Genomic DNA, 46,726 nt, shown 5'->3' with positions numbered 1-46,726 from the left:
ACCGTCGACAGCGTCAGCCCCACGTCGTCACCGGCTACTTCAAAGCCCCGCACGTCCACTACATCCTCGACGAGTGAACCCAATGAGTTTCTGATGAATAGTACGGACACTCGTGCGATCATCGGCCGCCTCCCCGGATCGCTCCGCATTGGCCATCCGGCACCCACTCGCTGCACTGTCTGAATCCACAACAAGTCACGGACGGGCGTCTGTGATCGTAGCCATCCCGCGCCATGATGCCCACACTTGTTCGAATCATTAGGCCGCTACGACCTATCGGAAGCGCCTCCCCCAAGCCTCTGCCGATCAGCGCCGCGCCATCGACCTCGCAGACAGAACCCCCCGCCGAAACAAGCCGACGGGAGTCAACATCTGTCACACCCGTGTCACCAACAGAGTTGATGTGCCTCGACGGCAAGGCCCAAACTCGGTCAGACGCTCCCAACCTGGACCACGTGGACGCCAGAAGACGGTTGCGCCCATCTGTGCCACGTCGTGCCCAGGGACGGCCCCAGGACGACGACCGGGGCGTCTTCCGGCCCGTCACAGCGGTACTGCCGGGTGTTCATCGGTGTCTCACTCACCCGACTGACCCTCTCATCCGTCACGACAGCCTCTCTGAGCGGTCCCGACTGTAGCGGTCTGAGCAGGTGGAGGACGGCCCGGGCCGGATCTCGCCCCGGCCCTGGCCACTGGGCGGAGGAACGGGCACCCATGCCAGAGTCCCACCAGCCGAAACCGATGGGACTCTGGCGTGCCTCCGCCTCAGTGGTACTGGACTATTTCCGATCCCGATGGATGAACGGGGTCGGAAATCGTTCAGCCGCCGAGCAGCTACGGATCGACTAGCTCTCGCTGAAGTTGGCAGACTTCACGCACGCGGCACCGGGAACGCTCCAACAGAGGTGCATGTAGTACTGCGTGGAGCCCACGATGTCGTACGTCTTGCTGTCGCAGCCCGCGTCGCCGCCGTCGGTAATCGTCCACATGATCCTGTTGTCGGAGACGCGGTACAGGGACATCTGAACGCCGTGACCGTCCGCGTTGGTGTCACAGACGCTGAACCTGTCGCCGTCGTCCTTGAAGTGCGCGGTGCCGCGCCCGTTGAGGACGATGCCCTTGTCCGCTGCGTAGGCCGAGGACGTACCCAGTGCCAGCACGGTGCCCAACGCGACGGCCAGACCTGCGGTCGACCGGACTACGTTCTTCAACTTCACGATTGTTTCCCCCTTGTTTGGCGAAAGCGGTGCAGTCGCCCTTTCTGAACTGCCGGCCCGACTATTGCGCATCACCACGTCGCAAGCAACGGGTATTCGTTTTCCCCGATTCCCCGTCAAATACGGACAAGACTCCGACCGTAGCGGACACGGAGCGATGAAGCTTCACGGGATCTTCCCCGTTTCAGCGAGTGATTCAGCGCACGTTTCCGCAATATGCCGGCTTGCCGGCATACGCCCTTGACGATTCGCACACAATTTCTTGACGATATGCACGCGTCACCCTGATCGTCATGAACACCCGCGGCCGTCCCCGCATGCGCACTGCCCTCGGAGCGCCCACCGGGCCACCCGCCTTCGACCGCGCACAACCGCCACTCTCCGCCCCTGGTCAGCGGATGATCGCCAAGAGACCTGCTAGATACGCGAGTTGCGCAGCGACTGCCACACGGCGCCGGCGAGCGCCCGCGTCGACCGCGGGACCGACAGCTCCTCGTGCTCGCGGTACAGGGCCCAGTTGTACTGCACGAGCGACAGCTTGTTGGAGGACAGCGACCCCGCCTGGTGGGCCCGGTACACCGCAAGCGGCTCGGCCAGGCCCCGGGCGTCGGCACCGTCCCGCATGATCGAGAGCCACAGGGCGTAGTCCTGGCGCTTGCGCATCTCCGGCATCAGCCGCGCGCCCAGGACGTTGCGGTCGTACATGGCCGTCAGGGCGCCGATGTAGTCCCGACGCAGCATCGCCCGGTAGTCCACGTGCCCCCGGGCACGGATCACCCGCCCGTTCGGAACCCAGTCGGTGCTCTCGCCGCCGTGGTCGGCGTCCATCTTGAAGTACGAGGTGAACGTCAGGGGCGCAGTGCCCTCCGCGGCGAAGGCGAGCTGCTTCTCGGTCTTCTCCGGCAGCCACATGTCGTCGCTGTCGAGAAAGGCCACATAGTCCCCCCGAGCCCGCTCGATCGCGAGGTTACGGGCCCGACCCGCACCACCCTGTTCCGGCGCGGACTCGGGCAGGACGCGCTCGTCCTGCTCGGCGAACTCGCGGAGCAGGTCCATGGAGCCGTCGGTGGACTGGTCATCGGTGACCAGCAGCTCCAGATCACCGTGGGTCTGCGTCAACACCGACCGGACGGCTGCACCGAGGGTGGCTGCCGAGTTGTACACGGGCATCACGACAGACACCAGAGGCACAGCGCTTCTCCTTGCCAGAACAGGAACGAAGGTCAATTCAAGCACCATCATCGAGGAGAACGGAGCTGGGCCTGGACGGCACTCACCGGTCACCCTCTCCGCCGCCGTGATGTGGCGCGCCGAAAACGCTGCGGGCCAGCAGCCAGCCCGCTCGTTGCCGCGCCCCGCGAGTCGATCAACCCCGCCCGGATCGGCCGCCGCGCCGTACGGCGGCGAGGGAAGACGATGTCGCCCCGCACCACCACCCGACCCGAGGTGCACACCGCCACCCGATGTCTGACGGCTGCGCCGTACGCGTTCTGCGACCGACACCAACATTGGGTTGATGTGGCGTGTTCGGCCAGAGGGCCGAAGAGTAACTTCTTCAGCACGCACCCTGACAGGACCAGCTGCACCCATATCGAGAGATGCGCGACGTGCCGCAGGGGACGACGGCAAGGGCGCCACGATCACTGCCAGGTCAATCACGAGGTCGCTCCGGAGCAACAAACTTCGCATATAACGCCCAACGGAGTTGAAATCTGCATGCTTGACGTTTTAGGGATGAACACCATCACGGAGTCGGTGTACCGCGGGATGCTGTCACACCCACAGGACGGAGTGGCAGAGCTGTGCAGCAGACTCAATCTCACCGAGGGCGAAGTGCGTACCGCACTGGACGAACTCAGCGAATTGGCGCTCGTCCGTCCATCTGCCGAGAATTCCGGGCATCTGCATGCGGTGAGTCCACATTTGGCCATGGAAATGCTGCTGGCCCGCCAGGAGGCCGATCTCGCCGCCCAGCAGCAGCGGGTCGAGTCGAGTCGCGCGGCCGCAGTGCAGTTGATCTCGGAGTACGCCGACCAGGAGGCGACGAGCGCTGGTGTCGACGTGCAGTACCTCGACGGCGTCGACAGCATCCGCGACCATCTGACGTTGATGTCCCGCGACGTCGTGGAGGAGTTCCTGACCTTCGCCCCGGGGGGACCACAGACCGCGGCCAACATGCACAGCTCCCGCCCCCTGAATCAGGAGCTGCTCCACCGCGGGGTCCACATGCGTACGCTCTACCTCGACAGCATCCGCAATGACCCGGCCACCGTCGTGCACGCGGAATGGTTGACCTCGCTCGGCGCCCAGGTGCGTACGGTGCCAGCCCTACCCAACCGGATGATCATCTGCGACCGCAGCGTCGCTCTCGTGGCGGGCAACAGCGACAACACAGGTGCGGGCGCGACTTTGCTGCGGACGCAAGGCATCCTCACGTCGCTGTGCGCGCTGTTCGAGACCTTCTGGGAGTCCGCCGAGCCGTTGGGTGCGGCACCGAAGGACCTTGACGAGGACGAGTTGACCTCGCAGCAGCTCGTAGCGCTACGCATGCTCGCGCAGGGCTACACGGACGAGGCGATCGCCAAGCGGCTCGGAGTCTCCCCGCGTACCGCCCGGCGCATCTCGACGACCCTGATGACGTACCTCGATGCACGCAGCCGCTTCCAGGCCGGTGTGCACGCGGCGCAGCGAGGGATCATCACGACGTGAAGTAACACCCGCAGACCAGCTGGGCTCCTTCCCGACTCAGCGAGCCGTTTGACCCGGTGGCACCTGATCCCTCGCAGGTGACGCCGGGCCGAAGTCGTTTTCTACAGTTACGCATCCGGTGCTGTACCCCGTGAATCCCGTTTCCCCCTGGACGCTTTGAGTCATGGCATAAAATGGCCCCACGTCACCTGTAGTGACGGAATGCTGATGCCGTCACCCTCGGAGTATGTATCTCGTTCATATCTCTCTTGAGTCGCCATCACACGGGGATTCCCTGCCGCCGGATGCGCATCACATGATTGCCTCTTCTGCCGTCGCTTCGGATGGCATTGAGCACGTTGCGGTGCATGCCTGCGCTCGGCCGCATCCAGTCATTGGGGTCTTGCTGCGCGCACCGTCCCTGGCCACTGCGGAAGCTACGGTCGAACGCATCTGGCGGGAGGCTGCCCGTAGCCACAAAACCTTGTCTTCCTGGGTACTGAAACGTGTCGAAGTCGCCCTGCCGCCTGCCGGGCTGGACTGAATCCCCCTACCCAGACCTCAGCGACGACCCGGCGAACCGCATCGAACACCGAACAGCGGCTTCCTGGACTAAACGGGCCACGGCCACTTCGGTCCATCATTCCCCTCTTCCGGCACCCGCGATCCCCGGTAAGAATCTCGTTCATCAGAAGTACGAACTCGCCGAAACGAGGTCAGCCATGATGAACAAGCGTGCTTCAAAGGCCATTTTCACCAGCGCTTTCGTCACGAATATCGGGTTCGCTGCCCCGACCGCATCCGCATTACCCGATGTCGGAGGGCAGAGCACCGCGACGACCGCGTCGGCCGCATCGGCGAGCAGCGTCGGCTGGCAGTCGCCCTCCGATGACGCCGACGACGCCGGCTGGCAGTAAGCCCCCCAAGGTCCCACCACATCGAAAGGACATCGCATGAGCACCGAGGACGTCCGCATCCAGGGCAACTCGGTCGCCGACCTCGCCGAAGAGTTCGGCACCCCCTTGTTCGTGTACGACGCCGGCGTCCTGGAGCGCACCTACAGCGAACTCCGTGACCAGCTCCCCGACCCGGTCGACATCTTCTTCTCCCTCAAAGCCAACCCGAACATCAGCGTGTGCGGCTACCTCAACAGCCAGGGCGCCGGCGCCGAGGTCTCCTCGTACGCGGAACTGATCACAGCTCTCCGGGCAGGCGTCGATCCGCAGGACATCATCTTCGTCGGGCCGGGCAAGGACGAGCGGGAACTCACCGCCTGCGTCGAGTCCGGGATCCACGCCGTGGTCTGCGAATCCCTCCAGGAAGTGCGCCAGCTGGATGCCGTGGCTGTCGCGCGTGGCGACGGGCCCGTCCCGGTGCTGCTCCGGGTCAACCCTTCCTTCGACACCAAGGGCTCAGGGCTCGCGATGGGCGGCAAGCCCCGCCAGTTCGGCATCGACGAAGAGGAGTTGAGGCGCTCCCGGAGTGAGCTGGCGCATCTGCGGAAGACCAAGATCAAGGGTTTCCACGCCTACATGGGCACCCGCTTCCTCAACCACGAAGACGTCCTTCACAACACCCGAGAGATCCTCGCCACGAGCGAGGACCTGGCCGCACAGCTCGGGTTCCCGCTGGAGGCCGTCGACTTCGGCGGCGGTCTCGGCATCGCGTACTTCGACAACGAGCACGACCTCGACCTGACCGCCCTCGGCGAGGGCATGCGCGAAGCCGTGGCACCCTTCGCCCAGCGCAACCCGAGATGTCGCCTCATCATGGAGCTCGGTCGATTCCTGACCGCCATGGCCGGGATGTACGTCGTCCGTGCCCGCTACGTGAAGGAATCCAAGGGCGAGTTGTTCGTGGTGGCGGATGGCGGCACCAACCACCACATGGCGGCGGTCGGCGTCGGCAGCTTCGTCAAGCGCAACTTCCCCGTTGCCCACCTGGGCCGGCCCGGGGACCGACCCACTCACCGCTACACCCTCACCGGTCCGCTCTGCACGCCGAACGACGTGGTCGCCAAGAAGGTCGAACTGCCCGAGGTGAAAGCCGGTGATCTGATCGGCGTCGAACGTTCCGGTGCCTACGGGCCCACTGCCTCGCCCGGTCTCTTCCTCAGTCATGGCTACCCTGCCGAGGTCATGGTCGTGAACGGCCGAGCCCATGTGGTCAGGGAGCGCGACCTGGCCGAGGACCTCCTCGCCAAGCAGCACCTCATCGACTTCGACGACGCCTCACGGGCGGGTACGTCGTGAACACCGCCACTCCGGTGGGCCCTGCGAACGGCCGGGTCAGAGTCGGCGTCGACGTGCTCGACCGGGCGGAACTCCGCCGTCTGATCACTCGCCCCTGGTTCCTGCGCTTTGGTTACGCCCCCGAGGAGACCGCCCGCGCCGAGGAGATGAGTGCGGAACGACGCCTTGAGTTCCTGGCGGGCCGGTTCGCGGCCAAGGAGGCCGTACTCAAGGTCCTCGGCACCGGAATGCTCCAGGGCGTCGCGCCTCGTGAGATCTACGTGGACCGCGACGCCGACGGCGCTCCCGTAGTCCGCTTCCGCGGCCGGGCCGCCCGGCTGGCGCCTCCGTCGATCGCCCTGTCCATCACTCACAAGCAGAACGTCGTCGCGGCAGTCGCGATCGGGCTGACCCACCCCGCGGGCGTCGACATCGCCGAGGCGGCCAGCGTCCCCGGCCTCATCGACCAACTCCCCGGATCGTCTGGCTCCGCCCTCACTGACAGAGAGGAGCTCGTCACCATGTCCACAGCCGATACCGAACAACAGACCGATCCCACCATCGCCTTCCTGCGGGTACGCATCGGCCAGGAGGACGCCCACTACGGCGGCGGCCTCGTCGACGGTGCCCGCGTACTGCGCCTGTTCGGCGATCTGGTCACCGAGATCACCGTACGCACCGACGGCGACGAGGGCCTGCTGGCCGAGTACTCCGACGTCCGCTTCACCGCACCCGTGGCACCGGGCGACTACATCGAGGCCAGCGGTCGGGTCGTCCGCAGGACCAGGCTGCGCCGCATCGTCAAACTGCAGGCGCACAAGGTCATCGCCGCCCGCCCCGCTGTCGGGGCGAGCGCCGCCGAGGTCCTCGAAGCGCCCCAGCTGGTCTGCGAGGCCACCGCCACCACGGTCGTTCCCCTGCGCGAGACCACACCGCGGAAGCAGCCCGCCCCCGAGGCCCCTGTCGGTGCCGTCTCCGACTCGAAGGAGTCCTGATGCCTTCGGCGCCCCAGCTTCTGCACGACGTCCTCGACCGAGCCGCCCAGCTCACCCCCGACGCCCCGGCCCTCACGACGCAGGGCACGACCCTGACGTACGGCGAACTCGACGCGGCCAGCCAGCGGTTGGCCGCCCGGCTGCACCAGGAGGGGCTGAAGCGCGGCGCACGTGTGGTCGTGACCGCCTCGGACGGACTCTGCATCGCCCTGCTCGTCTACGCAGCCTCACGGATCGGCGTCGTCTTCAGCATCCTGCACGAGCAGGTGCGCGGCGGCCCGCTCGACCACGTGATGAAGGACTGCGAGCCCGCGCTCCTGGTCTCGGACGACCCTCAGGCGGCGCAGACCGCCTTGCAGCACGGCGTGGACTTCCTGAAGTCCGAGGAGACGGTTCGGTCGGCCCTCGACCCGCACACCGAGCTCTGCCCCCCGCCGATCGCCCGCAGCGCCCTCACCGTCGACCCGGTCAGCCTGGTCTACACCTCGGGCACCACCGCCCTGCCCAAGGCCGTCGTCAGCACCCACGCTCAGGTCGTCTTCGCGACCTCGGCCATCCAGGATTGTCTGAACTACCGCAGCGACGACGTCGTCTACTGTCCGCTTCCGCTCTCCTTCGACTACGGCCTCTACCAGGTCTACCTGTCCGCCCTGAGCGGCGCCCACCTCCACCTGGGCACGGTCGCGGAGGTCGGACCGCCGCTGCTGCGCAGCCTGGAAGCGGCTGGTGCCACGGTCCTGCCCGCCGTCCCCTCGGTCTCCGACCGGCTCGCCTGGCTCCTGGGCCGTACCACCGGCAGCCTCAGCAAGCTGCGTCTGCTCACCAACACCGGCGCAGCCCTGTCCGACAGCACCATGTCCGCGCTGCGCGCAGCGCTGCCGAACCTGCGCATCCAGGTCATGTACGGACTCACCGAGTGCAAGCGCACCGCGATCATGCCGCCCGATGGCGACCTCACCCGCCCCGGCTCCTGCGGCACCGCCCTGCCCGGCACCGAGGTCTTCGTGATAGACGACGCCGGCAAGCAGCTCCCTGCCGGCGAGATCGGCCAGTTCGTGGTGCGTGGCCCGAACGTCATGGCCGGCTACTGGCGCCGGCCGGAACTCACCGCCGAGCGCTTCCCCCACGCCGACGGCCTCTTCCCCGAGCTGCGCACCGGGGACTACGGCTGGCAGGACGAGGACGGCTTCCTGTACTTCTCCGGCCGCCGCGACGACCTCTACAAGGAGCGCGGCTTCCGGCTCAGCGCCACCGAGGTCGAGGCTGCCGCCACCAGGGTGGAGGGCGTCACGTCCGCCGCCGTACTGCCGCCCGAGGGCAAGCGCACCGCGGTCCTCGCCGTCGTCTCCGACATCCCTGCCGAAGAGATCCGCGAGGGCATGCGCGAGCAGATCGAACCCTTCAAGATCCCCCGCCGCTGCGTCCGCCTTGAGGCCCTGCCGACCAACGGCAACGGAAAGGTCGACCGCAAGAGGCTGGCCGCCCTGATCGAGCAGACACCGGCCGTCTCGATCAGCGCCGACACCTCTCAGACCCGCACCCCCCACTGACACCAGACATCACCCGGCTCAACACCGAGCGACTACCGGAATAGGGAGACACACATGGACCGCCAGAACGTCGTCACCGCCCTTGAGACCGCCCTCACCGACGTCCTGGATCGCCCCGTCACCGGACTGACCGGCGACGTGAAGCTCTTCGACGACCTGCACCTGGACTCCACGACCATGCTGGAGATGCTGATGGCCCTGGAGGACGCCATCGGCCTGGTCGTCGACCCCGAGGACCTGGACGCGGAGGACTTCGTCTCGGTCGACAGCTTCACCGACTTCGTCCTCTCCTCACAACGCGAGCAGGAAGCGGCATGACCCTCACCCAGCCCGACCTGAGCATCTTCACGGCCCTCGAATCCGAGGTGCGCAGCTACTGCCGCAGCTGGCCCACCGTCTTCAACCGGGCCCGGGGCAGTCGGCTGTACGACGAGGACGGCCATGCCTACCTGGACTTCTTCGCCGGAGCCGGATCGCTCAACTACGGCCACAACAACCCGGTGCTGAAGCGAGCCCTGCTCGACTACTTGGAGCGGGACGGCATCACGCACGGCCTGGACATGTCGACCACGGCCAAACGGACGTTCCTGAAGACGTTCCAGGACAAGATCCTGCGACCGCGCGACTTGCCGTACAAGGTCATGTTCCCGGGGCCCACCGGCACCAACGCGGTGGAGGCAGCGCTGAAGCTGGCCCGCAAGGCCACGGGGCGAGAGACGGTCGTTTCGTTCACGAACGCCTTCCACGGCATGTCCCTCGGTTCACTCGCGGTCACCGGCAACGCCTTCAAACGGTCCGGAGCAGGAATCCCGCTGGTGCACAGCACACCGATGCCGTTCGACAACTACCTTGGCGGGCAGACGCCGGACTTCCTCTGGTTCGAACGGCTGTTGGAAGACCGCGGCTCCGGACTCAACAAGCCGGCCGCCGTGATCGTCGAGACCGTGCAGGGCGAGGGCGGCATCAACGTCGCCCGCGCCGAGTGGCTCAGGGCTCTGCAGGACCTCTGCAGACGCTACGACATGCTGCTCATCGTCGACGACATCCAGATGGGCTGCGGCCGCACCGGCGCCTTCTTCTCCTTCGAGGAGGCAGGCATCAAGCCGGACATCGTGACCGTCTCGAAGTCGATCAGCGGCTACGGACTCCCCATGTCGCTCTGTCTGTTCAAGCCGGAGTGGGACCTGTGGGAGCCGGGCGAGCACAACGGCACCTTCCGCGGCAACAACCCGGCCTTCGTCACGGCGACGGCCGCGATCTACGCCTACTGGTCCGAAGGTCTGCTCGAAAAGCAGACGCTGGCCAACGGTGAGCACGTGGAGGCGGCCCTGTGCGACATCGCCGCCCGTCACGACGGATCCTCCCATCGCGGCCGGGGCCTCGTGTGGGGCCTGGAGTTCGCCCGTCCGAGCCGGGCGACCGAGGTGGCGCGCCGAGCCTTCGAGCTCGGCCTGCTGATCGAGACCTCCGGCACCCGGAACGAAGTCGTCAAGCTCCTGCCGTCGCTCACCATCACGCCGGACGAACTGGACGAGGGCCTGCGCATCGTCGACCGCGCCATCCGCGAGACCGTCTGACCCCGTCGAACTCACCCGAACAGGCACCGAAGAAGGAGCCAACTCGCCATGATCGTACGCTCGTTCAAAGACATCGAGAACACCGACCGCCACGTCAAGGGCGCCAAGGGCACCTGGGAGAGCAAGCGCATCGTGCTCGCCAAGGAGCGCGTCGGCTTCTCACTCCACGAGACCGTCGTCTACGCGGGCACCACCACGTCCATGTGGTACGCGAACCACATTGAGGCCGTTCTCTGCGTCGAGGGCGAGACCGAGCTGACCAACGACGAGACCGGCGAGAAGCACTGGATCACGCCGGGCACCATGTACCTGCTCGACGGCCACGAGAAGCACACCCTGCGCGCCGCATCCAACTCCCGCTTCATCTGCGTCTTCAACCCCCCGGTCACCGGCGGCGAGGACCACGACGAGAACGGTGTGTACCCGCTCCTGACTGGGGACGAGGTGGCCTGACGATGCATCCCACCGCACCCGAGCACGCCTCGTCCAAGGCCCCGACCACCATGCCCAAGAAGCACGTTGCCTTCCGCCGCCCGCGCATCGAGGACGGGCCGGCCATCTGGAAGCTGGTCGAGGACACCCCGGGCTTGGACTCCAACAGCCCGTACTACTACACCCTCTGGTTCCGCGACTTCGCTGACGGATCGCTCCTCGCGACCGTCGACGGCCGGACCGTCGGCTTCCTCACCGGATACCGCCGACCCGAGGAGCCCGACACCTACTTCGTGTGGCAGACCGCGGTCAGTCCCCGCCACGGCATCCCGTTCCTCGGCGTGAAGCTCTTCGAGCAGGCTGTCGAACAGCAGGTCGCCAGGGGCGCCCGACACGTCGAGGCCACGGTCTCCGCCGAGAACAAGGCGATCATCATGGTTCTGAAGAAGATCGCCAAGAAGTACGGTGCGACCATCGAGACCGGTGTGCTCTTCCCGGGCAGCCTCCTCTCGTCCGCGTCCCCGGACGGGGCGGTCGCCACCGACGACGCTCACCACGACGAGATCCTCTACCGCATTGGCCCTCTGCCGCACCGGTGACCCTGCTGCAAGCATGGACCGGTCATCGCCGAACGTCCCGGGTGCGGGTGCGGTGCAGTTCGTGACCACGCCGGTACGCAACCGCACCCGCCTGCCCCGGCCGCCTCCTGCCCCAGGATTCCTTCATGACGTCGAGTGACGAAACCCTCTCAACCTCCCCCATCGACACCAACCCTGAGTCCCCGAGGGGTCGTGGCGTCCACCGCGCCTGGTTGGTCGCCGCCGTCGCCGGCCTCACCATCGTCACCGCAGGCGCGTTCTCCACGATGCCGGGCCTGCTCCTCGACCCGTTGCACGACGAGTTCCAGTGGTCCCGCGGCTCGATCGGCTTCGCCTCGGCGGTGAACATGGTTCTCTACGGCCTGACCGCGCCGTTCGCCGCCGCGCTGATGGACCGATTCGGCATGCGTCGCGTGGTGACCTGCGCCCTCCTGACCATCGCAGCAGGTGCGCTCCTCACGACCACCATGACCAGTGCCTGGCAGCTAACGCTGTTCTGGGGCCTGTTGGTGGGTCTGGGTACCGGCTCCATGGCCATGGCCTTTGCGGCGACCGTCACCAACCGCTGGTTCGTCAAGCGGCGCGGCCTGGTCACCGGCGTCCTCGCCTCGGCCAGTGTCTTCGGACAGATGATCTTCCTGCCGGGTCTCGCCTGGGTCGTGGACACGTACAGTTGGCGTCCGGCCAACATCACCCTCGCCCTGGGGGCGCTGGTCGTCGGCCCCCTCGTCTGGTTGTTCCTGCGGGACCACCCGGCGGACGTGGGCCAGCGGGCGTACGGTGCGAAGGAGTTCCAACCAGAGCCGGCGCCCGTTCCGGGCGCAGCACACCGTGCCGTCCGCGTCCTGAACGACTCGGCCAGGACCACCCCGTTCTGGCTGATGGCATCGGCCTTCGCGATCTGCGGCGCCTCCACCAACGGCATCATGTGGACGCACTTCACGCCTGCTGCGCACGACCACGGAATGCCCACCACGGTCGCCGCCTCGCTCCTCGCGGCCATCGGCGTCTTCAACGTGGGCGGCACCATCGCTTCGGGCTGGCTCACCGATCGCCACGACGCCCGCCGCCTCCTCGGCATCTACTTCGGCCTCCGCGGGCTGCTGCTGATGTTCCTACCGCTGATGATGTCGGCGACCGTGCAGGTCTCCATGATGTTCTTCGTCGCACTCTTCGGCCTGCTCGACCTTGCCACGGTCCCGCCGATCGTCGCCCTGTGCCGTGAGTTCTACGGCGAGGACAGCGCCATCGTCTTCGGCTGGGTCAATGCTGCCCACCAGGTCGGTGCGGCCCTGATCGCCTTCGCTGGAGGCGTGGCCCGCGACCTGTTCGGCAGCTACGACGTGGTGTGGGTGGCCGTGGGCGTGCTGTGCGCGATGGCGGCTCTGCTGTCCCTGGTGATCCAAAGGACGCCGGCGACGCCCTGGGCCTCGACCCAACAAGAGGAAGCGCAGTCCTAACAGTGCGTGCCAGTGCCCGTACGCACTCATTGTGGTGGGAAGCCGCGCGCGTGGGCCAGGGGCACGTTCTCGGAGGTGCACACCCGCTCGTGCCGGCGGTACGGAAGCGACCTCGTTCTGTCCGAAGGACCGGTTCCGGTGAGGGCGCGGCGGTCCTAGGGTCGGGTCGACCGAAACCGGCCCGGTCCTGTTCGTGAGGGTCCGGGCGTACCGTCGTGGCAGTCGACAGGAGTGGCGATGTGGGCGTGGATGTCCACGGACGGCATGCCGGCGGGTGACCGCGCGGAGTGGTTCCACGACCTCGTCTCCCGGACCGTGTCGCCGCACCGGCTCGCGATCACCGACGGCGCCACCTTCACCGCCCGGGCGGGCACGTTGAGTCTGGGCCCCCTGGAGATGTCCCTGCACTCCAACTCGGGGCACTTCGCCTGGCGCACGCCGCAACTGATCCGCCGGGGGGATCCGGAGCACTACCTCCTGGCGCTGATCACCCAGGGCACGAAGACCATCTCGCAACGTCGGACGGACAGCCGGATGGGCGCCGGGGACGTGGTCCTGTGGGACACCTCCCACCCCTACGTCGCCCAGTCCCCCGCTTCCGGCCAGACACAGATGATCGTCCTCCACATCCCCCGCGACCGGATGCTCCTGCCCGAGGACCGGCTCGACGCGGCGTTGGGCAGTCGGTTCGCCACCACGACCGGTGTCGCCGCGGTGCTCCGTGAGTTCCTCGGGTCGCTCCGCCGCCACGCGGACGAGGGCTCCCCCGCCGGACGGGAACTGCTCGCGCGGACGACGCTCGACCTGGTCACCGGAGCCCTCGCCCAACAGCTCGACCTGGCGGACCACGTACCGTCCGACACGCGCAAGGAGATCACTCTGCGGCGGATCGACGCCTTCATCGACCACCACCTCGGCGACCACGAGCTGACGCCCGGGGTCATCGCCGCCCGCCACCACGTCTCCGTCCGCACGCTGCACGCGCTCTTCCGGTCGCGCGGCGAGGCCGTGGCCGCCTCCATCACCCGTCGGCGCCTCGGTCGCTGCCGCGCCGACCTCGCCGACCCCGACCAGGCACACCGCCCGGTCCACGAGATCGCGGCGCGCTGGGGCTTCGTGCGGCCGGACGGCTTCAGCCGGGCGTTCCGGAAGGCCTACGGCATCTCGCCCCGGGAGTACCGGCGGCTGAGCCGGACGGAGGGGACAGCCTCCCTCCGACGGTCGACCGATCCGACGGCGGAGGGCCGGTCGACCGTTTGACGACGTGCGCCAAACCGGTTCCCCCGTGGGCCATGTCCCGCAAGCTATCCCCGGACTCGACGGACGACTTGGCCCCGCCCGCACGTTCTCTTGGCCTGTGGTGCCTGCCGCCCGTCAAGCAGGTCGGCGTAGGCCCGGCAGGACGGCCCCCGAGCGATCGACCGCGGAAACTGACTCAGCACGTCCACGGCGCGGGATGTAGAGAAGCGGGTTTCTGCTTCGACGTACCCACGACACCCGCGGAGCAACGGCACCCGCGGACGAGCTAAGGAACGAACGACATGAGCAAGGTCACCACCGGCGCCACGATGTCCCTGGACGGCTTCATCGCCGGACCGGAGGAGAGCGGCTTCGACCTGCTGTTCCAGTGGTACGGCAACGGCGACGTCGAGATCCCGACGGCCAGCCCCGACGTGCCGCCGCTCCGGGTCTCCGCGGCGAGTGCCGCGGTGGTCGAGGAGGAGTGGGCGAGCACGGGTGCGCTGGTCGTCGGGCGACACCTGTACGACATGACGAACGCCTGGGGCGGACGCCACCCGATGGACGTGACCGTGGTCGTGCTCACGCACCAGCGCCCGCAGGACCGTCCCGAGGACGACGAGGACTTCGTCTTCGTCACCGAGGGCGTCGAGGCGGCAGTAGCCAGGGCGAAGGAGTTGGCCGGCGGGAAGGACGTCGTGGTGAACGGTGGGCAGATGGCCCGGCAGTGCCTGCAGGCCGGGCTGCTCGACGAGGTCGGCATCGCGCTGGTGCCGGTCGTCCTGGGCAGCGGGAAGACGCTCTTCGGGGCACGCGGTGAACTCGGTGAACTCGGTGAACTCGGTGAACTCAGCGTCGCGCCGGTGCAGTTCGACGGACCCGTCTCGGTCGTCGAAGGCACCGGCGTCACCCACCTGCGCTACCGGGTCAAGCGGCCCCTCAGTTCGTGAAGTCCACCCCGCCGTCGCGCCGGGTCCGGTCGACCGACAGGCTGAAGACGTCGGGGCGGCCGTAGTGGCCGGCGACGTCCAGGTCCAGGGTCTCCTCGTAGCGGCGGGCCGGGTCGAGGACGGCGGTGATGATGCGCGCCTGGTCGTGGACGGGCTCCACGACCCAGGAGCCGTCGGGGGCCACCACGCTCGACCCTCCGGTGAACAGCGGACCCTCCGTCGGGGCGTCGGGGCCCACCCCCTTGCGGTAGGCGGCCAGCAGGTCGTCGGGGACGTCGTCGGTGGTGAGGACGAGGCCCGCCGAGACCACGAAGCAGCGGCCTTCCAGCGCGTACGAGCGGGCCGCGATCACATGGCTCTCCGGCATGTCCGGCCAGGCGGCGACGTGGATCTCCTCGTGCTGCGCGTGCAGCGCGTGCCGGGCCAGCGGGTGGAAGTGCTCCCAGCAGACCAGCGAGCCCACCCGGCCCGCGGGGGTGTCGACGACCCGGAGGCCGGCGCCGTCCCCGGCGGCCCAGACGATCCGCTCGGTGTGGGTGGGGGTCAGCTTGCGGTGCACGTTGAGGGTGTTGCCGTCGGGGCCGATGGTCACCAGCGAGTTGTAGAGCGATCCGGAGGAGGGCGCGGGCCGCTCGTTCAGGCCGAGGACCACGGTCACCCCGTGCTCGCGGGCCGCGGCCCGCACCGGGGCCAGGGCGTCGTCACCCGACGGGTCCAGGACGGGGCTCTGCTCCAGGAGCCGGGCGTGCCAGTGGCGGGCTTCCGCGTCCCGCCAGCCGGCCAGCCCGAACACCCACGCCGGGTAGCAGGTCAGCCAGGTCTCGGGGAAGACGACGAGGTCGGCGCCCGCCCGCGCGGCCTCGGTGACGTGCGCGGTGGCGCGGCGCAGCGACTCCTCCAGGTCCAGGAGGGCGGGCGGCTGCTGGACGATGGCGACGGTGGTGGTCATGACTGTTCCTGCCCGAGGTGTGCGTACAGCGCGGGACGCCGGTCGGCGTGGACGTCGTTGAGTTCGCTCACGGCCTTGTTGCGGGCCTCGGCGAGATCGAGCGTGGCGGTGAGGAGCGCCTCCTCACCGAGGCGCAACTCGGTGGCGGGGTAACCGTCGGCGTCGACGATCACGCTGCCGCCGAGCCAGTCCTGCCCCCGTTCGGTGCCGGTGCGGTCGGCGACCGCGACGAACATGCGGTTGACGGAGGCGTCGGCCTGGATGCGGACGATCTCGCCCGGTCGCTCGCCCTCGGGGCGCGGGTACAGCGGCCAGTTGACCGGGCCGCACAGCAGTTCGGCGCCGGCCAGGGCCGCTTGCCGGACCCACTCGGGGAACTCCAGGTCGTAGCAGACCATGAAGCCGATGCGGCCGTGGAGGGTGTCGACGACGGGCGGGGCTCCGCTGCCGGGGGTGAAGCCCCAGGTCTTCTCGCCGTTCCACAGGTGGGCCTTGCGGTACGTGGCGCGCAGCCCGGTCGGGTCGACGAGGGCGGCCGCGTTGTAGACGTGGCCGTCCTCACCGCGCTCGGCGAAGCCCCCGACGATGACGAGCCCGTGGCGGGCGGCGAGCGCCGCCCACCGGGTGATCGTGTCGCCGTCGGTGGGCTCGGCCGCGGTGCGCAGTTCGGCCGCGTCGGTGAAGACGTAGCCGGTGTTGGCCAGCTCCGGCAGGACCACGACGTCGGCGCCGCGCTCCGCCGCCGCCTGAACCGCCGCGTCGATCCGCTGCCGGTTGCCGGCAGGGTCGCCGACCCGGGGGGCGATCTGGCAGACGGCGACGGTGACCCCCGTGGCCGTCGGTAGGGCGGTGGTCGCGGCGCGGCGCGCTTGCTGGCTCATCGGTCGGATCCCTCCAGTTCGGCTTCGCTCGCCACCCGGGCGACGGCCTCGGCCTCATGGTCCAGGTTCCGGGAGAACAGCAGGTAGAGCACGCCGGAGACGGTCAGTCCGACGACGAACGAGAAGTCCGCGCCGCCGAGGGCGTCGGCGACGGGGCCGACGTAGAAGGTCGTCGAGAAGAACGGGATCATCGCGGCGAACCCGATGACGTACGCGGTGACGCCCCGCCACGCCCAGCGGCCGTAGATGCCGTCGGGCTTGAGGATCTCGGCGATGGCGTACTTGCCGCGGCGCACGAAGTAGAAGTCGACCAGGTTGACCGCGGTCCACGGGACGAGGAAGTACAGCATCATCAGCACGAAGTTGTTGAAGCTGCCGATGTAGTCGTCCGGGATCAGCAGGGCGACCACCAGGGACACCAGGCCGACCACGACGAGCCCGGTGACGCGCAGCCGCACGGTGGGGCGGACCTTGCGGAAGCCGTCCAGCGCGCTGGCGCCGGTGAGCATCGCGCCGTAGGCGTTGACGCCCATGATGGAGATCAGGGCGAGGACCGAGGTCATCACGACGATCAGGCCGAAGCCGGGGAAGAGCAGGTCGCCGACTTCGCGCAGGGCGAGGATCGGGTCGGGGTCGGGCAGGTAGCTGGCGAGGATCGCACCCAGCGACATCAGCCAGACCGCGGAGAACGCGGCGCCGGTGTACACGGCGGCGATCAGGCCGCGCGCGGGGACGTTCGCCGGGAGGTAGCGGGTGTAGTCGGAGACGTACACCGAGTAGCTGATGTTGTATCCGGCGGCCAGCGAGAACTGCACCAGGAAGGCGGTCAGGTCCCAGCCGGCGGTGGCGGCGGGCACGTCCGCGGGGACGGGGTTGGAGCCGAAGTTGACGATCGCGACCACGGTGAGCACGGCGAAGACGACGACCAGCAGGTACGTCAGCCAGCGCTGGACGAAGTGGAGCAGGTCGTGGCCGACGACGGCGATGACGATGGACAGCGCGATCAGGACCGGATACCAGAACAGCTTGCCGTCCGGCAGCAGCAGTCCGAGGCCCTGCTCGGCGAGGACCGTGTCGAAGACGAGGAAGCCCACGTAGACGAAGACGGTCGCGGCGAACGGCACGGTGGAGCCCCGGCTGCCGAACTGGGCGCGGGACTGGATCATCTGGGGCAGGCCCATCCGGGGGCCCTGGTTGGCGTGGAAGGCCATGAAGAACGTGCCGGCGCCGACGCCGAGCACGATCGCCAGCACGCTGTACCAGACGCTCAGTCCCATGGAGGCGCCGACGAAGCCGGCGACCATCGTCGGCAGGACGAAGTTGCCGGTGAACCAGAAGGGTCCCTGGTGCCAGACCTTGCCGTGCCGCTCGGCGGCCGGCACGTAGTCGATGGAGTGCTGTTCGATCGCTGAGTCGCGCTGGGTCGCGACGTCCGAGGAGGTCATGGCCTTCCCCTATCGTTCCTGGGGCCGGTCGTCCGGCTCGGGCAGGTGGTCGGGCGTCATCGCCGAGAGGATCTCGTAGGCGGTGTGGGCGGCGGCGACGGCGGTGAGCTGGGCGTGGTCGTAGGCGGGGGCCACCTCGACCACGTCGGCGCCCACCAGGTGCACCTCGCGCAGGGCGCGGATCATCGCGAGCAGTTCGCGACTGGTCATCCCGCCCGCCTCGGGGGTCCCGGTGCCGGGGGCGTGCGCCGGGTCGAGGACGTCGATGTCGATGGAGAGGTACACCGGCCGGTCGCCGAGGCGTGCGAGCATGCGCTCGATCGCCCGGGGCAGGCCCTCCTCCTCGATCTCGGGGCTGGAGATCACGGCGAACCCGAGGCGGGCGTCGTCCCGCAGGTCCTGGCGCGAGTACAGCGGTCCGCGGGTGCCGACGTGCAGGCTGGCGGTGAGGTCGATGAGCCCCTCCTCGGACGCGCGGCGAAAGGGGGTGCCGTGCGTGACCGGGGCGCCGAAGTAGGTGTCCCAGGTGTCGAGGTGGGCGTCGAAGTGGAGCACCGCGAGGGGGCCGTGCCGGCGGGCGGCGGCCCGCAGCAGCGGGAGGGCGATGGTGTGGTCGCCGCCCAGGGTCAGCAGTCGGGTGCCGTCCGAGGTCAGCTCTTCGGCGGCGGTCTGGATCTGGGCGACCGCCTCGTCGAGGCTGAACGGGTTGGCGACCACGTCGCCGGCGTCGGCGACCTGCTGTGCGGCGAAGGGCTCCACGTCCTGCGCCGGGTTGTACGGCCGCAGCAGCCGGGACGCCTCGCGGATGTGCGCGGGCCCGAACCGGGCACCGGGTCGATAGCTCACCCCGCTGTCGAAGGGCACGCCGACGACGGCGATGTCGGCCCGCCCCACGTCTTCCAGGCGGGGCAGGCGCGCGAAGGTCGCGATGCCCGCGTAGCGGGGGCTCACGCTCGCGTCCGGGGGACCGACCGGGGGCCTTTGGGGTTCGACGCTGTTCATCCGAACCTCGGATCTGTTCCAGGAGGGGAAGTTACCTATACACAACAAATAATGCTTATTAGGCAACTTTCATTCCGGGTAGTGTTTGCCCTGAGCAACCGCTCTGTCAAGAGTTGTCCAGAGGCCGAACGAGTGACGCGAGGACTTCGATGAAAGCGCTGCACCCGACGCCGTCCGCTGATCCGGTACGCGTCGGAGCGCGCCTGCGGGCCTCCCGCAAGGCCCAGGGCCTCACCATCGAGCAGGTCGCCGCCGCCACCGGCCTCACCCGGGGATTCCTCAGCCGGGTCGAGCGGGACGAGACCTCACCCAGCGTCTCCTCGCTGGTCACCCTCTGTCAGGTGCTGTCCCTGCCGGTCGGCTCGCTCTTCGAGGGCGCCGACAGCGAACTCATCCGCGGCGACGCGGCCCCGCGCCTGAACATGGGCGGCCACGGCGTCGAGGACCGGATGGTCACCCCCCGCGCCCAGTCGAAGATCCAGATCCTGCGATCGCACCTGGAGCCGGACGCGCACGGCGGTGACGAGCTGTACACGATCAACTGCGACGTGGAGGTGCTGCACGTCATCAGCGGCGAGGTCACCATCCGCTTCACCGACCACACCCAGACGCTCGCCGCCGGGGACACCCTCACCTTCTCCGGCCGCGAACCGCACACCTGGCGCAACTCGGGATCCGGCCCGGCGGAAGTGACGTGGACCTTCGTCCCCGCGCCCTGGAGCGGTACGCACTAGAGCGCGGAACGGGGTTGGCCCGGACCGCGCGGTCCGGGCCAACCCCGTCTCATGGGTGACGCTTCGTCAGTGGACCCGGCCCGCGGGGACCTCGTCCCGCTCCGACGCCTGACCGGGAGTCGGATCGCCGTCGGAGTCCTGCGGTGCGGCGGCCGGGGCCGGGCGGGCGCCCCGGTCGAAGGCCGAGCCGAGCACGACCACGACGGCCGCGCCGACGAGGATGAGGGAGACGCCCCAGGTGGCGTTGGTCGCGCTGGCGCCGACGATGGCCAGGGCCGCCAGCGGAGCCAGGCCGCCCGAGAGCGCGGCGCCGATCTCCCGTCCGGTGCCGACCCCGCTCACCCGGACGTCCGCCGGGAACTGGCGGGAGAGGAAGGCGCCCTGCGGGGCGAACATGGCCGGTGCCAGCACGCCCGTCGCGATGATCAGACAGACCCAGATCACCACGGAGTTCTGCGTGTCGAGCAGGACGAAGAACGGGAAGGCGAAGAGCCCCGAGGCGATGCCGCCGACCGCGAGCACCTTGCGGCTGCCGAAGCGGTCGCTGGCCCAGCCGAAGAGCGGCACGGTGACGATGGCGGTGGCACTGGCCAGGGTGATGCCGAAGGCGCCGACGCTCGCCGAGACGTCCTGGAAGTCCGAGAGATAGGCCAGCGAGAAGGTCTTGAAGATGTAGCTGAGGGCGTTGTAGCCGAGCGAGACGGCCAGCACCACGATCAGGCCGCGCCGCTGCTTGCGCAGCAGGGTGACGAACGGCATCTGCGGGGCGGTGTCCTGCTGCTTCTTCTTGTCGCGCTGGAAGTCGGGCGACTCCGGCACCCGGCGCCGCACCCACAGGCCCACGCCGGCGAGGGCGAAGCTCGCGACGAACGGGACGCGCCAGCCCCAGTCCAGCAGGACGTCCTCGTCCAGGGTGGTGAGCACGGTGACGGTCAGCGAGGACAGCAGCAGTCCGAGGTTGAGCCCCAGGGCCGGCCAGGCTCCCTGCCGGCCGCGCCGGTTCTCGTCGGCGTGTTCGTAGGCGACCACCGCCGCGCTGGCGTACTCGGCTCCGGAGCCGAGGCCCTGGAGGATGCGCAGGACCACCAGGGCGGCGGGGGCCGCGACGCCGATGCTCTCGTACGTGGGCAACAGTCCGATGAGCCCGGTGGAGACGCCCATCAGCACGAAGGTGATGATCAGTACGTTCCGTCGGCCGATGCGGTCGGCGAGGTGGCCGAACAGGATGCCGCCCAGCGGGCGGGCCAGGAAGCCGGCCGCGAAGGTCGCAAAGGCGGCCATGGTGCCGGCCGTGTCGTCGGTCTGCGGGAAGAAGATCTTGCCGAAGACCAACGCGGCCATGGAGGCGTAGAGATAGAAGTCGTACCACTCCAGCGCGGAACCCACGATGGTGGCGGTGGCGACGCGGCGGCGGGCGGTGGCCGGGGGAGGTCCGGAGTCCGGCGCGTCTGTCTGCGGGTGCTTCGCCATGTGCTGTCCTCGATCACCTTTGAAAGAGCAAAGAGCGGGGTGGAGCAGGGAAAGGGGAAGTGGGGGGCGGGGTCTGCGTCGGCCGGCGGGGAGAGGGCGGTCAGGTCGCGGCGGACTCTTCGCGCGCGGCGCGGGCCGCGTCCTCGTGGCCGAGCTGTTCGAAGACGTCGGCCGCGATCTTGCTGCCGATGTGGAGGCTCGACGTGGCCGCGGGGGACGGCGCGTTGAGCACGTGGACGGCGCGCGGGGTGCGGTTGATGATGAAGTCGTCGACGAGTTGCCCGTCCGCCGTGACCGCCTGGGCGCGTACGCCGCTGCCGTGCCGTCGCATGTCCCGGCTCTCGATCTCCGGGACCAGGCGGCGGACTTCGCGGACGAACAGGGGCCACACCAGCGAGCGGGTGATCTCGGTGACCCCGTGTCGCCAGAAGCGGCGGGCGAGACCGCGCAGGGCCGGGTCCCGCAGCAGTTCGCCCAGCAGGCGGGGTTCGACGTCGCGCCAGCGGTAGCCCTCGCGGGCCAGTGCGGGCACCGCGTTGGGGCCCACGTGGACCGTGCCGTCGAGCATGGGGGTGATGTGCACGCCGAGGAAGGGCAGCTCGGGGTCGGGCACGGGGTACACGGGGTTGTTGATCAGCCCGCGGCGACCCGGCCTGACCTCGGCGTACTCCCCGCGGAAGGGCATGATCCGCACCGTCGGGCGGTCACCGGCCGCCGCCGCGATCTTGTCGCTGTGCAGTCCCGCGCAGTTGACGAGGATCCGGGCCCGCAGCTCCTCGCGGGGCGTACGGATCACGGTCCGGTCGCCCGAGGTGTCGAAGGACAGGGCCGGCGACTGGGTGCGCAGTTCGGCGCCGAGCCCGGTCAGCTCGGCGGCGAGCGCGCGGCACACCTGGCCGAAGTCGGTCATCGCGGTGTCCGCGACCGACAGCGCGGCCACCCCGGCGACGTGCGGCTCCCGCTCGGCGAACTCGCCGCGGCTCAGCCGCTGCACGGTGACGCCGTTCGCCCGGCCGCGCTCGGCGAGTGCGTCCAGTCCGGGCAGTTGCGCCGTGGAGGTGGCCACCACGAGCTTGCCGGTGCGCTTGACGGGCACGTCGTGCTGCTCGCAGTACCGGATCATCTCCTCGCCGCCGGCCCGGGCGAGCCGGGCCTTGAGGGAGCCGGGCGCGTAGTACAGACCGCTGTGGATCACGTTGCTGTTGTGCCCGGACTGGTGGGCGCCCCAGTGCGCCTCCTTCTCCAGGACCGTGACGGAGAGGTCGGGCCTGGCCCGCAGCAGCGCCCGGGCCGTGGCGAGCCCGAGCAGCCCCCCTCCGATGACGGCGACGTCGATGGCACGTGACATCAGGCAGCCCTTTCTGGTGGCGTGGACGCATGGCGCGAAGGCGTGGTCCGCAGTGGCTGTATACATTCGGTGTGAACGAGTGGCGAATGTATACAGTCGCTGCGGGGAAGCACAAGGGATAGAGTGACGAAGTGACCCGAGCAGCCCGGACCCCCAGCAGCACGAGCAACAGCGCCGGCGTCATCGCCGAACGGCTACGCACCTCCATCCGCAACGGCGGGCTGCTCCCGGGCACCCGCCTGGTGCAGGAGAAGCTCGCGACCGAGTTGAAGGTCAGCCGTATCCCCCTGCGCGAGGCCCTGCACACGCTCGCCGCCGAGGGCCTGATCGACGTGGTGCCGCAGCGCGGCATGCTCGTCGCCGAGCTGAGCCATGGCGAGATCGCCGAACTCTTCGAGCTGCGCCTCCAGTTGGAGCCGAACCTGTCCGAGGAGATCGTCCGCGGCTGCCGCGACCGCGACATCGACGCACTCCAGGAACTCGCCGACGAGATGCGCCGACAGGGCGCCGACGCCGCGGTCCGCGCCTCCCTCAACTACGAGTTCCACCGACGCGTGTACGCCCTGTCCGAGCGCCGGCTCACCCTGCGCTTCGTCGACCAACTGCTGCACCTGGTCGAGCCGTACAGCCGACGCTGGGTGCGCTCGGGCCACGACCTCGAACGCATCGACGACGAACACCAGCAGATGGTCGACGCGTTGCGCGACCGCGACGCCGCGGCCCTGCGCCGTGCGATCACCGCACACGTCGAAGGCGGCCGTGATCACGTCATGGCGGCGCAGCGCTCGTAGCCCGCGCGCGCCCTTGCGCCTCTGTACGTAGCCGCCGCAACCCTGCGGGAGCGTTGGCCTCTGCGGCCCGGTGGTGGGCTCTTCGGCGCAGTTCCTTACCTGTACGCCCCGAGGGCAACGCCGCTGCTACAGCGGGCGCGGTAGCGCCGTGGGTGGCTGGGCAATCGTGGCGACCACAGCCCGTTCGTGGCTTGTCGCGCAGTTCCGCCCCCTGTGCCCTGCGGGCACGGGGGGGGACCCCCAGCGCCCCAAACCCCCTGTCCCGAGCGTGCAGACGAGTGGCGGGGCAGCGAAACAGGGGCGCTTACGGGGTCGTGGTGGAGACCACGTACACCCTGGGGCGTTCGGTCTTGGTCAGGTCGACCACCACGTGCTGGGTGGGCCGGGGCTTGTCCTGCGGATTGGACAGCCCGGTCCAGGCCTGCTCCCCCGGGGTGAACGTCCACCCCACCGTTGTCGCCTCCTTGGTGCCGATGGTGATCAGGCCCGGCTGGAGGGCGGCCCGGCTGGTGCCCATCGACTCCAGGAAGAGGTCGAGGCCGGCGGAGGTGGTGGTGAACTGGACGTACAGCCGACTGGTCTTCCAGTTGCTGGTCTCGAAGTAGGCGACCCGCTCCGACTCCGGGGGGATCGGCACCTCGAAGATGCGCCGCTTCATCTGCGAGGGCCAGCTCTCGCGCAGGCCGGTCGCCGAGGACTCCGCGGCCTTGTCCCGGCCGCTGTCACGGCTCTGCTCGGCGGACACGACCAAGTATCCGGCGGGGATCCCGATGAGCAGCACGATGACGACCGCCGTCAGCCAACGGCGGATGATCATGTGCCGGCGGCCCTCGGGAGGCCGGAAGCCGGTCTCGTCCACGGGTGCGGACTGGCGGGGTACGACGCTCATGACTGCGGTTCCTGGTGGGGTGGGCGGAACTGAAGTCTACGGTTCACCGGCGCGAACGTGCTCCGGAGGCGCGTCCGGGCGGGCCGGGGAACGGGTCCGGTCAGGTCTCCCGGGGGGAGCGGGCGGCGCCCGGGTTGCGCAGGGCCTGGGCGTAGCGCTCGTACCGCTCGTGGCGTTCGACCCGGCGGCGGTTGGCGCGGCGGAAGCGGCGGGCGACCAGCCTGGCGAGGTCCGCGGCGCCGACCATGCCGGCCTCGGGGCCGAGCTGGGCGCGGACGATCCGGGCCTCGGGGCGGTAGCCGCGGCCGGTCAGATGGCGGCGGAAGGCGTCCCGCGCCGGGGCGATCAGCAGGTCGTCCGCGGCGCTCACGCCGCCGCCGATCACGAAGCAGGACGGATCGAGCGCGGCGGCGAGGTTCGCGATGCCGACGCCCAGCCACTGGCCGATGTCCTGGAACAGCTCCACGCACATCGCGTCGCCGTCCCGGGCCAGCTCGGTGATCAGCGGTCCGGTGACGTCGCCGATGTTGCCGCCGACGCGGTCGATCAGGCCGTGGGCCACCGGGGAGTCGGCGGCGGCCAGCTCACGGGCCTCGCGCACCAGCGCGTTGCCCGAGCTGTACTGCTCCCAGCAGCCGCGGTTGCCGCACGGGCAGCGGTGGCCGCCGGGGACGACCTGCATGTGGCCGAACTCGCCGGCGACTCCGTACTTGCCCCGCTTGACCTGCCCGTCCTCCAGGATCGCGCCGCCGATGCCGGTGCCGAGGGTGATCATCACCAGGTGGTCCTCGCCCCGGCCGGCGCCGAAGCGCCACTCCGCCCACGCGGCGGTGTTGGCGTCGTTGTCGACGAGGACGGGCACGGCGAGGCGGGCGGAGAGGGCGTCCCGCAGGGGTTCGTTGCGCCAGGCCAGGTGCGGGGCGAAGAGGACCTTCGAGCGCTCCGCGTCGACCCAGCCGGCCGCGCCGATGCCGACGGCGTGCACGTCGTGGCGGTCGGAGAGGTCGAGGACGAGTTCGCAGATGGTGTCCTCGACGACCTTCGGGCTCTTCGACTTGTGCGGGGTCTCGGTGCGGACCTTCTCCAGGATCACGCCGTCCGCGTCGACGACCCCGGCCATGACCTTCGTCCCGCCGATGTCGATGCCGACGGTGGGCACGCGCGGTGCGGTCAGGTGCGACCGGCGCTCTCGGGTCCCGACGGTACGCAGGACGGTGGCGCGGGCGGAGCCGCGGTGCGCGAAGTCGCGGTAGGTGCTCATGTACCTGCGGGGTCTCGGGGGCGGGGGGCGTGTTGCGTGACGGGAGGGCCCGCCGGACCCGATTCTGCCACTTGCGGTGTGTGGGTGGGGTGGGGGTTCGGTCGCGGGACGGAGCGGCCCGGGCGGCACCGAGCCGCCCGGGCGCGCACCGTCACTCGTTGGGCGTGGTCCCGGAGCGTTCGAGCTCGTGGCGTAGGTCGTCGAGCTCGCTGCCGCCCGCCATCTGCCGGGTCAGCTCGTCCAGCGTCACGGAGTCCTTGGTGTGGCTCGCGGTCATGGTGCCCCGCTTGAGCAGCACGAACCGGTCGCCGACCAGGTACGCGTGGTGCGGGTTGTGGGTGATCAGCACGACGCCCAGGCCGGCGTCGCGCGCCGCGGCCACGTACTTCAGCACCACGCCGGACTGCTTGACGCCCAGCGCCGCGGTGGGCTCGTCGAGGACGAGGACCTTCGCGCCGAAGTGGACCGCGCGGGCGATCGCCACGCACTGGCGCTCGCCGCCGGACAGGGTGCCGATCGGCTGGTCCACGTCCCGCAGGTCGATGCCCATCCGCAGCAGCGCGGAGCGGGTGGTCTCGCGCATGGTGCGGACGTCGAGGCGGCGCAGCGGCCCGGCGCCCTTCACCGGCTCGGAGCCCAGGAAGAAGTTGCGCCACACCGGCATCAGGGGCACCACGGCCAGGTCCTGGTAGACGGTGGCGATGCCGCGGTCCAGGGCCGCGCGCGGGGAGGCGAGGCGGGTCTCCTCGCCCTCGATGGAGAAGGTGCCGGCGTCGTGCTGGTGCAGCCCTGCGATGATCTTGATCAGGGTGGACTTGCCGGCGCCGTTGTCGCCGAGGACGCAGGTGATCTCGCCGGCGTGCACCTGGAGCGAGACGCCCTCCAGGGCGCGGATGTTCCCGTAGTACTTGCTGACCTCGTCCAGGGCGACCAGCGGGGGCCGCTCGGCAGCGTTCTCGGTGTTCTCGGCGTTCTCGGCGTTCTCGGCGTTCTCGGTCATCGTGTCGCCTCCGCCCGCTTGCGCACCCATGCGTTGAGCAGGGTCGCGAGTAGCAGCATCGCGCCGAGGAAGAACTTGAACCAGTCGGGGTTCCACTCCGCGTACACGATGCCCTTGCTGGTCATGCCGAAGATGAACGCACCGACCGCGGAGCCGATCGCGGAGCCGTAGCCGCCGGTGATCAGACAGCCGCCGATGACCGCGGCGATGATGTAGATCAGCTCGTTGCCGACGCCCTCGCCGGACTGCACCACGTCGAAGGAGAAGAGCAGGTGCTGCCCGGATACCCAGGCCGCGAAGGCGACCCCCATGTAGAGGCCGATCTTGGTCCGGGCGACCGGGACGCCGACCGCGCGGGCCGCGTCCGCGTTGCCGCCGACGGCGTAGATCCAGTTCCCGAAGCGGGTGCGCAGCAGGACCCAGGTGGCGAGCGCGACCAGGCCCAGCCACCACAGGATGGTCACCTTCAAGGTCACGTCCCCGATGACCAGCTCGGACGCGAAGACCTTCCTCGCCGCGGCGAAGCCCTCCATGTCGCTGATGGAGTCGGTGGAGACCCGCCCGGTGATCAGCTTGGTGAAGCCCAGGTTGAGGCCGGTGAGCATCAGGAACGTACCGAGCGTGATGATGAAGCTGGGGAGCTTGGTACGGGTGAGGAGCACGCCGTTGAAGACGCCGACCGCCAGGGTGACCAGCAGGGAGACGAAGACGCCCACCCAGACGTTCGCGGTCATCTGGTAGCTGAACATCGACGAGAACAGCGCCGAGGTGGTCACCAGGACGCCCGCGGAGAGGTCGAACTCCCCGCCGATCATCAGCAGGGCGACCGGGACGGCCATGATCCCGATGGTGGAGGCCGCGTAGAGCACGGTCGAGAAGCTGGACGCCTGGAGGAAGGAGTCCGCGATGATCGAGAAGAAGAGGAAGACCGCGACGGCGCCGACGACGGAGCCCAGCTCGGGGCGGCCCAGCAGCTTGCGCAGCGCCGAGGTGTGCAGCAGCCGCTCGTCGGTGGCGGCCCCCTTGTCCAGGCCCACCGGTGGTGGTGAGGTCGAGTTCATCGGGTCCCCCGCTTGGTGTAGTCCTCCAACTGCGCCGCGTCGTCCTTGGTGAGGATCTGCGGTCCGGTGAGCACGGGCTTGCCGCCGCCGAGGACGTCGGCGTTGTACCGGTAGAGCCAGAGCAGGTCGACCGCCTCGTACCCCTGGAGGTACGGCTGCTGGTCCACGGCGAAGCCGAGCGTGCCGGCCTTGAGGGCCGCCGCGACCTTGGGGTTCAGGTCGAAGGTGTCGATCTCGGCCTTGCTGCGGGCGGTCTCCTTGGCGCGGACCGCGGTGTCCGCGAAGGGCGCGCCGAGGGTGACCACGGCGTCGATCGACGGGTCGGTCTGGAGCTTGGCCTCGATGGACGCCTGGACGTCGGGCATGTTGGTGCCGTCGACGTACAGGTTCTGCATCTCGCCGTCGAAGGTCTCCTTCGCGCCGGCGCAGCGCTGCTCGTGGCCGACGTTGCCCTGCTCGTGCAGGATGCACAGGGCCTTCTTCTTGCCGCGGGCGTCCAGCTCGTCCCCGACGGCCTCGCCGGCGACGGTCTCGTCCTGGCCGATGTGGGTCAGGGCGCCGTACTCCTTGGACTGGGCGGATCCGGAGTTGATGGTGATCACCGGGATGCCGGCGGCGGCGGCCTTCTTGACGACGTCCTTCATGGCGTCCGGCTTGGCGAGGGTGACGATGAGGCCGTCCACCTTCTTGTCGATGGCCGCCTGGACGAGCTGGGCCTGCTGCTGGCCCTCGTCGTTCTTGGAGTACAGGAAGTTGATGTTGTCCTTGGCGGCGGCTTCCTGGGCGCCCTTCTGCACGATGTCCCAGAAGGTGTCGCCGTCACCGGAGTGGGTGACCATGGCGAAGGTCCAGCGGGGCGTGGTGACCGTGGTCTTGCCGCCGGAGGCGGCGGCCTTGCGGGCGTCCTCGGCGCGCTTGCCGCCGGTGCTGCTGCACCCCACCAGGGAGACTCCGAGCACCGCCGCCAGCATCGCGCCCAGCGCGCGCACCCCTGTCCTTGCCCTTGCCACGACGCCGTGCCCTTCCTGCCGTACTGCTGCTCGCCCTGCGCTGGGCCGCGCCCGGTGGCGCGGTCCGGGGGCCAGATGATGCGCCCCAGCCGCCCAAGTATGGGTCACGGCAGGTGGGAGGGTGGGCATCGGGTACGCCGGGGAGGTCGTCCGGGTCGCTCGCGGCGCGGTCATCGGGTGCCGTCGGCGGTCAGCTCCGCCAGGGCATCCGCGTCCTGCTGGCGGATCAGGGCGGGCCCGGTCAGCACGGGCTTGCCGCCGCCGACGACGTTGCGGTTGACCTTGTTGAGCCAGAGCCCGTCGACCGCGAGGTAGCCCTGGAGGTAGGGCTGCTGGTCGACGGCGAAGCCGACCTCGCCGGCCTTGAGCTGTTTGACGACGTCGGCGTTGAGGTCGAAGGTGTTGATCTCCGCCGACACCTTCGCCCCCTTCTTGGCCTGCACGGACGCGGCGGCGAACGGGGCGCCGAGGGTGACGACGGCGTCGACGTCGCCGGTGGCCTGGAGCTTCGCCTGGATGGTGGAGGTGGAGGCGGGCATGTTGGTGCCCTCGACGTTGAGGTTCTCGACGGTGCCCTTGAAGGTCTTCCGCACTCCGGCACAGCGGGCTTCGAGGGAGACGTTGCCCTGCTCGTGGATGACGCAGACGGCCTTCTTCTTCCCCCGGGCGTTCAGCTCCTCGCCGACGGCCTCGCCGGCGACGGACTCGTCCTGACCGATGTGGGTCAGGGCGCCGACGGCCTGGGAGAACTCTCCGCCGGAGTTGATCGTGACGACGGGTATGCCGGCGGCGACGGCCTTCTTGACGACATCCCGGACGGCCTCCGGCTTGGCGAGGGTGACCACGATCCCGTCGACCTTCTGGTCGATGTAGGACTGGACGAGCTGGGCCTGCTCCTTGCCCTCCTTGTTGGCGGCGTACAGGAACTCGACGTTGTCCTTCTTCGCCGCGGCCTTGGCGCCCTTCTGGACGATGTCCCAGAAGGTGTCGCCCTCGCCGGAGTGGGTGACCATGGCGACCTTCATCCGGGGCGTGTCGGCCGCGACGACCCCGCCGCCCTGCTCCTTGGACTCCCTGGCCTCCTTGCCGCCGGAGCTGCTGCACCCGGCGACGAGGACCAGGGCGCCCGCGGCGAGCAGGGCTGTTGCCGTGCGGTGGGTACGCATGGTGGGTCCGCCTTCCCTCCCGGCCGCCCGGTTGCGGCTGGTGAGTTTCTACGGCGGTGACACGGCCCCGTCAATACTTTGTCCGAACATTCTTACGCGCCTGACATTTCACTCGTGCGGAGGCTCCGGGGAGCACCTTCAGGGGCGCACCAGGAGCTGGAACTCGAAGGCGTAGCGCGAGGCGCGGTAGATGTGGGCGCCGTACTCGACGGCCCGCCCGGTGTCGTCGAAGGTGGTGCGCTCCATGGTGAGCACCGGCGCGCCCGGCTCCTCGCCGAGGAGCTCCGCCTCGGCCGCGGTGGCGGCGCGGGCGCCGACGGACTGCCGGGCGCTGTGCAGGGTGATGCCGGCGGCGCGCATCAGCCGGTAGAGGCCGGTGACCTCCAGGCGTTCGGTGTCGTACGCCAGCAGGCCGACGGGCAGCTGGTTGGTGAGCAGCGCCATGGGCTCCCCGTGGGCGTACCGCAGCCGTTCGACGGCCTGCACCTCGGTGCCCTCCGCGACGCCGAGGGCCGCGGCGACACGGGCGCCGGCCGGCTCCACGGCGTTGCGCAGCACGACGGTGGCGGGGCGCTGGCCGGCCGCCTCCAGGTCGTCGTAGAGGCTGCTCAGCTCCAGGGGGCGCTTGACCTGGCTGTGCACCACCTGGGTGCCCACGCCGCGGCGCCGGACCAGGAGTCCCTTGTCGACCAGGGACTGGATGGCCTGGCGCACGGTGGGGCGGGACAGTCCGAGCCGCCCGGCGAGCTCGATCTCGTTGCCGAGCAGGCTGCCGGGGGTCAGCACGCCCCGCTCGATGGCCGCCTCCAACTGCTGGGACAGCTGGTAGTAGAGCGGGACCGGGCTGGTGCGGTCCACGCTCAGCTGGAGCGACACCGACGGGTCCGACGGGTCCGTATCTGGTTTGGGCTGCTTGGACACGGGGGCGAGCGTAGTGCGCTCTCATGTTGACGGGAAGTCGTGAAGTCCGGTTGTCATGACAAAGTCTTGACAGCGACGGTGGCCGGACTCCATTTTGGGCGCATGCGCATCGGATTGATCGGTACGGGACGCATCGGGACCTTCCACGCGGGCGTGCTCAGCCGCCACCGGGAGGTCGGCTCGCTGGTCGTCGCGGACGTGGACGCCGCCCGGGCGGCGGCGGTGGCGGAACAGGTCGGGGCGACGGCGGCGCCCGGCGTCCACGAGGTCTTCAGCTGGGGCGTGGACGCGGTGGTGATCGCCTCGGCGACCTCGTCCCACGCGGAGCTGATCGGCCGCGCGGCCCGCGCGGGCCTGCCGACCTTCTGCGAGAAGCCGATCGCCCTGGACCTGCCGAAGACGTTGGAGGCGCTGCGGGCGGTCGAGGAGGCGGGCACCGAGTTGCAGCTCGGCTTCATGCGCCGCTTCGACGCCGGGTACGGCGCCGCGCGGGAGGCGGTGCGCTCGGGTCGGCTGGGCCGGCTGCACACCGTGCGGGCGATCACCTCCGACCCGGCGCCGCCGCCCGCCGCGTACCTGCCGCTGTCGGGCGGGCTGTACCGGGACTGCCTGGTCCACGACTTCGACGTGCTGCGCTGGGTCACCGGCCGCGAGGTGGTCGAGGCGTACGCGGTCGGGTCGGACGCCGGGCCCGCGATGTTCCGCGAGGCGGGCGACGTGGACACCGCGGCGGTGCTGCTCACCCTGGACGACGGCACGCTGGCGACGGCGACCGCCACCCGCTGCAACGGCGCGGGGTACGACGTGCGGATGGAGCTGTCGGGTGAGCTGGACCAGGTCGCGGTGGGGCTCGACGAGCGCACCCCGCTGACCTCCACCGAGCCGCAGGGACCGCCGCGCGCGCCGCGGCCGTGGCCCGGCTTCCTGGAGCGGTTCGCCCCCGCGTACGAGGCGGAGCTGGACGCCTTCGTGGCGGTGGTGCGGGGCGAGCGGGAGAACCCGTGCGACGGGCGGGAGGCACTGGCCGCGCTGCGGATCGCCGAGGCGTGCGAGCGCTCGCGCCGGGAGCGCCGCCCGGTACGACTGGCCGAGATCGCCGTCGACGGGTAGGCCGCGCCCGGGCCCGGACGGATCCACCGTTTCCCTGCGGGAGCCTTGGCCTCTGCGGGCCGCCGCACGGCGAGACCGCGCCCCGGAGAGCAGCTAGAAGCGCACCGGCAGGTTGCGCACACCCCGGATCAGCAGGCCCGGCAGCCAGTCGAGTGGTTCCGCCGAGGGGTCGACGGCCAGTTCGGGGCAGCGGGTGAACAGTGTCTTCAGGGCGATGCGGGCCTCCAGCCGGGCCAGCGGGGCGCCGATGCAGAAGTGGATGCCGTGCCCGAAGGCGATGTGGCCGCGGGCGTCGCGGTGGATGTCGAAGCGGTCCGGGTCGGGGAAGCGGGTCGGGTCGCGGTCGGCCGGGCCGAGGCCCACGACGACCATCTCGCCGGCGGGGATCACCGTGTCGGCGATCTCGACGGGCTCGGCCGTGAAGCGGTGCGTCGCGGTCTCCACCGGGCCGTCGTAGCGCAGCACCTCCTCGATCGCACCGTCGAGCAGGGTGAAGTCTGCGCGCAGCGCGGCGAGTTGCTCCGGGTGGGCGAGCAGGGCGCGGACGCCGTTGACGATCAGGTTGACCGTGGTCTCGTGGCCGGCGATCAGCAGCAGGTGGGCGAGGGCGCGCAGTTCGGGTCCGGTGAGGTGGTCGTCGCCCTCGTCCCGGGTGCGGATCAGCGCGGAGAGCAGGTCGTCGCTGCCGCCGCCGGACCGCTTGTCCGCTATGAGGTCGTCGAGGTAGTCGACGAAGTAGCGCAGGCTGTCCTCGCGCTTGCTGAGGTCGGTGGGGGCGACGAGTTCGTTGGACAGCGCGCGGAAGGAGTCGCGGTCGGTCATCGGCACGCCGAGCAGTTCGCATATCACCGTGATGGGCAGCGGGAAGGCGAAGTCCGTGACGAGGTCGGCGCGGCCGGCGGGGACCATGGCGTCGAGGAGTTCATCGGTGATCTGCTGGATGCGGGGCGCCAGTTGCTGCATGCGGCGCGCGGTGAACTCCCGGGAGATCAGCTTGCGCAGCCGGGTGTGGTGGGGCGGGTCCCGTTGCAACAGGCTCGGCCCGATGATCTCCATGTCCGCCGAGGAGAACCCCACGGCCTGGGGGTTCTTGATGAGCCGGGGGTCGACGAGGGCCGCGTGGGCCTCTTCGTGGCCGACGATGAGCCAGAAGTGGCCGTTGGGGTCGCCGACGGGTCGTAAGCAGTCGCGCACGCGGTGCACGGGACCTCGTGCGCGCAGCTTCGCGTAGTACGGGTAGGGGTCTTCCCGGAAGCCGGGCAGCTCTGACAGGTCGAGGGTGGTGGTCATCGGGTCAGGCTACGTCGCGGGGGCGGAGCCCGGAACAGGGGCGGGACGGGGTCCGGCCACGGGTGGCCGGGATGATGTCCCCCCGTCAGCTCGCATGCTGAGCCCCCGTCAGGTCGGCGGGTCCTCGTCCACGAGGCCGGCGTCGTGGACCAGGAGGGCGATCTGTACGCGGTTGTTGAGGGCGAGCTTGGACAGGATGCGGGAGACGTGGGTCTTCACGGTGGGGACGCTCATGTAGAGCGTGGCGGCGATCTCCGCGTTGGAGTGGCCGCGGCCGACCGCCACGGCGACCTCCCGCTCCCGCTCCGCGAGGCCCGCGACCTTGGTCGCCGCCGTCGAGCGGCGCGGGTCGCGGGACCCGGTCGCGCCCGCCCCGTCGGCGACGTGGGTCATCAACTGCCGGGTCACCGCGGGCGACAGCACCGGGTCGCCGGCGGCCACCCGGCGCACCGCGGCCACGATCTCCGCCGGCGGGGTGTCCTTCAGGACGAAGCCGGCCGCGCCCGCCCGCAGCGCGCGCAGCACCTGCTCGTCGGCGTGGAAGGTGGTGAGGACGACGACCTCGGGGGCGTCGGCGCGGCGCCGCAGCTCCTCCGTGGCGGTGAGTCCGTCGACCTTCGGCATCCGGATGTCCATCAGCACCACGTCGGGGGCGAGCCGCGCCACCAGTGCGGGCACCTCGGAGCCGTCGGCCCCCTCCCCCACGATCTCCAGGTCTTCGGCACCGCCGAGCATGAAGGAGAGTCCCGCACGGACGAGGGGGTCGTCGTCGACGACGAGCAGCCGGATAGTCATGCCGCCCACGGTAGCCAGGCGCGCACGTGGAATCCGCCGTCCCCCGTCGCTCCGTGCTCCAGGCTGCCGCCGGCGAGCGTGGCCCGCTCCCGCAGCCCGATCAGGCCCTGCCCGGAGCCGGGCACCGGCTCCACCTCGCCCGCGGGCGCCGGGTTGTCGATCCGTACGACGACGCCGTCGCCCGGTCTGCCCCGGACGGCGACCGTGACCTCGGCGCCGGGGGCGTGCTTGCGGGCGTTGGTCAGGCCCTCCTGCGCGATCCGGTACACGGTGCGCCCGATCGCGGCGGGCATCCGGGCCGGCTCCTGGACGCCGTTGTCGAGGACGACGTCCATGCCGGCGTCGCGGGACTCGTCGACCAGCGCGTCCAGGGTGGCGAGCGTCGGCTGCGGGCGGTCGCCGTACTCCCCCTCGCCCGGTGCGCGCAGCACGCCGATGATCTCCCGCAGGTCCTGGAGGGCTTCGTGCGCGCTGTCACGGATCACCCCGGCCGCCCGGGCGACCTCCGCCGGGGGTGCGTCGGGGCGGAACTCCAGGGCGCCCGCGTGCACGCTGAGCAGGGTCAACCGATGGGCGAGCACGTCGTGCATCTCGCGGGCGATGGCCTCCCGGGCCAGCCGCTGCGCCTGCTCGGCCCGTAGCTCGGCCTCGGTCTCGGCCCGTCGGGCGCGCTCGCGCAGGGCGACGTACAACTGCCGTTGGGAGCGTACGAGCAGGCCCCAGCCGATCGCCAGCAGGACGACGAGGGTGCCGGCGACGATCGAGGTGGCCGTCGTGGTCTCCGGGTCGGGGCGGACGAACGGCTGGACGGCGCCGAGGACGAGCCCGAGCACCCCGACGATCGCGACGGGCTTGAACGGGCGGTGCACGGCGAGGCTGAACAGCGAGATCAGCAAGGCGCCCGCGGCGGCCGGCGAGAGCACCGAGACGACGCACAGCACGGCTGCGAGCTGCACGGGCCAGCGCCGCCGCGTCCAGATCGCGAAGCAGCTCAGGAAGGCCACGACCTCGTCGAAGCGGACGACGCCGGCGCCGCTGCCGTTGACGCGCTGGCTGGTGTCGATGACGACCATGCCGATCAGCGCGGCGAACAGGAAGGCGACCAGGTCCACGACCCAGTCGCGCACGGTGCGCCGCGGCCGGCCCTTCGCGGTCGTCCGCACGCGCCGCTCCCCCGCCAGCTCCGGGTCGTGGAACTCCCGGTCCGCAGCCATGGCCGAGGGGAGCAGCCAGGGGTAATCCGTACGCGTCATGGAACAAAGTTACGCAGGTCAAAGGCGGTCCACCCGCCGTGGGCCGCGGACGGCTACCAAAGTCGCGCAAGCGAAGACTTTCGACGGTGCGCGACAGCCGGAGGACCGACGCGGGGCGGCGACGGGCCGGATCACCATCGGTGACATGAAGAAACTCCTCGAAACCGTCGGCGGGCTGCTGCTGCTCCTGGGCGCCGTCGGCGTCGTGCGGGAGCTGGCGGGGTGGTCGTCCTCCTTCCTCGGAGCCACCCGGCTGCTCACGGAGCACGTCGGCTTCCTGCACGACCACGCGGCCCTGACCAATGCCGCGATCGCGGTCGTCGGCTTCGTGACGGTGATGATCGCGGAGAGTCGCAGCCGGTGAGCCGGGACGGACGAAGGAGGGCGGGCTATCCGCCCAGTTCCCGGTGGCGGGCGGCGAGCCGGGCCGCGCCGGGGGCGGTGAGGCTGCCGAAGAGCCGCAGTCGGGAGATGCCGCCGTCGGGGTAGATGTCGATGCGCACGTCACGGCCGACGACGGGGGCGGCGAGCACGAAGCGGTGGTTGGTGTCGGGCTGGAGACGGGTGCGCGGCAGCACTTCGGTCCACGCCGGCCCGTCGCCGTCGGCGCCGTCGTCGCGCATCGAGAGCGACGCCCAGCCGGCGCTGTTGCCCAGCAGGTACGCGGTGTCGATCTCGACGGCGCGGATCTCGGCCTGTTCGACGAGCCGGTAGCTGATCCAGTCGTTGCCCAGGTCGCGACGGCGGCGGGTCTCCCAGCCGTCGTCCATCTTGCGCGAACGCCCGGGCTGGATGGTGTTGGTGGCCGGGGAGTAGAAGCGGTCGGACGCGTCCTCGACCCGGCCGCCGTTCTCCAGCGCGGCGAGGTCGAAGGTGCCGAGGGCGGCGAGCCAGAAGGGGTCGGGCGCGACCTCTCCGTACACCCGCAGCCGCGCGATGCCGCCGTCGGGGTGCTGGTTGAGGCGGAGGTGGGTGAAGCGCTGCTCGGCCGCGACGGCGAAGCCGTTGGCCGCGTGGCCGCCGACGGGGGTGCGGGGCACGAGCACGGTCCACGTGACGTCGTCGGCGAGCAGCCGGGCCGGCGAGGGCGAGCCGATGACGGCGGCTGCCTCGATCGACACGGACTGGGGGTGGTTGCCGCGGAAGTGGGCGGTGTCGACGACGACGCCGCGGATCACTCCGGGCGCGCCGAGGCGTATCAGGGCCCAGTCGTGGTCGCCGTCCGCGGGGTGGGGCCGTGCGTCGACGGTGCCGCGCCGACGGCGGGTCTCCCAGCCGTCCATGACCTTGCCCTTGTGGCCGAAGTGCTCGGGGTCGAACTCCGCGGGGCCCGGCGTGAGCAGGTTCTCGCGGTGGGCGAAGAACTCATCGTTGGCGGCGACGACCCCGGCGCCCAGGCGCCGGTCGGCGAGGTCGGCCAGGTCGGCGAAGGGGAAGTCGGCGGTGCGGTAGTCGGCGTAGGGGTCGCCGCCCCCGTAGGGGCGGGCGGCGCCCGTGAAGGTGGGGTGCGAGGGGGCCGCGCTCGGCTGGGTCATGGCGTCAGTCGTTCCTTTCGAGTAGTCGGCCGGTCGGCCCGGCCACCGTCCCGTCGGCCGCGATGCGTTCACCTCGCAGCCAGCTGGAGCGGACGACTCCGTGCAGGGTGCGGCCCGCGTACGCGGTGACCTGGTTGCGGTGGTGCAGGTGGGCGGGGTCGACGGTGAACGCCTCCTCGGGCGCGAGGACGGCGAAGTCCGCGTCCCGGCCCGGCTCGATGGCGCCCTTGCGGGTCAGCCCGGCGAGGCGGGCGGGGCCCGTGGACATCCACCGGACGACGTCGTCCAGGGCGTGTCCGCGCCTGCGGGCCTCGGTCCACACGGCGGGCAGGCCGAGTTGGAGCGAGGAGATGCCGCCCCAGGCGGAGGCGAAGTCAGCGGTCTTCAGGTCGCCCGTGCAGGGCGAGTGGTCGGAGACGACGCAGTCGACGGTGCCGTCGGCGAGCCCGGCCCACAGGGCGTCCCGGTTCGCGGCCTCGCGAATGGGCGGACAGCACTTGAACTCGGTCGCGCCGTCGGGGACCTCCTCGGCGGTGAGGGTGAGGAAGTGCGGACAGGTCTCGACGGTGATCCGTACGCCGTCGGCCTTGGCCCGCGCGATCGGCGCCAGCGCGTCGGCGGACGACAGGTGCAGTACGTGGACGCGGGCGTCCAGCCGGCGGGCGTGGGCGATGAGCCGGGTGACGGCGGTGTTCTCGGCGTCCCGCGGCCGGGAGGCGAGGAAGTCGGCGTAGCGGGGCCCGGGCTGCTGCTCCGTCAGCCGACCGGGGTCCTCGGCGTGCACGATCAGCAGGGCGCCGAAGGAGGCCGTCTCGGTCATGGCGCGGGCGAGTGCGGCGTCGTCGAGCGCGGGGAACTCCTCGACGCCCGAGGGCGAAAGGAAGCACTTGAAGCCGAAGACTCCGGCGTCGTGCAGGGATCGCAGCTCAGCGGTGTTGTCGGGGACGGCGCCGCCCCAGAAGCCGGTGTCGACGTGCGCGGCGGCCCGGGCGACGTCCTGCTTGGTGCGCAGGTGCGGCACCGTGGTGGTGGGCGGCAGCGAGTTCAGCGGCATGTCGAGCAGGGTGGTGACGCCGCCGGCCGCGGCGGCGCGGGTGGCGGTCGCAAAGCCCTCCCACTCGCTGCGCCCGGGGTCGTTCACGTGGACGTGGGTGTCGACGAGGCCCGGCAGCAGCGCGTCGTCACCGAAGTCGGCGAGCCGGGCGCCTTCCGGTACGGGTGCGTCATGGGGCAGCACGGCGTCGATCCGGCCGTCCGTGACGGTGACGAGCGCGGGTCTGCTGCCGTCCGGGAGGCTCACCCGCGTCGAGCGGAACGCCCGGCGCGCCGCCCGGTCCGGGCCGTTCGGGTCCACGTCCGTCATCCGCCACCCCGTCCGAGAATTCAACGAACTGTTGAAGAGACGCCCAACGCATCTTCGTCACCCTGACTGAGACCCGTCAAGAGGTCGGCACTTCCGCCGACTGGAACCCGGCTTCCGACGAGCAGAATCCAGCGGGGCGCAAAGGGGCCGTCCGACGCGTCGTCCGGGACCCCGCGACCGCCCCCTGACCGGCGAAGACCCGAGGCCAGCAGCGATGTGCGGACAGCGGCAGCCGGGTAGGCTGCTCACTTGCCCGTCCGCCCGAAAGGACTGCCGCCCGTGCCGACGTCCAGCGCCAGCTCCACCGACGCCGCCAAGCCAGCGAACAGCGGCGGCGTGCAGTCGCTGGAGCGCGCCTTCGATCTGCTCGAAAGAATGGCCGACGCCGGGGGCGAGGTCGGGCTGAGTGAGCTGTCCGGCAGCAGCGGGCTCCCCCTGCCCACCATCCACCGTCTGGTGCGCACCCTCGTGGCCTGCGGTTACGTACGCCAGCAGCCCAACCGCCGCTATGCGCTGGGCCCCCGGCTGATCCGCCTCGGCGAATCGGCGTCCCGCCTCCTCGGCACCTGGGCCCGCCCGCATCTGGCGCGGCTGGTCGAAGAGACCGGCGAGACCGCGAACATGGCGCTCTTGGACGGCGACGAGATCGTGTACGTGGCGCAGGTGCCGTCCAAGCACTCGATGCGGATGTTCACCGAGGTGGGACGGCGGGTGCTGCCGCACTCCACGGGCGTGGGCAAGGCGCTCCTCGCGGACTTCCCGCCGAACGAGGTCCGGGCGCTGCTGGCGCGGACGGGGATGCCGGCGGCCACCGAGAAGACGATCACCACGCCCGAGGGCTTCCTGACCGCGCTGGAGTCGGTGCGGCGCGCCGGCTACGCCGTCGACGACAACGAACAGGAGATCGGGGTCCGTTGCCTCGCGGTGTCGGTGCCGAACTCCCCGACGGCGGCGGCGATCTCGATCTCGGGGCCGGCGGGGCGGGTGACCGAGGAGGCGACGGAGCGGATCGTGCCGATCCTCCAGGAAGTGGCGCGGGACCTGTCGGCGGCGCTGGCGGACACGGGCCAGGGCGGGGCATGACGACTGCCGCGCCCCGGGAGGACCGGAAGCGCGGCAGTACGGCGGCGGCGCCCCGGAGGGTCAGGAGGCGTTGGCCGCTTCCTCGATGAGGTCCACGACCGCCTTCGGCTGGGACGCCAGGGACGCGTGGCTGGCGTCGAGTTCGATGATCCTGCGGGGGTTCATCCGCGCGGCCATCCGGCGTTCGTTGTCCGGGTCGATCATGCGGTCACCGGTGGACACCTGGTACCAGACGGGCTTGTTGCGCCAGGCGGGCGCGGTGACGTTGTCGCCGAAGGTCGAGGCGAGCGGGGCCTTCTGGGTGATCGCCATGACGAGCGCGTCGTCGTCCGACAGGTCCTGCCCGAAGCTCCACTGGAACTTGCCCTGTTTGATCCACAGGTAGCCGTCGGAGTCGGGGGCGATGTTCTCGAACGCGGCGGGCGGGTGCTCCTGGCTGATCTGGCCTGGGCTCTCGCCGGCGTCCGGCGCGAACGCGGCGATGTAGACCAGTCCGGTGACGTTCGGCAGGTCACCCGCCTCGGTGATGACCGCGCCGCCGTACGAGTGGCCGACCAGCACCACCGGACCGTCGACCTGTTTGACCATCTTCCGGGTGCGCTCGGCGTCCTCGGCGAGGGAGGTCAGCGGGTTCTCCACGGCGTGGAGCTTGTCGTAGCCGCGCCCTTTCAGTTCGAGGATCGCCTTGCCCCAGTGCGCGGCGCCGCCCCAGAAGCCGTGCACGAGTACGATCGTCGGCTTGTCGGTCATGTCCACACCTTCGGCTCACTTGCGTGTCAGCGGCACCCCCTGCCCCTGCACGCTAGAACCGCGCACACCGGTCCGCCACGGCAGGCGCACCCCGGCGCACGGCGCGCCACGGCGAGCGTCCGCGCAGGTGGCAGCGCGGACGCCACGGCTCGTGGGCTACCTCTGGCGCGGTAGCTCACCGAACATGTCGACCGCGTTGCGCACCTGGAGGAGCGCGGGCGCCAGCGCGCTCAGCGAGCCGATCGCACCGGCGATCAGCAGCAGGGCGCGCCGCATCCGGGGGATCTCGGGATCACCGCACTCCGCCATCGCCGCCAACACTGCCAGTTCGTCCTCGGCCACCTCCCGGTCGGAGAACTGCTTGGGGTGCGCCGCCAACTCCCGGCGCAGTCGTGACACGGCCGCCTGGAGACCCAACACCCTCGGGTCCTCGCCGCTGTCCGTCACCTGCGTCTGCCCCACGCTTCGCAACAGACTCATCCCCCTCACCCGCCCTCCGGGTGTCTCGACGACTCTCAGTCGATACTCAACCACCCAGAGTTGCGGGCAAGTTAACGCCATGCAGGGGCGGGCGCGCCACTCCGCGGACCGAAATCGGACCGAATTCAGGACGTCGGCTGGGCGACTTCCACGGCGTTCAGCCACAACCGGACGTCGACCGTCACGAACTTGCTCGGGTCCGAGTCGGGCGATTTCCCCTGGTAGGTGACGATGCCGACGTGTCCGGTGTTCGTCAGGACGCAGAACTTGGAGCCCTTGGGAAGCACATCCAAGTCAAGGTCCTGGGCATAGCGGGTTTCACTCCGACAGGTGGCCAGTTCGGCCTTCTGGCCGGGGCGCAGGAGGACCAGCTTGCCGTTGCTCACCTCCAGCTCGCCGAGGTCCCAGTTGTAGGAGAGGTCGGAGCTGGAGTCGTCGTTGACGGGCTTGAGCGGATCGTCGCCGAAGGTGAGGTGGTACTCGGTGACGAGGTTGATGGTGTTGTGGTCCGTGGGCTCGGGGTCGGCGACGGGTTCTTCGGGCGCCGCGGGCGGGGACTGGTCGTCGACCACCTCGCCGGGGTCCCCCGACGGAGGTTCGTCGGCGGGCGCGGTGTCGGTGGAGTCCGTGGCGTCGGTGGGGTCGGCCTGCTGCGACCGAGCCTTGTCGTCGCCCTTGTCGTCGTCGGCGAGCGCCAGGTACGCACCGCCGCCGGCGAGCGCGCCCACGACCAGCGTCGCCGCGACGGCCAGGGCGATGGCCTTGCCGCGCTTCTTCTTCGGCGGTACGGCGGCGTCGGAACCCGCGCCCGTGTCGTACGGCTGGCCGGGTGCGCTCCCGTAGGGGGCGCCGGGGACGGTGGGTGCGCTCGCCTGCGGGTGACCGGCCGTCTGGGGCTGCGGATAGCCGTACGCGGACGCCGGCGCGGGCCCGAAGCCGGGCGGCGGCGTGGCGGGCGTCGAAGCGGCGGTGGGCTCGTGCGCCGCCGGCTGCGGTACGTCGGCGGGCGGCGCGGCCGGCTGCGGCGGAGCGGCCGTCGGTGCCTGCGCCGGCGGGGGCGGGGCGACGGGCGGCGTGGTGGGCGGGGCGGGCACCTGGGCCGGCGCCCCGGCTGCGGCCGGCGGCGGGGTCACCGGCGGCGCGGGGGCCGCCTTGCGGGTGCCGATCTCGGCGGCGACCACGCTCGGCAGCCACTCCTCCGGTCTGCGCAGGACCGTTTCCCCGCTGGCGGTCTGACACAGCGCGAGCAGGTCGGCGACCGAGGGCCGCTCCTCCGCCTCCTTCGCCAGGCAGCGGGTCACCAGGTCGACCAGCTGCTCCGGCACGCCGGTGAGGTCCGGCTCCTCGTGCACGATCCGGTACAGCACGCCGTGCGAGGTGCCCTCGCCGAAGGCGGCGCGGCCGGTCGACGCGTACGCCGCGACCTGGCCGAGCGCGAAGATGTCGGTGGCCGGGGTGACGGTGCTCCCGGCGGCCTGCTCGGGGGCCATGAAGGACGGCGTGCCGATGGTGACGCCGCTGCTGGTGAGCGAGGTCGCGTCGGCGGCCCGGGCGATGCCGAAGTCGATGACCCGCGGCCCGTCGGCGGCGAGCAGCACGTTCGCCGGCTTGAGGTCGCGGTGGACGATGCCCGCGCCGTGGATGACCTGGAGCGCCTCCGCGACACCGGCGACCAGCAGCAGCACCGTCTCCACGGGGAGCTTGCCGTGCTGGACGACCGCGTCGGCGAGGGACGGGCCGGGGACGTACGCCGTGGCGAGCCAGGGCTGTTCGGCGTCCGGGTCGGCGTCGATGACGGGCGCGGTGTACAACCCCTGGACGCGCTGCGCCGCGTGCACCTCCTGGGCGAAGCGGCGACGGAACTCGGCGTCCTGGGCGAAGTCGGGCCGGATCACCTTGATGGCGACGGGCCGGCCGCCGGGCGTGTAGGAGAGATAGACCTTGCCCATGCCACCGGCGCCGAGGCGGGCGGCGATGCGGTAGCCGGCGACGTGCTGCGGGTCCCCGTCACCGAGCGGCTGGAAGACCGCCCTCGGCTGCCCCTGGTGCTCCGGAGATCCCTGCGGCCCCTGTGATGCTCGTCCACTCATCTTCCTGCGTCCCCCACGACCAACTCCACACGGCGGCCCGCGACTCGGGCCCGCGCACCGGAGGCTGCACCTTATCCGAGGTCACGCGGACGGCTCCATGCGGATGACGGGGGCGCGCGGAGCGGGAGCGGCGCGGGTGCGGTAGGCAGTCCTCCATGACGTACGAAGCTGACGAACCGACCCATCCCGAGCGGCCCGGCACCGTCGCGGGGCTGCTGCTCGCGGCCGGCGGCGGGCGCCGGCTCGGCGGCCGGCCCAAGGCCCTGCTGCGCCACCGGGGCCGGCCGCTGGTGGAGCACGCGGTGCGCGCCCTGCGGGCCGGCGGCTGCGACCCGGTGCACGTGGTGCTGGGTGCGGCGGCCGACCGGGTGCGCACGGAGGCGGACCTGGCGGGGTGCGTGGTCGTGGACAACCCGGACTGGGCACAGGGCATGGGCTCGTCCCTCCGTACGGGCCTCGCCTCCCTGGCCGGTACGTCGGCGAGCGCGGCGCTCGTGGTGTTGGTGGATCAACCGGGCGTCGGCGCGGCGGCGGTGGCCCGGGTGCGCACGGCGGCGGGCGCGTCGCGGCAGGCGCTGGCGACGGCGGCGTACGGGGGCGAGCGCGGCCACCCGGTGTTCCTGGGCGCCGCCCGCTGGCCGGACGTGGTGCGCGGGGCGTGCGGGGACCAGGGGGCGCGGGGCTATCTGAACGCGCATCGGGCGGAGTTGGTCATGGTGGAGTGCGGGGACGTGGCCGAGGCGTACGACATCGACACGGAGGCGGACCTCTGGCGCTTGGAGGGGTAAGGGTGTGCGGCCGGCCGCACTGCTTGCTCGCGCACCCCTCTCCTCCGTGCCGTGCCTCAGATCAGCAGCAGGGACTTGCCGACCGTGGTGCGTTCGGCCAGGGCCCCGTGGGCGCGGGCCGCTTCGGCGAGGGGGTACGTCGCGCCGACGGTCGGGGTCAGGGTGCCGTCGGCCACGCGGCGCAGTGCCTCCGCCAGCAGGGCCCGCACCTGCTCGGTGCCCGGGGAGCCCGCTTCCAGGGCGTTGGTGACGGCGACGTCCCGCTGTTCGGCCCGGTCGGGGTCGACGTCGGCGAGGCCGCCGCTGGCGGTGCCGTAGGTGATGAATCGGCCGCCCTTGCGCACCGTGTCGAAGGCGTCCCGGCCGAGTTGGCCGCCGGCGCCGTCGTAGACCAGGTCGACCCCCGCTCCGCCGGTCGCCTCGACGACCCGCTGCTGCCAGTCGGGCTGCGAGTAGTCGACCGTGGCCTCCGCGCCCAACTCCCGTGCCCGTGCGAGCTTGCGCTCGCCGCGGGCCGCCGCGATGACCCGGGCGCCGGCTTCCTCGGCCAACTGCACCACCAGCGAGCCGGCGCCGCCGGCCGCCGCCGCGACCAGGACCCACTCGCCCCGCTCGACCTTCCCCATGAGCAGCAGGGTCTGTGCGGTCACGCCGTCGTGGAGCAGGGCAGCCGCCTCCGCGGACGCCACCCCTTCGGGGACCTCCACCACCTCCTCCGCTTCGGCGACCATCTGCTCGGCGTAGCCGCCCGTGCCGCGGGCCAGGACGTGCCGTCCGACCCAGCCGGGATCCACGCCGTCCCCGACCGAGAGCACCCGTCCCGCACCGCCGCCCCCCGGGACGTACGGCGGCTCCAACGGGAAGTAGTCACCGCCCCAGCCGGCCCGCAGCAGGGTGTCCAGATAGATCACGTCGGCCGCGGCCATCCCCACCACGACCTGCCCCGGACCCGCCACCGGGTCCGCGACCTCCGCCACCGTCAACACCTCGGGTCCGCCGAACTCCGCCACCTGGATCGCACGCATCGGGATCACCGCTCCTCACGTCTGGATCGACATCTCCCCTGCAACGTAGAACCTCAAGAAGGGTTGAGGACAAGCCACCTCAGCCCGTCGCGGTCACCGCGGTCCGACGGCGCCGCGATGAGTTCCTCCGGTGCAACGGGTCTCCTCCTGAAGAGCAACCGAGGGGAAGGACACGGAGATGGGTGCACAGGGCGGCATGCAGGTCGGCATGTACTCCTTCGACTGTCGGGACGCGGGGGCGTTGGCGGGCTTCTGGTCGGGCGTGCTGATGCGTCCGGTGGACGAGGGGGCGACACCGGCCTTCGCGACGATCGGCTTCGAGGGCACCGGCCCGACCTGGATGTTCCACCAGCCGTACGGTGAACTCCCCGCCGGGGACAACCGTCTGATGCTCGATCTGAGCGGCGAGGACGGCTGGGAGGAGCAGGCCGATCGGGTGGAGGCGTTGGGCGCGGAGCGGGTCAGCGACAACGACGAGGACGGCGTGCGCTGGGTGGTGTTCCGGGACCCGGAGGGCAATGCGTTCCGGATCTTCGCTCCCCGCCCGACGGAGCCGCTCGGCCCCGTGTCGCACCAGTGATCACTCGCCGGCCGGGCTCGTTCGACCGGCCGGCCGGCGCGCTCGGTCCCCGCCCGGGGCGGGGCTCGGGACGCGGCGCGGGGGGATGAGAGCGAGCGTGGTGAGCACGGCGGTGAACGCGAGCGCCGCGGAGGCCGCGAGGACGGCCCGGGTGCCGTCGGTGACCGCCTGGCCGTCGGCGCCGGCGCCCTCGTACGCGGCGAAGACCGCGCCCAGTGCCGCGGTGCCGACGCCGGCGCCGAGGGCGGCGAGGGTGGACACGGTCCCGGCGACCATGCCGACCCGCTCCGGTTCGGTGACCCGTACCGCCACGGCCATGACGGGGGCGCCGGCGATCCCGCCGCCGGCTCCCCACGCCAGCAGCGGCAGCAGCAGCGCCCACCACGGCGTGTCCGGGGTGATCAGCAGGGCCAGGGACAGCAGGCCGACGCCCTTGAGCGCGTATCCGGAGCCGATCACCACGCCGGGGGCCCAGTGGCTGAGCAGCCTGGAGCCGACCATGCCGGTGGCGATCTGCGCGAGGAGGATCGGCGTCATGAGCAGCCCCGCCGCGGTCGGGCTCAGGTTCAGCCCCTCCGCCAGGTACAGCACCAGATAGACGGAGCCGCCGATGGTCAGGACCCGGGAGAGGAGGACGGCGAGCATGGCGCCCGAGAACGCGGGCCGGGCGAACATCCGCAGTTCCAGCGTCGGGGCGGGCAGGCGGAGTTGGAGGGCGAGGAACGCGGCCAGCGCCAGGCCGGCGACGAGGAGCGCCGCGATCTCCTGTCCCGTCCACGGCTCGTCGCCGGGGCGCAGCATCAGCAGGGTCGCCGTACCGAGGCCCAGCATGAGCAGCAGACTGCCGGACCAGTCCACCCGCCCCGCGGCAAGGTTCCCGGGCGCGTTGCGCGGGAGCACGCGCGCGGCCAGCACCCAGGCCGCCGCACCGAGCGGGAGGTTGACCGCGAAGACCGCCCGCCAGCCGAAGGCGTCGACCAGCACGCCGCCGAGGACCGGGGCGAGGAGTCCGGCCGCGGTCGCGACCGACCCCCAGGCCCCGATGGCGAGGTTGCGTTCCTCGCCGGCGTAGCGGTCCGCGATCAGCGGTATGCCGTTCACCATGATCACGGCGGCGCCGCAGCCCTGGGCCACTCGGGCGGCGTTCAGCCACCACAGGTCCGGGGCGAACGTCGCGGCGAGGGAGGCGAGGGTGAAGACGGCGATGCCGGCGAGGAAGAGGGTCCGTCGGCCCCAGCGGTCCGAGAGGCTTCCGGCCACCTGGGTGAGCGCTCCCATCGCGACCATGTAGGTCACCACCACGGACTCCGCCGACGCCCCGTCGGCGACGTCCGCACTGATCAGGGGCAGTCCGATGGCCACGATCGTGATGTCGACGACGACCAGACCGGTGGTGGCCATCACCAGGACGAGGACCCCGCTCAGCGGCGGCAGCCGAGGGGCGAGGCGCGCGAGGCCGGGGCGACTGGACTTCTGCGTGCTCATGGGGGGTGCGACCTCCGGACGCGAACGGGCGGGAAGCGGGCGGGAAGCGGGCGGGAAGCGGGCGGGAAGCGGGCTGTGGCCTCAGCCTGCTGGCACTCGACGCTAAAAGTCAACACGTGTGAAGTTCAAGCGGGAGCCGTACGATGACCCCATGCCGCCCGCCGCCCGCCGCCGCCCCGCCACGCGCAAGGGGCGCCCCGTCCTCACCCGGGAGGCCATCGCCGCCAAGGCGC

At 70.8% G+C, this 46,726-nt stretch carries 46 protein-coding genes (1 of these 46 cut by a window edge); 21 read left to right on the top strand and 25 right to left on the bottom strand.

Features of this window, described 5'->3' with window-relative positions; translation table 11 throughout:
• Positions 1-845: 845 nt before the first annotated feature.
• Together AB0E05_RS19815 and AB0E05_RS19810 are read right to left on the bottom strand one after the other, a co-directional pair.
• Complete coding sequence (locus AB0E05_RS19815) at positions 846-1,211, bottom strand: hypothetical protein (protein WP_361965109.1); 366 nt, start codon at positions 1,209-1,211, stop codon at positions 846-848.
• 423 nt (positions 1,212-1,634) lie between these two features.
• Positions 1,635-2,408: a glycosyltransferase family A protein gene (locus tag AB0E05_RS19810; protein WP_361965107.1), complete on the bottom strand. Its 774-nt coding sequence runs from the start codon at positions 2,406-2,408 to the stop codon at positions 1,635-1,637.
• Positions 2,409-2,933: 525 nt separating this feature from the next.
• On the opposite strand from AB0E05_RS19810, the gene AB0E05_RS19805 reads away from it, so the two are divergent.
• The 13 genes from AB0E05_RS19805 to AB0E05_RS19745 all read left to right on the top strand — a co-directional run bounded on the left by AB0E05_RS19805 (position 2,934) and on the right by AB0E05_RS19745 (position 14,938).
• Positions 2,934-3,926: a helix-turn-helix transcriptional regulator gene (locus AB0E05_RS19805; protein WP_361965105.1), complete on the top strand. Its 993-nt coding sequence runs from the start codon at positions 2,934-2,936 to the stop codon at positions 3,924-3,926.
• 226 nt (positions 3,927-4,152) lie between these two features.
• Positions 4,153-4,449 (top strand): hypothetical protein, encoded by a 297-nt coding sequence (locus AB0E05_RS19800; RefSeq protein WP_361965103.1) that lies wholly within the window; start codon positions 4,153-4,155, stop codon positions 4,447-4,449.
• A 178-nt stretch (positions 4,450-4,627) separates the two neighbouring features.
• On the top strand, positions 4,628-4,822 hold the full coding sequence (locus AB0E05_RS19795; RefSeq protein WP_361965101.1) for a hypothetical protein: 195 nt from the start codon (positions 4,628-4,630) through the stop codon (positions 4,820-4,822).
• Between the two features lie 36 nt (positions 4,823-4,858).
• Entirely contained in the window at positions 4,859-6,157 is a 1,299-nt protein-coding gene (locus tag AB0E05_RS19790) for a type III PLP-dependent enzyme (RefSeq protein WP_361965099.1), read from the top strand.
• Complete coding sequence (locus AB0E05_RS19785) at positions 6,154-7,131, top strand: holo-ACP synthase (RefSeq protein ID WP_361965097.1); 978 nt, start codon at positions 6,154-6,156, stop codon at positions 7,129-7,131. The genes AB0E05_RS19790 and AB0E05_RS19785 overlap by 4 nt, the downstream gene beginning before the upstream one ends.
• Complete coding sequence (locus tag AB0E05_RS19780; RefSeq protein ID WP_361965095.1) at positions 7,131-8,681, top strand: class I adenylate-forming enzyme family protein; 1,551 nt, start codon at positions 7,131-7,133, stop codon at positions 8,679-8,681. The genes AB0E05_RS19785 and AB0E05_RS19780 overlap by 1 nt, the downstream gene beginning before the upstream one ends.
• Before the next feature lie 54 nt (positions 8,682-8,735).
• Positions 8,736-8,999, top strand: a complete 264-nt coding sequence (locus AB0E05_RS19775; RefSeq protein WP_361965093.1) for a phosphopantetheine-binding protein — start codon at positions 8,736-8,738, stop codon at positions 8,997-8,999.
• A complete protein-coding gene (gene ectB, locus AB0E05_RS19770; RefSeq protein ID WP_361965091.1) occupies positions 8,996-10,258 on the top strand; it encodes a diaminobutyrate--2-oxoglutarate transaminase in 1,263 nt (420 codons plus the stop codon). Before AB0E05_RS19775 ends, ectB begins: the two co-directional genes overlap by 4 nt.
• Positions 10,259-10,306: 48 nt before the next feature.
• The gene (locus AB0E05_RS19765; RefSeq protein ID WP_361965089.1) at positions 10,307-10,711 is read left to right on the top strand and encodes an ectoine synthase; all 405 of its coding nucleotides are present in this window, start codon (positions 10,307-10,309) and stop codon (positions 10,709-10,711) included.
• A 2-nt stretch (positions 10,712-10,713) separates the two neighbouring features.
• Positions 10,714-11,289, top strand: a complete 576-nt coding sequence (gene ectA / locus AB0E05_RS19760) for a diaminobutyrate acetyltransferase (protein ID WP_361965087.1) — start codon at positions 10,714-10,716, stop codon at positions 11,287-11,289.
• Positions 11,290-11,414: 125 nt separating this feature from the next.
• Complete coding sequence (locus tag AB0E05_RS19755) at positions 11,415-12,749, top strand: MFS transporter (protein WP_361965085.1); 1,335 nt, start codon at positions 11,415-11,417, stop codon at positions 12,747-12,749.
• A gap of 249 nt (positions 12,750-12,998) precedes the next feature.
• Positions 12,999-14,009 carry a helix-turn-helix domain-containing protein gene (locus AB0E05_RS19750; RefSeq protein WP_361965083.1) on the top strand — a complete coding sequence of 337 codons (1,011 nt, stop codon included), beginning with the start codon at positions 12,999-13,001 and terminating at the stop codon, positions 14,007-14,009.
• Positions 14,010-14,290: 281 nt separating this feature from the next.
• Positions 14,291-14,938, top strand: coding sequence for a dihydrofolate reductase family protein (locus AB0E05_RS19745; protein WP_361965081.1), 648 nt, complete (start codon positions 14,291-14,293; stop codon positions 14,936-14,938).
• Here AB0E05_RS19745 and AB0E05_RS19740 read toward each other — a convergent pair.
• The 4 genes from AB0E05_RS19740 to speB are packed head-to-tail and all read right to left on the bottom strand — an operon-like array spanning position 14,928 to position 19,215.
• Positions 14,928-15,887, bottom strand: coding sequence for a carbon-nitrogen hydrolase family protein (locus AB0E05_RS19740; RefSeq protein WP_361965079.1), 960 nt, complete (start codon positions 15,885-15,887; stop codon positions 14,928-14,930). The genes AB0E05_RS19745 and AB0E05_RS19740 overlap by 11 nt on opposite strands.
• Positions 15,884-16,768, bottom strand: a complete 885-nt coding sequence (locus AB0E05_RS19735; RefSeq protein ID WP_361965077.1) for a nitrilase-related carbon-nitrogen hydrolase — start codon at positions 16,766-16,768, stop codon at positions 15,884-15,886. Before AB0E05_RS19735 ends, AB0E05_RS19740 begins: the two co-directional genes overlap by 4 nt.
• On the bottom strand, positions 16,765-18,213 hold the full coding sequence (locus AB0E05_RS19730; RefSeq protein WP_361965075.1) for a cytosine permease: 1,449 nt from the start codon (positions 18,211-18,213) through the stop codon (positions 16,765-16,767). The genes AB0E05_RS19735 and AB0E05_RS19730 overlap by 4 nt, the downstream gene beginning before the upstream one ends.
• A gap of 9 nt (positions 18,214-18,222) precedes the next feature.
• A complete protein-coding gene (speB, locus tag AB0E05_RS19725; protein WP_361965073.1) occupies positions 18,223-19,215 on the bottom strand; it encodes an agmatinase in 993 nt (330 codons plus the stop codon).
• Positions 19,216-19,364: 149 nt separating this feature from the next.
• On the opposite strand from speB, the gene AB0E05_RS19720 reads away from it, so the two are divergent.
• Positions 19,365-19,949 (top strand): helix-turn-helix domain-containing protein, encoded by a 585-nt coding sequence (locus tag AB0E05_RS19720; RefSeq protein ID WP_361965071.1) that lies wholly within the window; start codon positions 19,365-19,367, stop codon positions 19,947-19,949.
• Between the two features lie 66 nt (positions 19,950-20,015).
• On the opposite strand, the gene AB0E05_RS19715 is transcribed toward AB0E05_RS19720, so the two are convergent.
• Together AB0E05_RS19715 and lhgO are read right to left on the bottom strand one after the other, a co-directional pair.
• Positions 20,016-21,419: an MFS transporter gene (locus AB0E05_RS19715; protein ID WP_361965069.1), complete on the bottom strand. Its 1,404-nt coding sequence runs from the start codon at positions 21,417-21,419 to the stop codon at positions 20,016-20,018.
• Positions 21,420-21,519: 100 nt separating this feature from the next.
• Positions 21,520-22,767, bottom strand: a complete 1,248-nt coding sequence (gene lhgO / locus AB0E05_RS19710) for an L-2-hydroxyglutarate oxidase (RefSeq protein WP_361965067.1) — start codon at positions 22,765-22,767, stop codon at positions 21,520-21,522.
• A 131-nt stretch (positions 22,768-22,898) separates the two neighbouring features.
• Between lhgO and AB0E05_RS19705 the strand changes: the two genes are divergently transcribed.
• Positions 22,899-23,558: a GntR family transcriptional regulator gene (locus AB0E05_RS19705; RefSeq protein WP_361965065.1), complete on the top strand. Its 660-nt coding sequence runs from the start codon at positions 22,899-22,901 to the stop codon at positions 23,556-23,558.
• Positions 23,559-23,862: 304 nt separating this feature from the next.
• Here AB0E05_RS19705 and AB0E05_RS19700 read toward each other — a convergent pair whose 3' ends face one another.
• The 7 genes from AB0E05_RS19700 to AB0E05_RS19670 form a co-directional block, all read right to left on the bottom strand.
• Positions 23,863-24,447, bottom strand: a complete 585-nt coding sequence (locus AB0E05_RS19700; protein WP_361965063.1) for a hypothetical protein — start codon at positions 24,445-24,447, stop codon at positions 23,863-23,865.
• Between the two features lie 100 nt (positions 24,448-24,547).
• The gene (locus AB0E05_RS19695) at positions 24,548-25,708 is read right to left on the bottom strand and encodes an ROK family glucokinase (protein WP_361965060.1); all 1,161 of its coding nucleotides are present in this window, start codon (positions 25,706-25,708) and stop codon (positions 24,548-24,550) included.
• 151 nt (positions 25,709-25,859) lie between these two features.
• Complete coding sequence (locus AB0E05_RS19690; RefSeq protein WP_361965058.1) at positions 25,860-26,738, bottom strand: ATP-binding cassette domain-containing protein; 879 nt, start codon at positions 26,736-26,738, stop codon at positions 25,860-25,862.
• Positions 26,705-27,769, bottom strand: a complete 1,065-nt coding sequence (locus AB0E05_RS19685; RefSeq protein WP_361965056.1) for an ABC transporter permease — start codon at positions 27,767-27,769, stop codon at positions 26,705-26,707. Before AB0E05_RS19685 ends, AB0E05_RS19690 begins: the two co-directional genes overlap by 34 nt.
• A complete protein-coding gene (locus AB0E05_RS19680; protein WP_361965128.1) occupies positions 27,766-28,740 on the bottom strand; it encodes a sugar ABC transporter substrate-binding protein in 975 nt (324 codons plus the stop codon). The genes AB0E05_RS19685 and AB0E05_RS19680 overlap by 4 nt, the downstream gene beginning before the upstream one ends.
• Before the next feature lie 209 nt (positions 28,741-28,949).
• On the bottom strand, positions 28,950-29,945 hold the full coding sequence (locus AB0E05_RS19675) for a substrate-binding domain-containing protein (RefSeq protein ID WP_361965054.1): 996 nt from the start codon (positions 29,943-29,945) through the stop codon (positions 28,950-28,952).
• A gap of 138 nt (positions 29,946-30,083) precedes the next feature.
• Positions 30,084-30,821 carry a GntR family transcriptional regulator gene (locus tag AB0E05_RS19670; RefSeq protein WP_361965126.1) on the bottom strand — a complete coding sequence of 246 codons (738 nt, stop codon included), beginning with the start codon at positions 30,819-30,821 and terminating at the stop codon, positions 30,084-30,086.
• A gap of 147 nt (positions 30,822-30,968) precedes the next feature.
• Between AB0E05_RS19670 and AB0E05_RS19665 the strand changes: the two genes are divergently transcribed.
• A complete protein-coding gene (locus AB0E05_RS19665) occupies positions 30,969-31,976 on the top strand; it encodes a Gfo/Idh/MocA family oxidoreductase (protein WP_361965052.1) in 1,008 nt (335 codons plus the stop codon).
• Between the two features lie 93 nt (positions 31,977-32,069).
• Here AB0E05_RS19665 and AB0E05_RS19660 read toward each other — a convergent pair whose 3' ends face one another.
• From AB0E05_RS19660 to AB0E05_RS19650, 3 genes are all read right to left on the bottom strand, one after another.
• Positions 32,070-33,266, bottom strand: a complete 1,197-nt coding sequence (locus AB0E05_RS19660) for a cytochrome P450 (protein WP_361965050.1) — start codon at positions 33,264-33,266, stop codon at positions 32,070-32,072.
• A gap of 108 nt (positions 33,267-33,374) precedes the next feature.
• A complete protein-coding gene (locus AB0E05_RS19655) occupies positions 33,375-34,061 on the bottom strand; it encodes a response regulator transcription factor (protein WP_361965048.1) in 687 nt (228 codons plus the stop codon).
• A complete protein-coding gene (locus AB0E05_RS19650; RefSeq protein ID WP_361965046.1) occupies positions 34,058-35,314 on the bottom strand; it encodes a histidine kinase in 1,257 nt (418 codons plus the stop codon). The genes AB0E05_RS19655 and AB0E05_RS19650 overlap by 4 nt, the downstream gene beginning before the upstream one ends.
• Before the next feature lie 145 nt (positions 35,315-35,459).
• Between AB0E05_RS19650 and AB0E05_RS19645 the strand changes: the two genes are divergently transcribed.
• Complete coding sequence (locus AB0E05_RS19645) at positions 35,460-35,678, top strand: hypothetical protein (RefSeq protein ID WP_361965044.1); 219 nt, start codon at positions 35,460-35,462, stop codon at positions 35,676-35,678.
• 25 nt (positions 35,679-35,703) lie between these two features.
• On the opposite strand, the gene alc is transcribed toward AB0E05_RS19645, so the two are convergent.
• Both alc and allB read right to left on the bottom strand, forming a co-directional pair.
• Complete coding sequence (gene alc / locus AB0E05_RS19640) at positions 35,704-36,849, bottom strand: allantoicase (protein WP_361965042.1); 1,146 nt, start codon at positions 36,847-36,849, stop codon at positions 35,704-35,706.
• A gap of 4 nt (positions 36,850-36,853) precedes the next feature.
• Positions 36,854-38,212 (bottom strand): allantoinase AllB, encoded by a 1,359-nt coding sequence (gene allB, locus AB0E05_RS19635; protein WP_361965040.1) that lies wholly within the window; start codon positions 38,210-38,212, stop codon positions 36,854-36,856.
• A gap of 279 nt (positions 38,213-38,491) precedes the next feature.
• On the opposite strand from allB, the gene AB0E05_RS19630 reads away from it, so the two are divergent.
• Entirely contained in the window at positions 38,492-39,295 is an 804-nt protein-coding gene (locus tag AB0E05_RS19630) for an IclR family transcriptional regulator (RefSeq protein WP_361965038.1), read from the top strand.
• Positions 39,296-39,355: 60 nt separating this feature from the next.
• Here AB0E05_RS19630 and AB0E05_RS19625 read toward each other — a convergent pair whose 3' ends face one another.
• From AB0E05_RS19625 to AB0E05_RS19615, 3 genes are all read right to left on the bottom strand, one after another.
• Complete coding sequence (locus tag AB0E05_RS19625; protein WP_361965036.1) at positions 39,356-40,045, bottom strand: alpha/beta hydrolase; 690 nt, start codon at positions 40,043-40,045, stop codon at positions 39,356-39,358.
• A gap of 156 nt (positions 40,046-40,201) precedes the next feature.
• Positions 40,202-40,519, bottom strand: a complete 318-nt coding sequence (locus AB0E05_RS19620) for a DUF5955 family protein (protein WP_361965124.1) — start codon at positions 40,517-40,519, stop codon at positions 40,202-40,204.
• A 131-nt stretch (positions 40,520-40,650) separates the two neighbouring features.
• Positions 40,651-42,615, bottom strand: coding sequence for a protein kinase (locus tag AB0E05_RS19615; RefSeq protein WP_361965034.1), 1,965 nt, complete (start codon positions 42,613-42,615; stop codon positions 40,651-40,653).
• Positions 42,616-42,770: 155 nt separating this feature from the next.
• Here AB0E05_RS19615 and AB0E05_RS19610 point away from each other — a divergent pair, with 155 nt between their 5' ends.
• On the top strand, positions 42,771-43,403 hold the full coding sequence (locus AB0E05_RS19610) for a nucleotidyltransferase family protein (RefSeq protein ID WP_361965032.1): 633 nt from the start codon (positions 42,771-42,773) through the stop codon (positions 43,401-43,403).
• A 56-nt stretch (positions 43,404-43,459) separates the two neighbouring features.
• Here the strand turns inward: AB0E05_RS19610 and AB0E05_RS19605 are convergent, their stop codons facing one another.
• Positions 43,460-44,428: a zinc-binding dehydrogenase gene (locus AB0E05_RS19605; protein WP_361965030.1), complete on the bottom strand. Its 969-nt coding sequence runs from the start codon at positions 44,426-44,428 to the stop codon at positions 43,460-43,462.
• A gap of 178 nt (positions 44,429-44,606) precedes the next feature.
• Here AB0E05_RS19605 and AB0E05_RS19600 point away from each other — a divergent pair, with 178 nt between their 5' ends.
• Positions 44,607-45,008: a VOC family protein gene (locus AB0E05_RS19600; RefSeq protein WP_361965028.1), complete on the top strand. Its 402-nt coding sequence runs from the start codon at positions 44,607-44,609 to the stop codon at positions 45,006-45,008.
• Here the strand turns inward: AB0E05_RS19600 and AB0E05_RS19595 are convergent, their stop codons facing one another.
• Entirely contained in the window at positions 45,009-46,493 is a 1,485-nt protein-coding gene (locus tag AB0E05_RS19595) for an MFS transporter (RefSeq protein ID WP_361965026.1), read from the bottom strand.
• Between the two features lie 151 nt (positions 46,494-46,644).
• Here AB0E05_RS19595 and AB0E05_RS19590 point away from each other — a divergent pair, with 151 nt between their 5' ends.
• On the top strand, positions 46,645-46,726 hold the beginning of the coding sequence (locus AB0E05_RS19590) for a TetR/AcrR family transcriptional regulator (protein WP_361965024.1). It continues 608 nt past the right edge of the window; the window shows 82 of its 690 coding nt (coding positions 1-82); its start codon is at positions 46,645-46,647; its stop codon lies beyond the right edge, outside the window.

Origin of the sequence: Streptomyces sp. NPDC048057 (genome assembly GCF_040653095.1) — a bacterium.
Taxonomy (GTDB): Bacteria; Actinomycetota; Actinomycetes; order Streptomycetales; family Streptomycetaceae; genus Streptomyces.
The sequence above is the reverse complement of the archived record's forward strand: the minus strand, read 5'-3'. Positions and strand labels throughout refer to the sequence as shown.

Bases quoted from the DNA above. Each gene is read 5' to 3' on its own strand.
- AB0E05_RS19805 (WP_361965105.1), top strand. From the start codon at position 2,934: ATGCTTGACGTTTTAGGGATGAACACCATCACGGAGTCGGTGTACCGC.
- AB0E05_RS19800 (WP_361965103.1), top strand. From the start codon at position 4,153: ATGTATCTCGTTCATATCTCTCTTGAGTCGCCATCACACGGGGATTCC.
- AB0E05_RS19795 (WP_361965101.1), top strand. From the start codon at position 4,628: ATGATGAACAAGCGTGCTTCAAAGGCCATTTTCACCAGCGCTTTCGTC.
- AB0E05_RS19790 (WP_361965099.1), top strand. From the start codon at position 4,859: ATGAGCACCGAGGACGTCCGCATCCAGGGCAACTCGGTCGCCGACCTC.
- AB0E05_RS19780 (WP_361965095.1), top strand. From the start codon at position 7,131: ATGCCTTCGGCGCCCCAGCTTCTGCACGACGTCCTCGACCGAGCCGCC.
- AB0E05_RS19775 (WP_361965093.1), top strand. From the start codon at position 8,736: ATGGACCGCCAGAACGTCGTCACCGCCCTTGAGACCGCCCTCACCGAC.
- ectB (WP_361965091.1), top strand. From the start codon at position 8,996: ATGACCCTCACCCAGCCCGACCTGAGCATCTTCACGGCCCTCGAATCC.
- AB0E05_RS19765 (WP_361965089.1), top strand. From the start codon at position 10,307: ATGATCGTACGCTCGTTCAAAGACATCGAGAACACCGACCGCCACGTC.
- ectA (WP_361965087.1), top strand. From the start codon at position 10,714: ATGCATCCCACCGCACCCGAGCACGCCTCGTCCAAGGCCCCGACCACC.
- AB0E05_RS19755 (WP_361965085.1), top strand. From the start codon at position 11,415: ATGACGTCGAGTGACGAAACCCTCTCAACCTCCCCCATCGACACCAAC.
- AB0E05_RS19750 (WP_361965083.1), top strand. From the start codon at position 12,999: ATGTCCACGGACGGCATGCCGGCGGGTGACCGCGCGGAGTGGTTCCAC.
- AB0E05_RS19745 (WP_361965081.1), top strand. From the start codon at position 14,291: ATGAGCAAGGTCACCACCGGCGCCACGATGTCCCTGGACGGCTTCATC.
- AB0E05_RS19740 (WP_361965079.1), bottom strand. From the start codon at position 15,887: ATGACCACCACCGTCGCCATCGTCCAGCAGCCGCCCGCCCTCCTGGAC.
- AB0E05_RS19735 (WP_361965077.1), bottom strand. From the start codon at position 16,768: ATGAGCCAGCAAGCGCGCCGCGCCGCGACCACCGCCCTACCGACGGCC.
- AB0E05_RS19730 (WP_361965075.1), bottom strand. From the start codon at position 18,213: ATGACCTCCTCGGACGTCGCGACCCAGCGCGACTCAGCGATCGAACAG.
- speB (WP_361965073.1), bottom strand. From the start codon at position 19,215: ATGAACAGCGTCGAACCCCAAAGGCCCCCGGTCGGTCCCCCGGACGCG.
- AB0E05_RS19720 (WP_361965071.1), top strand. From the start codon at position 19,365: ATGAAAGCGCTGCACCCGACGCCGTCCGCTGATCCGGTACGCGTCGGA.
- AB0E05_RS19715 (WP_361965069.1), bottom strand. From the start codon at position 21,419: ATGGCGAAGCACCCGCAGACAGACGCGCCGGACTCCGGACCTCCCCCG.
- lhgO (WP_361965067.1), bottom strand. From the start codon at position 22,767: ATGTCACGTGCCATCGACGTCGCCGTCATCGGAGGGGGGCTGCTCGGG.
- AB0E05_RS19700 (WP_361965063.1), bottom strand. From the start codon at position 24,447: ATGAGCGTCGTACCCCGCCAGTCCGCACCCGTGGACGAGACCGGCTTC.
- AB0E05_RS19695 (WP_361965060.1), bottom strand. From the start codon at position 25,708: ATGAGCACCTACCGCGACTTCGCGCACCGCGGCTCCGCCCGCGCCACC.
- AB0E05_RS19690 (WP_361965058.1), bottom strand. From the start codon at position 26,738: ATGGGTGCGCAAGCGGGCGGAGGCGACACGATGACCGAGAACGCCGAG.
- AB0E05_RS19685 (WP_361965056.1), bottom strand. From the start codon at position 27,769: ATGAACTCGACCTCACCACCACCGGTGGGCCTGGACAAGGGGGCCGCC.
- AB0E05_RS19680 (WP_361965128.1), bottom strand. From the start codon at position 28,740: ATGCTGGCGGCGGTGCTCGGAGTCTCCCTGGTGGGGTGCAGCAGCACC.
- AB0E05_RS19675 (WP_361965054.1), bottom strand. From the start codon at position 29,945: ATGCGTACCCACCGCACGGCAACAGCCCTGCTCGCCGCGGGCGCCCTG.
- AB0E05_RS19665 (WP_361965052.1), top strand. From the start codon at position 30,969: ATGCGCATCGGATTGATCGGTACGGGACGCATCGGGACCTTCCACGCG.
- AB0E05_RS19660 (WP_361965050.1), bottom strand. From the start codon at position 33,266: ATGACCACCACCCTCGACCTGTCAGAGCTGCCCGGCTTCCGGGAAGAC.
- AB0E05_RS19655 (WP_361965048.1), bottom strand. From the start codon at position 34,061: ATGACTATCCGGCTGCTCGTCGTCGACGACGACCCCCTCGTCCGTGCG.
- AB0E05_RS19650 (WP_361965046.1), bottom strand. From the start codon at position 35,314: ATGACGCGTACGGATTACCCCTGGCTGCTCCCCTCGGCCATGGCTGCG.
- AB0E05_RS19645 (WP_361965044.1), top strand. From the start codon at position 35,460: ATGAAGAAACTCCTCGAAACCGTCGGCGGGCTGCTGCTGCTCCTGGGC.
- alc (WP_361965042.1), bottom strand. From the start codon at position 36,849: ATGACCCAGCCGAGCGCGGCCCCCTCGCACCCCACCTTCACGGGCGCC.
- allB (WP_361965040.1), bottom strand. From the start codon at position 38,212: ATGACGGACGTGGACCCGAACGGCCCGGACCGGGCGGCGCGCCGGGCG.
- AB0E05_RS19625 (WP_361965036.1), bottom strand. From the start codon at position 40,045: ATGACCGACAAGCCGACGATCGTACTCGTGCACGGCTTCTGGGGCGGC.
- AB0E05_RS19615 (WP_361965034.1), bottom strand. From the start codon at position 42,615: ATGAGTGGACGAGCATCACAGGGGCCGCAGGGATCTCCGGAGCACCAG.
- AB0E05_RS19610 (WP_361965032.1), top strand. From the start codon at position 42,771: ATGACGTACGAAGCTGACGAACCGACCCATCCCGAGCGGCCCGGCACC.
- AB0E05_RS19605 (WP_361965030.1), bottom strand. From the start codon at position 44,428: ATGCGTGCGATCCAGGTGGCGGAGTTCGGCGGACCCGAGGTGTTGACG.
- AB0E05_RS19600 (WP_361965028.1), top strand. From the start codon at position 44,607: ATGGGTGCACAGGGCGGCATGCAGGTCGGCATGTACTCCTTCGACTGT.
- AB0E05_RS19595 (WP_361965026.1), bottom strand. From the start codon at position 46,493: ATGAGCACGCAGAAGTCCAGTCGCCCCGGCCTCGCGCGCCTCGCCCCT.